Raw genomic sequence first — 54,239 nt, 5'->3', positions numbered from 1 at the left:
TCAAGACCGTGCCCGAGTCGAAGATCGTCGAGACCCTCATCGAAGAGGCGATGAACCTCGCCGAGCAGATGGAGACGCAGGGCACCGCATCCGGGGCGCCCGCCGTCACCGTGGTCTGACCGGGGAGTCCGAACGAGCAAGGCCGACAGAGGAGGAGGGGGCCGCCGTGTCGTTGCTGGAGAACATCCGCAGTCCGCGGGATCTGAAGGCGCTGGACACCGAGGACCTGACCGAACTCGCCGAGGAGATCCGCCACTTCCTGGTCCACGCCGTGGCCAGGACCGGCGGGCACCTCGGCCCCAACCTGGGCGTGGTGGAGCTCACCATCGCCCTGCACCGCATCTTCGACTCGCCCGCCGACCGCATCCTGTGGGACACCGGACACCAGTCGTACGTGCACAAACTGCTCACCGGCCGCCAGGACTTCTCCAAACTCCGCGGCAAGGGCGGCCTGTCCGGCTACCCGTCGCGCGAGGAGTCCGAGCACGACGTCATCGAGAACAGCCACGCCTCGACCGTCCTGGGCTGGGCCGACGGCCTTGCCAAGGCCAACCAGGTGCTGGGCCGCTGGAACCGCCACGTCGTCGCCGTCATCGGCGACGGGGCGCTGACCGGCGGCATGGCCTGGGAGGCGCTGAACAACATCGCCGCCGCCAAGGACCGCCAGCTGATCATCGTCGTCAACGACAACGAGCGCTCCTACGCGCCCACCATCGGCGGCCTGGCCAACCACCTCGCCACCCTGCGCACCACGGACGGCTACGAGCGGATGCTGTCCTGGGGCAAGGACCTGCTGGAGCGCACCCCCGTCCTCGGCAAGCCCCTCTACGAGTCGCTGCACGGCGCCAAGAAGGGCTTCAAGGACGCCTTCGCCCCGCAGGGCATGTTCGAGGACCTGGGCCTGAAGTACCTCGGCCCCATAGACGGTCACGACATCGCCGCCGTCGAGTCGGCGCTGCGCCGCGCCAAGCGGTTCCACGGGCCCGTCCTGGTGCACTGCCGCACCCAGAAGGGGCGCGGCTACCAGCCCGCCCTGGAGGACGAGGCGGACCGGTTCCACTCGGTCGGGGTGATGAACCCGCTCACCTGCAAGCCGCTGTCCCCGTCCGCCGGCCGCTCGTGGACCTCGGTCTTCGGCGAGGAGATGGTGCGCATCGGGGCCGAGCGGCCCGACGTGGTGGCGATCACCGCGGCCATGCTGCACCCCGCGGGCCTGACGAAGTTCGCCGAGGCATACCCCGACCGGGTGTGGGACGTGGGCATCGCCGAGCAGCACGCGGCCGTCTCCGCCGCGGGCCTGGCCACGGGCGGCCTGCACCCGGTCGTCGCCGTGTACTCGACGTTCCTCAACCGCGCCTTCGACCAGGTGCTGATGGACGTCGCCCTGCACAGGTGCGGTGTGACGTTCGTCCTGGACCGCGCCGGGGTCACCGGCGCCGACGGCCCGTCGCACAACGGCGTGTGGGACATGTCGGTGCTCCAGGTCGTCCCCGGCCTGCGGATCGCCGCGCCCCGCGACGCCGCGCAGCTGTGCGCCCAGCTGCGCGAGGCCGTCACGGTCGAGGACGCCCCCACCGTGGTGCGCTATCCCAAGGAGAACGTGGGCGAGGACATCCCCGCCGTCGGCCGGATCGGCGGCATGGACGTGCTCGCCGCCCCGGAGGCCCCCGGCACCGGCGCGGACGTCCTGCTGGTCGGGGTCGGCACGATGGCCCAAGTGGCCCTGGAGGCCGCCGACCTGCTGGAGGCGCGCGGCACCGGTTGCACCGTCGTCGACCCGCGCTGGGTCAAACCGGTCGACGAGGCGCTGCCCGGGCTCGCCGGTCAGCACCGCCTGGTCGCCGTGATCGAGGACAACAGCCGTACGGGCGGCGTCGGATGGGCCGTCGCCCAGGCCCTGCGCGACGCCGGAACGGACCTGCCCGTACGGACCTTCGGCATCCCCGAGCAGTTCCTGGCCCACGCCAAGCGCTCCGAGGTGCTGGCGGATCTGGGGCTCACCCCGGCCGAGATCGCCGGACGGATCAGCGCCGCCCTGGCCGGCCCGGCGGCAGCCGCGCCGGAACCCGTGGCGGCGACCGAGGAGAAGAGCAACGCATGACCGACGGGAGAACACCCGGCTTCGACATCGGCCGGCTGCTGACCGAGCGCGGCGGGGAACGGTACGAGCTGCACACCCGGTACCTGAACCACCAACTGCCCCGGATGCTGCACACGATCGGCTTCGACAAGGTCTACGAGCGGGCCGAGGGCGCGTACTTCTGGGACGCCGACGGCCGGGACTACCTGGACATGCTCGCCGGGTTCGGCGTGATGGGCCTGGGCCGGCACCACCCGGTCGTCCGCAAGGCGCTGCACGACGTCCTCGACGCCTCGCTCGCCGACCTCACCCGTTTCGACTGCCCGCCGCTGCCCGGCCTGCTGGCCGAGAAGCTGCTGGCGTACGCCCCGCATCTGGACCGGGTGTTCTTCGGCAACAGCGGCACCGAGGCGGTGGAGACCGCGCTGAAGTTCGCCCGCCGGGCCACGGGCCGGTCCCGGGTGCTGTACTGCACGCACGCCTTCCACGGGCTGACGGCGGGCTCGCTGTCCGTCAACGGCGAGGACGGCTTCCGGGACGGCTTCGGCCCGCTGCTGCCGGACACGGCCGTTCCGCTCGGCGACCTCGCGGCGCTGGAGCGGGAGCTCGAACGCGGCGACGTGGCGGGCTTCGTCCTCGAACCCGTCCAGGGCAAGGGCGTTCACGCGACCCCGCCCGGATACCTGCGCGCCGCGCAGGAGTTGCTGCACCGGCACAAGGCGCTGCTCATCGCGGACGAGGTGCAGACCGGCATCGGGCGCACCGGCGACTTCTTCGCCTACCAGCACGAGAGCGGCGTCGAGCCGGACCTGGTGTGCGTGGCGAAGGCCCTCTCCGGGGGCTATGTGCCGGTCGGTGCGACGCTCGGCAAGGACTGGATCTTCAAGAAGGTCTACTCCTCGATGGACCGGGTGCTCGTCCACTCGGCGAGCTTCGGCTCCAACGCCCAGGCCATGGCGGCCGGTCTGGCGGTGCTCTCGGTGATGGAGGACGAGAACATCGTCGCCCGGGCCCGGGAGACCGGGGACCGGCTGCGGGGCCGGCTGGCGGCGCTCGTCGACAAGTACGAGCTGCTGCACGAGGTGCGCGGCCGCGGCCTGATGATCGGCATCGAGTTCGGCAGGCCGAAGTCGATGGCCCTGCACACCCGTTGGGCGATGCTGCAGGCGGCGCGCAAGGGCCTGTTCGCGCAGATGGTGGTGGCGCCGCTGATGCAGCGGCACAGGATCCTGACCCAGGTCTCCGGCGACCACCTGGAGGTCATCAAGCTGATCCCGCCGCTGATCATCGGGGAGCGGGAGGCGGACCGCTTCGTGGACGCCTTCACGGCGGTCATGGACGACGCCCACAACGGCGGCGGGCTGATCTGGGAGTTCGGCCGCACCTTGATGAAGCAGGCCGTGGCGGGGCGCTGACGGGGAGGGGCGGGGCCGTGCGGCCCCGCCCCTCCGCCTCAGTCCGTGAGCAACCGCTTCTGCAGCAGCTCCCGCGTCTCCGGGGCGAGGCCGAGCCCCTCGGAGAGGTAGCGCCCGGTCGTCCCCCAGGTCTCGTCGATGGCCGCGAACGCCGCCGCCAGGTACTCCGCCCGCGCCTCGAACAGCGGCGAGAGCAGCTCCGTCACCTCGGCCTGGACGGCCGGGTCGACGTCCTGGCGGCGCTGCACCGCATAGCGGCGGTGCGGGGCGTTCGACTCCAGGTAGTCGGCCTCGACGGCCTCGGCCGGCACCCCGAGCGCGAGCAGGATCGCCAGGACCGACAGGCCCGCGCGGTCCTTCCCCGCGGAGCAGTGCATCAGCGCCGGCACCGCGTCCTGGGCGAGGGTGTGCAGGACGCGGGCGTGCTCGGCGGTGCGGGTGGTGACGATCTCGCGGTACGAAGCGGTCATCCGGCCCGCGGCCTGCCCGTCGGAGAGCGCGGCCCGCAGCCGGTCGATGCCGCCCTCCCGGACCATCCGCCAGAACTCGCCGCCGTCGGCCGGGTCGCTGAGCGGGAGGTTGACGTTCCGCACCCCCGGCAGCTCGACGTCCTTGCCCTCCAGCTTGATGTCCGCCGCGTTCCGGAAGTCGAAGACCGTGTGCAGCCCCAAGGAGCCGAGGAACTCGGCGTCCGCCGCAGTGGCGCGGGCGAGGTGGCCGCTGCGGAACAGCACGCCGGGCCGGATCCGCCGCCCGTCGGCGGCGGGCAGCCCGCCCAGGTCACGGAAGTTGCGGACACCCGCCAGCGCGGGTTCGGTGTGCGGGACGTACGGGGTCTGCGTCACGGGCGCTCCTCAAGTGTCGGCTCCGGGCCCGCCGATCGTATTCCCGTGGTGCCGGTTTTTGTCGGGGTGGGATACATCACGGCACGTCAACCCCTGGTTACGGTGGCGTAGGTCACTCCGAAAGGTGAAAAATGCACTGACGTGGCAGACGATTCGAAATCCATCAGCAAGAGCGCGATCGGGTCGTACGCAGCAGTCGGGGACAGCTTCACCGAAGGCGTCGGGGACCCGGGGCCCGACGACACCTTCGTCGGCTGGGCCGACCGACTCGCCGTACTCCTCAGCGACCAGCAGGAAGAACACACCTTCCGGTACGCCAACCTCGCCGTCCGCGGCCGTCTCCTGGACCAGATCGTGGAGGAGCAGGTCCCCCGGGCCAGGGAGCTCGGTCCCGACCTCGTGACCTTCTGCGCCGGGGGCAACGACATCCTGCGGCCCGGCGGCGACCCCGACGCCGTGGCCGAGCGCTACGAGGCGGCCGTCGTCGAGCTCGCCTCCTCCGTCGGCACGGTGCTGCTGTGCACCGGCTTCGACACCCGGGGCATGCCGGTCTTCCGGCACCTGCGGGGCAAGATCGCGACGTACACCGCCCATGTGCGGGCCATCGCCGACCGGCACGGCTGTCCGGTGCTCGACCTGTGGTCGCTGCGCTCGGTGCAGGACCGGCGGGCCTGGAGCGACGACCGTCTGCACCTCTCCGCCGACGGCCACACCCGGGTGGCCCTGCGTGCCGCCCAGGTGCTCGGCCTGGAGGTGCCCGCGGACCCGGACCAGCCGTGGCCCGCGGAGGAGGAGCGCTCGGCCGCCGAGGTGCGCCGGGACAACATCCACTGGGCCCGTGAGCACCTGGTGCCCTGGATCGGGCGCCGGCTGCGCGGCGAGTCCTCGGGCGACCACGTGGAGGCGAAGCGGCCGGATCTGCTGCCGCTCTGAACCGTCGCGCCCTGTAGGGGCGCGGGGCGGTGACATATGCGGCTCCGCCGCGTGGGCGCGACCAGCCGCGACGCGCCCGCAGTTGAAGTCCCGGGCCCTGGGGGCGTGCGTCGGCTGCGGGCCGTCGGTGGCTGATCGCGCCCACGCGGCGGAGCCGCAAAATGTAACAGCCCCGCGCCCCCTACGGGGCGCTGTGGTGCGGCAGGTCGGCCCAGACGACGCGGCCCCGGCCGCTGTCGTCGGGCCGGACCCCCCAGGCCTGTGACAACGCGCCCACCAGCAGCAGCCCGCGCCCGCTCTCCTCGTCCGCCCCGCTGCAGCGCATCCTCGGCTCGCTCGGGGTGTGCCCCTGGTCCGTGACCTCTATGCGCAGTGCCGCGCCGCTGATCCGCAGCTGACAGCCGACCTTGTCGCTGTCGGTGTGCCGCACGGCGTTGGTGAACAGCTCCGACACCACCAATTGGGCGTCGTCGCACGCCATTTCGTCGATGCCCCACTCCTGCAGCCGGGCGAGGACGCGTCGTCGCGCCTCCGCCACCGAGGTGTTGAGAGCCGGAAAGTGGAATGCGTCCTGCAGGCGGCCGGCGATGGAGCTGCCGCGGCGCCCGAGCAAGGGTGCGTCAGGGGAGGGGGCCACTCCGTAACTATGTGCGATGCGGCTCATCTGTGGCAAGGTTCAACCTGCAAATTGCAGAATCGCAAAGACAGTCTGTCGGCTCCGAGCGGCCGCGTGGCAGACTGCTGGCATATGACGGCAGTTGGAGGGGGTGGACAGTGGCGGAGCCGCGTGCTGCGGGCGCGCCGACCGTCCTGCGGGTCGTTCTCGGCAAGCGGCTGCAGGAGTTGCGCGAAAAGGCCGGGCTCTCCTTCGAGGAGGCGGGCCGCGCTCTCGACGTCACCCACGCCACGGTCCGCAGAATGGAGAAGGCCGAGGTCGGGCTGAAGATCCCCTATGTCGAGAAGCTCCTCGGCCTGTACGGGATCACCGACCCCGGCGAGGTCGAGGGCTTCCTCGCCCTCGCCCGCGAGGCCAACCGCCCCGGCTGGTGGCACCGCTTCCGCGACGTCCTGCCCGAGTGGTTCAGCGCCTTCGTCGCCCTGGAGGGAGAGGCCAATCTCATCCGGGCGTACGAACCGCATTACGTCCCCGGCCTGTTGCAGACCGAGGACTACGCCCGCGCCGTGCTCCGCGCCGGCATGCCGCACGCTCCCGACGCCGACATCGAGCGCACGGTGGCCGTCCGCCGTGAGCGCCAGGGCCTGCTCCGCCGGGAGAACGCGCCGCTGCTGTGGGTCGTCATGGACGAGACCGTGCTGCGCCGCCCCATCGGCGGCCCCGACGTCATGCGCGCCCAGGTCGACCGCCTGATCGAGGCCACCGAACTGCCCGCCGTACGGCTGCAGATCATGCCGTTCGCCGCCGGGCCGCACCCGGCGATGTACGGGCCCTTCCACATCTTCCGCTTCCCGATCCAGGAGCTTCCGGACATCGCCTGCGCCGAAAACCTCGTCGGCGCCTCGTACTTCGACCAGCGCGAGGACGTCTCGGCCTTTCTGGAGGCACTGGACCGGATGTGCGCGCAGGCCGCGCCGCCCCACACCACCAAGGCCATCCTGGGTGGCATTCGTAAGGAGATCTGAACCATGGATCCGGACCGCGTCTACAACGGCATGCCCGCCGCCGACCTCGGCACCGAGGGCTGGAGCAAGCCGTGGAGCGGTGGCAACGGGGGGAGCTGCGTCGAGGCGATGCGGCTGGTGGACGGCAGGGTGGCCCTGAGACAGTCGACGGACCCCGAGGGTCCCGCTCTGATCTACACGCGTCACGAGATGGAGACCTTCCTCCGGGGGGCGAAGGCCGGCCAGGCCGACTTCCTGCTCACCGGCACACCGCAAGGGAGCCCGGCATGACCGACCACGGCGTGGAGGGCCTGGGCGGCTACGGCCCGGGCGTGGCCGAACGGGGCTTCCCGGCGGCCGAGATCGACACGAGCCGGCCGCACCCGGCCCGGATGTACGACTACTACCTCGACGGCTGGGACAACTACGAGGTCGACCGCATCGCCGCCGAGCGCGTCATCGAGGCCCACCCGCAGGTGCGGCTGTCGGCCCGCGCCAACCGGGCCTTCATGCGACGGGCCGTGCGGGACGCGGTGCGCGGCGGCATCCGCCAGATCGTCGACATCGGCACCGGGATCCCCACGTCCCCCAACACCCACGAGGTGGCGCGGGAGGTGGCCGAGGGCGTCCGCGTCGCCTACGTCGACAACGACCCGATCGTGGCCACCCACGCCGGGGCGAAGCTGACCGACGCGGGCAACGCGGGCTTCGCCCTCGCCGACGTCCGGGAGCCCGAAACGATCCTGCAGCACCCGGTCGTCCGCGAACTGATCGACTTCTCCGAGCCGGTGGCCCTGCTGCTCGTCGCCGTCCTGCACTTCGTCAAGGACGACGAGGACCCGGCGGGCATCGTCGCCACCCTCGGCGCCGCACTCCCCGCGGGCAGCCGGCTCGTCCTCTCGCACGCCACGGAGGAGCCCTACGAGGGCTACGAGCCGGGGAGAGTGGACACGACGGCGCGGGACGGCGTCGTCGACGTCTACAAGAACGCCACCGCCGCCCTCAACCTGCGCGGACGCGCCGTTGTCGAGCCGCTCTTCGGGGAGTTCGCGCTCCTCGAACCCGGCCTGGTCCGGGTGCCGTTGTGGCGCCCGGACGGGCCGGTGCCCGGTGCGGAGGAGCTCAACAACACCGTCTTCTACGGGGGCGTGGGGCTCAAGGCCTGAGCGCTCATGCGGTCACGTCGCAGCTGTCCTTGAACCCCTGGGCGCTCAGCCCCAGCGCCGAGTTGAAGCGCGAGCGCTGGTTCTCCACCGCCACCATCATGGTCAGCTCCACGAGCGCCGCGTCCCCGAGCCGCCCGCGCAGCCGCTCCACCAGCGCGTCCTCGACGGCGGGCGGGGTGGCGGACATCGCCTCGGCGTACTCCAGGACGTCGCGCTCCAGCGGCGTGTAGACGTCGCTGTCGCGCCAGCGCGGCACGTCCTGCAGCTTCTCGTGGGGGACGCCGTGCCCGCGGCTCGCCCAGTAGCCGAAGTCCGTGCACCACGAGCAGCCGATGGCCACCGCCGACGCCAGCACGGCGAGGTCCTTCAGGGCCGGGTCGAGCTTGTTCCAGCGGGCCAGCGACAGCTCGAAGCGGGCGGTGGCGAACAGCACCCTGCGGTGGCGCGCGTACGCCATCAGCGGGTCGAGGACCTTGCCGTAGGTGCGCCTGCTGTACCAGCGCAGGATGCGGTTGAGGGGAGTGTCGGGAAGGTCGAGGGGGATGCGGGCCATGTCCGGTGCCTCCTTGGCGGCGCGCTGAGGTCGCTGTCGCGGGTACGACGGACGGGCCGGCCCGGAGTGTGACATCCCCGAGTCCTACGCTGGCCGCATGGACGGCGAACTGTTCCCGCGGCCCCGGGCCGAGGTCGCGCCGGGGGCCGTGCACGTCCCCGGCTGGCTGGATCCGCCCGCCCAGCGCCGGCTGCTGGACGCCTGCCGCGCATGGGCCGCGCCGCCCGCCGGCCTGCGCACGGTCCGTATGCCCAGCGGCGGCGCGATGTCGGTGCGCTCGGTGTGCCTCGGCTGGCACTGGTTCCCCTACGGCTACGCCCACACCGTCGTCGACGGCGACGGGGCGCCCGTGAAGCCGTTCCCGGAGTGGCTCGGCGAGCTGGCCCGGGACGCCGTGGCCGACGCGTACGGACAGGAGACGGGCGCCGAGCCCTGCGACATCGCTTACGACATCGCGCTCGTCAACTTCTACGACGGCAGGGCCAGGATGGGCATGCACCGCGACAGCGACGAGAAGTCCGGCGCGCCCGTGGTCTCCCTCAGCCTCGGCGACACGTGCGTCTTCCGCTTCGGGAACGTGAGCGACCGCGGCCGCCCCTGGACGGACGTGGAGCTGCGCAGCGGTGACCTGTTCGTCTTCGGAGGCCCGTCCCGGCAGGCATACCACGGCGTCCCCCGCACCCTCCCGGGCACGGCCCCGCCCGCCCTGGGCCTCGACGGACGGCTGAACGTCACCCTCCGGGTGAGCGGCCTGATAATGGGGTGACCTGCCTTCCGCCCCTGCCTGGAGGTGCCGTGACCGGCTCCCGCCCGCCCCGTTCTCCCCTCGACGCCCTGCGCCCGGCCGCCTTCGGGGCGGATCCGGCGGGGGAGCGGATGGCTCGCATCCGGCGGTCGCCGCACTTCGCGGACGGCGTGTTCGTCAACCCGGCCGGGGCGGCCCGGCCGTCGTCGCGCTCGATGCTCGCCTTCCTGCCCACCTACTTCCGCAAGGAGGAGCGCGTCCGCCGGGCCCCCGCCCACGCCGTGCCCGTCCACCCCACCACCGTCGCCGACCTGGCCGTGCCCGCCGCCTCCGGGCTGCGGCTGACCTGGATGGGCCACTCCAGCGTGCTGGCCGAGATCGACGGCGGCCGCGTGCTGTTCGACCCGGTGTGGTCAGAGCGCTGCTCGCCCTTCGCCCTCGCCGGCCCCCGGCGGCTGCACCCCGTGCCCGTACCGCTGGCCGAGACGGGCCCGCTGGACGCGGTGGTGATCTCCCACGACCACTACGACCACCTGGACATGCCGACCGTCCGCGCCCTCGCCCGCACCGGCGCGGCCTTCGTCGTCCCCCTCGGCGTCGGCGCGCACCTGGAGCACTGGGGCGTCCCGGCGGACCGCATCACCGAACTCGACTGGCACGAGTCGACGCGCATCGGCGCGCTCACCTTCACCGCCACCCCCGCCCGGCACTTCTGCGGCCGCGCCCTGCGCAACACCCAGCACACGCTGTGGGCTTCGTGGGTCGTGTCCGGACCGGAGCACCGGATATTCCACAGCGGGGACACCGGCTACTTCTCCGGCTTCGCGGACATCGGCGCCGAGTTCGGGCCGTTCGACGCCACGATGGTGCAGGTCGGTGCGTACAGCGAATTCTGGCCCAAGAACCACACGGACTGTACACCGTTGCCCGGACCGTGGCCAGAGATCCATATGACGCCTGCTCAAGGAGTCCAAGCACACCTTGACTTGCAAGGGCGCAAGCCTCGCGGCGTGGTGCTGCCGATCCACTGGGGCACGTTCAACCTCGCCCTGCACCCGTGGGCAGAGCCCGGGGAGTGGACGAAGGACGCAGCGGAAGAGGCTGGGCAAGCCGTGGCGTTTCCCAAGCCAGGTGAACCGTTTGAGCCCGCTGGCACCCTCCCCATCTATCCCTGGTGGCGAGCGGTGTCACCTCCCATTGCGCATCCCTGGTGCGGAGCAGAGGCACCGGCTGTCACCGCGGAGAGCGGCTTTCAACGTGAGTTCGACCTTGCTGACGAGCGGTGATGGGAGCAATGGACGAGCAAATCAAGCTGGTTCAGATGCTGGGCGCCTTGTCCCGTGAAGAGCGCGACCGCTTTGTGAGATCCATCGATGGGCTGCCTCGGGACGAGCGTCCGGCTGAAGCGCAGCGGTTTGTGCCTTTGCCTACCGCACGCAAGGCGTCGAGTGTCACGGTCCGAACTCGGATCGTGAAGCCCTCCGAGGAGGGGTAGAGGAAGGGGTGCCTGTGGGCAACTACCGCGGAGCCCTGCCGAGTTGGGGCGTTCACTTGCCGATGCTCGACATCGTCGAACCTTGTTCATCCAGACAATGACCCACCCGAAATGTGGCAGTCATGGCCAGTACGCTATGCCCTTTTTGACGCAAAAAGGCATGGTGTAGCAGTGGGTGCGATGCGGTCAATCGTGACGAGAGGGACAGGTGAGGTTTTCGGTCATCGCCATGTTAATGGCTTTGCCTCGAAGACTTGTTCGTCCAGGATCTCCTTCCGAAGCCCATTTGGGGTCGATCAGAGGGAGGGGATCAACTTTATGAAGGCTTTTGGCAGATCGATTGCTGTCGTCGCTGCAGCTGTAGCCATGTCCGCCGGAGTTCTGTCTTCGCCGGCCAGTGCGGCAACTCCGGAAGCGCCCGAGTTCCTGGGGCACCCGAAGGCCTGGGGGATGGCTACCTTCACCGTCCATCCGAATTCGGTGACTCCGGCCAAGGCCATGGATGTCGATAACGTTGGCGGCGGGACGTGGAGCTACGGCGTAGCCTCGGGCGATAACGGGCTGAAGCGCTGCTACTCCAACTACACGCATCCGTCGAAGGTCCACTCGTCGACGGCAGTAATGGCCAGCCAGACCGACAAGCAAGTTGAGAGCGCCGGACATTGGTCAAATGCCTCAATTGACGCCGGTTGGGCATACGAGTGCCACACGTACTGGGCCGTGTACTAAGAGAGATTTGAGTCATCCTGGCATCCCGGTCTCATCATGATCTAGGGGCGCCGGTGACTGGGCGCAGAGCGGGCACCGGGGCTGCCCAGCCTGGTGCTCGCTCAACGGCCGATTATCGCCAGGCTCAGCTAGCGTCGGGCATAGACTCACGAGATGGCTCGCCCTAGGCTCGGGCAGGGTCAGCGCCTCGCATGACTGGTCACCGAAAAGGACGCTCTCGAAACTGTGTTCTCTTTATGCTCCCGTGTAACGGCACTCATGGTCGCGCTGGTGGTCGGCGCGGCGCTCGGGGTTATCGCTCCCCTTCTTGCCGCATTCGGCGGCCCGATAGGAAATGTGACGCATCTCGTCTTGGATGCAGGATGGTCCTGGGCGGCACTAGCCTTTTGTGTCGGTCTCGCGCGGAAATCCGCGCGGGAATCTGCCATCCTTTCCGCTGCGGCTCTACTCGTAGCTGTGATCGCCTACTACCTGACCAAGCTAGGGCAAGGCGAATTTGTGGCGGCCGATCTGAGTGACCCTTCCGGGAGAACGACCCACGTTTCCTGGTTCAGCTTCTTGTCAAAGACGGCCGCTTGGAGCATAGGCGCATGCATCTTTGGCCCTCTTCTGGGGCTTTCTGGAAACCTTGCGCGAAATCATGGAATGCGCGGCCTTCCATTTCGAGTGCTGGTTCCGTTGATAGCCATTGTCGACACGTCGATGCGGCTCCATTTTGATGCTTCACTACAAGGGGAGAGTCCCGCAACGACATGGAGCGTAATCCGCCTATTAGCAGTGGCTGCTTTTGTCATCTTGGTAGGTCATGCGGCGGTTACCCGCTGGTCCCGGCCTTCTATGAGACACCCGCGAGGGTAAGTTAGGCGGCTCTCTCTGACCAGCGTGTCTCTGGCCAGGTCTGACGCGGTCCGGTACTCAGTGGAGTATCGGGCTGCGTCAGGTGCGGCCCCTTGCTGATCACCGAGACACGTGCGGTTCCTCTGCGGGGGCGACCTCAGCGGACTGCCTACGCAGTTCGAGAAGCCTCTGCTGAAACAGGGGGCCCGCCGTGTAGGCCGCTTCGGCGGGGGTTGGGGCAGCCTGCTCGATGATGTGGTGCGCTGCGGCCTTCGCCGCGGCTGCCCACGCCAGCACGTGCTGTTGAGGGCTGCGCCCGCACTCCCGGGGTTCCCCCGAGAGACACAATGGAAGGTCTGGTCCGAGCTTGTTGGCTGCGCTACGCACGTACCGTGCGATCTGCTCCCACTGTTCCTCGGTTCGTTGGACGGCCGCAGGGTTGGGGCTCTCCAGCCACTTACCGAAGTCGTCTCCGTGATCATCCATCGTTGGTGCTCCTACGGATCGGTCAGTGTGTTCACGTGGGTGGGCCGATCGTAGCCGTGGCCGGCTGCCGGTCTGCCTCCTTCGGGTCGCAGTACCCCACGGAGGGGACGCAGGGACTGCACGGGTCGCAGCTGGGCAGGAACTGCGGGGGCGAGCACGATGCGAGGGGTTTCTGCCCGTGGGCTGCCGTGATCTCGGCGCGAACTCCTGCGGTACGACCGCTGTTCCAGATGTCCGCGAGCGGGGTGTTGCGGATGTTGCCGAGGGTGATGAAGCGACTGAGGACGCAGGGCCACACGTTGCCGTCGGGGCCGACAGCGCATTGCCCGAGCGCGCAGTACCCGCAGAGGTCCTCCACCGCGGGGGCAGCTCCCTTGCTGGCGCGTCCGAACGCGCGCATCCGGTCTCCGCCGACATGCCCGACCCCGATCGTCTGAAGGTCGGTTGCTGCTTCGCGGAAACGCTGGTTGGTGCCCACGTCGATGACTCCTCCGCGGACTGGGATGCCCAACTCCACAGCCCGTTCGATGTTGGCCTGTGTTTTCTTGTGCGAGCCGCGCAGGTTCGTCACCTGGTCGTGCTCGTTGGCGTCGTCGGAGTAGTACGACGACGCCAACTTGACCCCACACGACTGGAAGACGTCCCACAGCCGGTCACGGATGACGGTCATGTTGGAGAACACTTCGATGCCGAGTCCCGCGTCGTGCGCGTGCTCGATCAGCGCGGGCAGCTCCGGGTGCAAGGTCGGTTCACCGCCGATGAACTGGACGTCTGGTACGCCCATGGCCGACAGCTGGTCGATCACGTGCTTCCAGTCATCGCCGGTCATGGTCCCGTGCGTCCCCTGGGGGCCCGAGTCGGCGTAGCAGTGGTTGCAGAACTCGTTGCACCGTCCTGTGATCTCCAGCCACACGAACCGGAGTTCCCCGGGGATGGCGCCCGTGCCTAAGCTGGGTTCGCCCATGAGTGATCCTCTCCTCTGTCTGGGGGTTGCTTGGGTGATCGGTCCGGCGGGGAAGTGGCTGCTTCCCCGCCGGAACTGTGACGTTGGTGGTGACGGCTGTCTCGGCTGTCGACCGGCGGATGCTTCTGGGCTACGCGTCGGTGGGCTCACCGAGAAGCAGCAGCGGCAACCGCATCCCGAGCTCCGACGCGGCGACGGCCGCACGGACACGCCGCCCCTGGTAGGGCGGGGCGTACGTGTCGAGCCGGTCAAGCGACACCCACCGGAGGCCGGACAGCTCGCCGACTGCACTCTCAGGGACGTCCGCCGCAGACGCTTCCTCGTCAGTCAACTTGCCCGCGTCGCACACCACGTTGAAGCCCTCGGCCGCCCCCGTCTCCGGGTTGGCGGGCACCTGGTCCAGCGCCACGAAGTGGGTGAGCGCGAGCCGCAGCCCGGTCTCCTCGCGCAGCTCCCGCGCAGCTGCGTCCGCGATGGTCTCGCCCTCGTGCGCGCCCCCGCCGGGAAGTTGCCATCCGTCCTTGTACATGGGCTTGACCAGCAGCACACGGCCGGACTGGTCGCGCACCAGGACCACGGCCCCGATGCGTCGTCCGGGCGGGTTGGCAGGGTCAATATCGGCGTGGGCCATGTCGTCTCCGTTCGGTGTGGTGGTGGGCCCGCCCGGCCGCTGGACCTCATCCGGACGACCGGGCGGGAGTCTGTAGCCACGGTCAGTACCTCCCGACGTTCCGGGAGACGCCCCGCTGACTGACGTGCCAGTACCGGCAGAACTGGCACTTGAAGGTGCGAATCGGCAGTAGTGCCCCGTCGAGCGGGTCAAGGTCACGCCCCTTCCCCACCCTGGCGAGGAATTCCCGCGCGTCCTCCTCGTCCTCGAAGCTCGCCTTCTTGAGACGTCGGCAGCGCGGTAACCTGCGGTGATTCACGGCCTGTTCCTGGTCCAATCTGAGTTCCAACAGGGCCCTGTCCGGCCTTCCGCCGTACGTAAGACGGCCGGACGGGGGTCTAGAAGCGGTGTGAGCCCCCGTGGACGGCGAGCCAGATGACGACGCCGCACAGAGCCAGAACCCCGCAGCCGACCGACAGGCCCAAGCCGATCTCTGCCGCCTTCCAGCGAGACCTCCCGCGCCCTCGCCGGCTCACGACGCCCCCTTCCGGAACACGACCGCAACGCCGTCGCAGAAGATGCGGAACGACCTGTGCCCGGAGACCGCCGAGTGCTTCATGCACGCGTCCTGCACGGGTTCAGGCTCTGACGCGCCTGTCGTCTGCCACGAACATCCCAAGCAACGACTGCCGTACATCAACGTGTCCAGGGCGGTGTGGATCTTGTACTCCACGTGCCGCTTAACGGCGCGGGGCACGGCGGCGGCTCCGGTGTCGGGTGAGCGTGACGCAGGTGGACCGTCAGCGCCACGTCGCACCGCCTCGCGGTGCTGACGTCGCCACCTTGCAGGGCTGCGTCCTGCTTGCGGATCAGCCGGGCACACTCCCGGCAGGCCACCATGTGCACCGACCCTTGGGCGGACGAGTGCGGCATGGACACAACGGGACACGTCAGCACGACGACGCTCCCGGGTACCGCTCTTCCACGATGTACGCGCCGGCCCGGAAGACGCGGCGTGCACCCGGGCTGTTCACCGTGTGCACCTGGTCCTCCACGGCCTCGGCCGCCGACAGCCTGACCGACGCGTCCAGCCTGCCCTGGCCGGCACGGTGCAGACGACAGCGGCAGGCGGGGAACTGCATGCTTCCCGGGGGAAGATCAGGGCCGTCGTCCGCCTCGCCCAAGCCGTCGATCCGACACCCGCTCTGCAGGGACTGGGGCTTTTCCAGCCGTAGGGTTCCGCCTTGCCCGCTCCGAGCCGTGACCTGGCTCAGCCCAAGGACGCCTGCGCTTCCAGCCGACTGGCCGGTGTCTGCGCCGTGAAGCAGCCGGCCTCTGCGATAGGTCACCGTTTTGGTCCTCTCCGACAGGGATGCAGCGGGCTGTGGGTGCATCACGTCGCGGTGGATCGCGGCCCGCTGCCAGGGGGTACACGCCCCGGGGCGTGTCTTCACCATGTCGCTTGACGGGCAAGCCGATCCACTGCCGGGTCATATATGGCCGCCGTATATTTTGAGGATGGAGTCGGAGCCGAACATGTGGGCACATCCAGCGTTACGAGCTGCTGCAGCAGCCGAGGACTGGCCAGCACTGCTGAAGGCCTGGAGGTCCCTGACCCGTAGCAACCAGAGCAAACTTGGCTCCCTCGTTGGACTGTCGCAGCCCGACGTCTCGGCTATCGAGAACCGACGACGCATGGTGACCTCGGTCGAAGTGCGACAACGGATCATCGATGGGCTGGGCATTCCAAGTGAACTGCTCGGGGCAGCAAAGGCGGACCTTCCATCGCCATCGCTTGTGTTGCCCGAAGTGGTTGAGTCCCCTGCAACGGATCGGCTGCGGCAGGTACATGACGAAGGCATGCGGCTGGACGTGGCCTCTTTGGAGGCGATGGAGGGCCTACTTGCTTCCCATCGCAGGGCCGAGGACACACTTGGCTCGCGGGTCATGAACGGGGTTGTGGCCGCGCAATTCGAGCGTGTAGCTGGCCTGTATGACCAAGCCCGTGGGCCGCTTGCAGACCGCTTGGTCAAGTTGCTGGCGGAGTACGCTCAGTTCCTCGCGTGGATGGCACAGGACCAAGACAACGCCCCCGTGGCGCTCAGTTGGTTCGACCGTTCGTACGACTGGGCAATGGAGGCTGGCCATGGCGATATGGCGGCTACCACCATGAGCATGAAGGCTCATCTGGCATGGTCAAAGGAGAGGGGTCGCAGGTGCATTCGGCTCGGGGAGGCCGCAGCGGTCACCGTTGGGGCGAGCGAGGCGACACGGGCCATGGCGATCCAGATGACTGGACGAGGGCATGCACTCGAAGGTGACGCCGAGAGCGCATACCGCAAGTTGGACGAAGCGCAGAAGATCATCGCGGATGCGCGCGATGCCCCACCCTGGCTGTACTTCTATGGCGAGTCATGGTTCTCGGCGCAGAGGGGGATGGCGGATGTGCACCTGAAGGACTGGGCAAGCGCCGTTGAGAATTTGGTGGCAGGCCTATCCGGTTTTGCCCCGACCTTTCGGCGCGATCGAGCTTGGTACGGGGCATGCCTCGCGCATGCATACGCCGGTGTGGGCGAGGCAGAAGCAGCGTTGGGCGCAGCACTGGACATCATCAACGATGCGTCAGAGATCGGGCGCCCTCATGCATGGGGCGAACTGCATACCGCAGCTGCGCTGCTGCTACGTCGTGGAACTCAGGAGGGGCGCACGCTCGTGGACGCCCTTGCAGAGTTGGACTGAGCGGAACGCCACCGTCACATCCCGGACATCGGTAAATGTCAACGGCCTTGGCAAATGCCGCCCATTAGGGTGGTGACATCCATGATGAGCGTCGGGCGAGGGTAGACGTAGCTACATGACGCCCCATCCTCGCCGGCGCAGGTTCGCCGTGACTATTGCCGGTGCGCTCGTCGCCGCGACCGCGGCCGGGTGCTCAGGCGGAACACAGGGACAGTCCAGCGGTGACACCAAGGCCTCCTCGTCCACTCCGGCAGCCGCAGCCGGATCCGACGACGCCAAGGCTGGCTCCCTCCAAACAGCCCTGGCTCACCTCTAGGTGAAGAAAGCGGGATCGAAAGAGGGCTACGACAGGGTCAAGGATTTCGGGCCCGCCTGGACGGACAACACGAATGCGCCCGGCGGGCACAATGGGTGTGACACCCGCGACGATATTCTCCACCGTGACCTGACGGACCTGAAATTTCAGGCCGGCTCGAAATGCGTGGTCGCCTCCGGCACCCTTGCCGATCCCTACACCGGCAGGGCTATTCATTTCGAGCGGGGGCCGAAGTCCTCCGCGGTCCAGATTGACCACATGGTGGCCCTATCGGATGCCTGGCAGACCGGGGCCCGTCAACTTTCCCAGGACCGGCGCGAATCCCTCGCGAATGATCCCCTGAACCTCATTGCGGCGGACGGGCCGGCGAACATGGCCAAGGGCGACAAGGACGCGGCGAACTGGCTACCCGCCAATAAGGCCTTCGACTGCTCGTATGTGGCCCGGCAGATTGCCGTGAAGGAGCAATACAAGCTGTGGGTCACCCCGGACGAACGAGACGCCATGGAGAAGACCTTGGCCGGCTGCCCCAACCAGCAGCTACCAACCGAGTCATCACCCGGAGTGGTCCTCAAGTAGTGACTCCAACCATGTACAGCTGAGACAGGCCCCCTCTCTCCCAGGAGGGGGCCAACTCATGTTCTCCCTCAGGTATATATAACCCCCGACATAAATAATGTATGTGTCATCCGACCCCCCTCGTGACGCTGGTTCTGAGAACGTGACCGGGAACACGTCTGATTCGTGGCCCGGTTCGTTAGTTAGGCGCCCAACGGCGTCCCTGACCACCCAAAACGGCCCCCGCAAGCCCCAAGCCGGCCGTCTGGCAGCCCATCAGCCGCCCTCGGACCCCGCTTTGAGGCCACCAAGTCCGCCTTTTGGCGCTCCAGGCCCCCTAAAAACCGCCTCTCCCCGGGAATTTGATACCCGTACACATTCCGAAAGAGGCACCCCCGGTGGGTCCTTTCGTATTCTTTCTAGGGATTACCCCCGGGTGTAAGAAGGGGCTCTGACCTGCGGAAACGTGGGTTTTGGAGGGGTTTGAATAAGGGGTCTGGACGGGTGCCTATTTCAAGATTGTGATGCGGATCACCTTGAATTCGGGGTGTGTTGGGTTCGGTCTCCGGTGGAAATGGAGCGTTGGTTCATTTCGCTGAATGTGATGGACCGGGCAGGGCGGCTCTGGAGGGATCGGGCCGCTAACGAACTAAGGCTCCTGGCGCTCCCCCTGAGGGGTTGTAGCGCCACAGAAAACGTCGTGTGCGGTCCGGCTGGGTGTCGGGCGCCTGGATTCCTGGGGCGGGTATGTCGATGCGTCGTCGTGTGGTGGCTGGGGTTCTCGCGGCTGTGGTTCTGGCTGTGGGGTGTGGGACGGCTGGCTTCGTGGTGGGTGCGTCGGGCAAGCGGGACGCGGTTGAGCGGATGTCTGTGGACGCGTTCAACGAGGGCTTTGACGAGGGCCTGTGCGGCCTGTCACGGGATGGGCGTCGGGTGGTGGATGGGGTGGGCAACGAGTGCTCGTCGTTCGAGCCCAAGTGACTGCGAGACCTGGTGGACGTGGCGACGAGCGACAGGGGTTCGAAGGTGAGTAGGGACATGGCCGATCACGCACAGCCGGTCACGCTGAAGTGGCACAAGAACGGGGCCCTGTCGTGGCTGGTGACAGCGTCCTGGCGTGGCATGAGGTTCTGGGTGCTGGAGCAGACCGGGAAGTTCTTCATCAGTCGGGAGGAGCCGCGCGGGTCCAAGCCGTCTGAGTGGGACCGGCGGGTCAAGTGGGAGCACGGCGCGATGAGTTCGCGGCACTCAGCGGAGGCGGCCATGCTCGCGTACGTCCGCAAGCGTCAGGCCGCAGAGGCTGAGTGGGCGCAGCGGGTCAAGGAGGCGGAGACGCAGGACGCCCCTGTGTGGCGGTCGACGCTGGACAAGGGGCCGTTCCGTACTCCTTCGCGCATGGCGCCGGAGAAGGTGGCTGCCAAGTGGGCGGAGGAGGGTGTGACGTTCGAGGTGATCGAGGAGACCCCGGACAAGCCGGTCACGGCCAAGGAGTGTGCTCCGGGTGTGCCAGACATCGACACTGACGCCGTAGAGCGTGGGTTGGCTCTGGTGGGCAAGGCGCAGCGGAAGATCGAGCGCGAACGGTGGGACGACGGCAAGCCCTGGCTATGGCTGGCATGTGCCCGATTCGAGCGACTGGTATACGGAGTTGCCGCGGTACAACGGCGTGCACGGGAAGGCTGTCCTGTCGTACTCGGACGATGGGGAGCGGTTCCGGGTGGACGTGTACACCTACCAGGGTGCTGGGGTGGCCTGTCGGCTGTTCAAGGGTGTGGGTCCGGCGCTGAACTTCGGGCGCACGGTGGCCGAGGACCCGAAGCCGTTCGAGGCCAAGCGGGCGGAGCAGAAGCGGGCGGAAGTGTCCCGCGAGGCGTTCGCCCGTGTGGCGGCCGACGTACGGCAGGCCGAGACCGGGCCGGAGGTTGCCGCTGGGGTGGCTCAGGTGCAGGGTCCCGTGGAGCAGGCGGACGCGGGCACGCGGCAGGCGGAGGTGGAGTCGGGCCCGGTGGTTCTCTGGGATGAGGCTGTGTCGGGTGCGCCGGTCGAGTGCGAGCAGATCGGCGAGTCGTGGTGGCGTTTCACCTTTGATGGGCGGGTGTTCACGTCAACGAACCTGCCTGATGCGCTCACGAGTGGTCGGTTGGCGACGCTGTGCAATCTGACCGTTGACGAGTCGGGTGACATGGTCGGCCGGTGGTTCGGTGCGCCTGATGAGAGCACTATTCGCTGGTACGCGAACCGCCCTGGCGTGGCGACGCCGCTGGCGTCGTGGATGTCGGCCGTCAAGACCGAGTGGGGGAGGCCGTCCCTGCCGCCCATGACTGAGGAGGAGCGCGTCTATATGGCGGCCGGGCCGCAGTCGTCGGCGCCCTCCAAGAAGGGTTCCCCGAAGGAGACAGGGCCGAAGGTGACCCGGGGCAAGGGCCCGAGGGTCGGCGACATTGCGTTCAAGGGCGACCCGAAGCACGGGGAGTGCGCCGAACTCCTGGGGCAGACCTACCAGGTTGAGTGTCTGGCGGGTGAGTACCTGGTCCATCACATCGCGAGTGGTGAGGAGGTCTGCAACTACGTGCAGGGCCGTCCGGCCATGAAGCGCGCGATCCTCGCGGACGTGGTCAAGCGCGGGGAGCGCACGCCGGGCGCCCTGGTGCCCGTCCCGGTTCCGCAGCCGGAAGCGGTCCCGTCGGCGGAGTTGGAGACCACGGAGGAACAGCCTGCCCTTGAGTACGGGTGGGAGCGGCACGGCCAGCGGTTCGCGGTGGGCGATGTGGTCCGCTCCGGGCACCCGCGCGCGCATCTGCACGAGGACACCCGGACTACGGGTGTGGTCACGTCGGTCCGGGACCGGGGTGATGGGGAGCAGATAGCCGCGGTGGCATGGGGCAGGAACCCGGTCTCCTACGAGCAGTGGTCCGGGACGCTGGTTCACGCGCCGGTCGCCGTCCTGGAGCGGGAAGAGGAGGCGGAGTTCGTGGCACGTCCCGCGCTGCCGGAGGCGGAGCCGGTGGACGTGGTGGATGCGGAGTTGGTGGACGAGGAGAGCCCCGAGGAGTCCGAGCACCAGGACGAGACCGCCAACGACTCGGTTCTGATCCAGCAGGCTGTGAGCGATGGCAACCCGCGAATCCAGGGCATGTGGTGGGCGTTCTGCGACAGTGAAGAAGGCATCTGCCCGAAGCCGTCCACGGGTGTCGGCGGTCACATCATCGTGCGCGGGGACTCGCCCAGTACCGGGAGCACGTGTGAGACGCGGCAAGACGCGGTGGCATTGGCGAACTGGCACCGTGACGGGGAAGCCGGGCCCTACCCGACTGACCGCGGCGGCGCGATGGCTGTGCTGCCCGACACAGTGCGGGTCGAGTGGACGGCATGCGCCCTTGAGCATGAGTACCAGGTCTCGTGTACGCAGTGCGATCACGTCCAGAGCCTCACGGGGCCGCTGGGTTCCGGCCGTACCGCCTTGCAGCGCCGTGTGGAGGTGCGTGACCGGGCGATAGCCGCGGCTCTGGAGCACGCCGAAGGGCACGGAGCGGAGCAGGAGTCGGCCGTTGTCGTGGACGAGGTGCAAGAGCAGCTGCGGCAGGGGGTTGAAGCGTGGCAGCTGCCGGTGGACTCCAAGAGGCGGACCGTCAAGGTTGGTGACCTGGTGGTGCAGGACTTCTTCGAGCAGACGCACGCTCGGGTCGTGAAGCGGGTTTACCGGAACGGCAATTGGCTGGCCGAGGCGGTGAGCGCACAGGACGGTTCGGTTCTCTCGGAGCAGACCAACCGGCTGCGCGTCGTGACGCAGGTGCAGGTGGATGCGCTCGTGCGGGTGGACGTCCAGGAGGCGGGGTACCGGGGGCGGATCGTTCAGGCGCTGGTGTCCAATCACGCCGGGCAGTTCCGGACCGTCTGTGAGTGCCAGAACTGGACGGAGGTTGTGGAGCCGGGGCGTTCGCGCACCATCGCATGGCGGCGCACGATCGAGGAGGCCCGAGAGGTGTGGGCAAGCCACTGTGCCTCCCACGTAGCCGCGCCTGCGGACACGGCGGGGGTTCCGGACGACGGGCAGGCCGATCCGGTGGCCGTGCTCATCGTGAGCAAGAACAGCACCCCGCCGCGGATGCGGGTCCTGTGGCGGATGACCCGGGCCGAGGCCGTGCGGCTGTGCTCCGACGATCGGACCGCGGGGCGGCGCAGCATGCTGTGCTGGACGGCCGACCCCGGCAAGGAGGGTGAGGACTGGGAGTTCGTCAGGGACACCGGCTCGTATGACGCCGTGCTGGCCGAGCTCGGGATCACGCCCGAGCGCACATGGGAGCAGACAGAGCCGGAGGCGGCGCCCGCGGTGCCGCGTGCGGAGCCGTCCGGGGATGCACCGGTGGTCCGCTACAGCCCCAACAGCGTGGTTGTTGCGGACACTGCGCCGGAGGTCCTCAGGTGGGCCGCCTGCCATATCGAGAACGTCGGCCTGCACCAAGGGCAGGGCCTGTTCAACGGGCCGGGCCGCACGGTGACACTGGCGTGCCATCCCCGCGGCGCGGTGTCCGTTGCCGCGGGTCAGGGCCGGTTCGCCGCGGGCCGTACCTACGATCACGATGCGATCTGGGCAGCGGAGCGCGAGGCGCTGCGCCTGCTCGCCGAGCACATCACCGGACAGCCTCTCGCGAGGATCACTAATCAGGCGGGGGTGCGGGCCTGCTACTGGCGCCCGGTCGATGAGTGGGGGGTGGCCGAGGGCCGTACTGCGGCCGAGGTGGCGGAGATGATGCGCGCGGCGGCCGATGCTGTCTCGGCTGCCGACATGGCAGAAATCCCGGTCGAGGCGGCGGCCGGCTCGGCCGTGGAGGATTCCGAGCCCGCCGACACGGACGAGAACCAGGCGGAACCCGAGCCGGTCGAGGACGACGAAGAAGAGCAGCTTCTGTACCACCAGCCGGGCTGCGACGGCGAAACGAAGTGGCTTTATGTGGCCGCGGAGGGCGTGGCACGGATGCTGCGTGACTACCTCGCGTGCGACTGCGGCGGGGTCAAGATCGGCAACTTCCACCGCAACGCCCCCGCCATGAGTACGGGCACGATCCGCAACCCGAAGGGCATCCGCGAGGCGTGCACTGCGGATGCCGATGCCCTCGCCGACCGCAACAGCTACGACCGTGTAGGCCCGTTCGTGGTGCTGGACGAGGTGAGCAAACGGGCGCCGGTCGAGTGGCGTCACGCCCAGCGTGAAATCCCCGTGGTCATTGACCCCAACAGCACGGTGCAGCAGCGGACCCGTAACCGGGACTCGGTGCAGGAGTCGGCAGCCCCGTGCGGCAATCCGTCCGCGTGGCGGGTGATCTGCGGAGCGGGCGAGGCGTTCAGGCCGGAGGTGCCCGTCGGCACGGCAGCAATCCCGACACAGGCGGCGGCCGGCTCGGCCCCGCAGGAATTTGAACTCGTCGGCACGACGCAGAACCAGGAGAACAAGGTGCAGGAGAACACGGTGCGCGAGCCCGTGAAGAAGACGCTCGGCCGTCGGCTGCGTCAGGCGGGCCCGGCCCGGCAGCGGCTCGCGGGCGCTCGCAAGAAGGCGGTCCGGTATGTGCGGGAGACGCTGCCGCCCGTGGCTGCGCGAGCCCGTGCCACGGGTCAGCAGGTGGCCAAGACCGTGCGTGCCCGCCTGCAGAAGCCTGCTCGCACCAGCGTCTCCTACCGCCCCCCGGTCGACCTGAATGAGCAGCAGCCCCCGGCCGTGCAGACCACCGTGCCCGAGCCGGTCGCAGCGGCCCTGTGCGCCGCGCACATCGCGCGGGACGGGTCGGAGGTCGACGCCACCACGACGCTGTCACTCGGCGAGCGGGAGTGGGGCCTGTGCCCCGAGCACGTGGACCGGTTCGCGGCGCTGCTCGATGCCCAGTCGCAGACGCTGACGCTCGGTGGCCGTGAGTGGGCCGTGTGGTCCGAGCACGCCGAGGAGTTCAGCGCGCTACTGGTGGGCGCGCTCGGCGAGCCCGGCGAAGCCGTCGCCGACACGGCAGAAATCCCGGACGAGGCGGCAGCCGGCCACCCGGTGGAGGAATCCGTCGAGGAGTACCAGGACGACGAGGAGCAGGCGGAGGATGAGACCACCGTCGAGGCCCAGGAACAGGACGGCCAGGAACGCCCGTCGGTGATGCTCTCCGGTGAAGTGCCCGGCTATGACTGGGACGAGGCACGCGAGGCTCTGCGCAACGCAGGCTTCGACATTGCGGGCAGGGCCAAGGACTCCACCGTGCTGATCCTGTGCGGAGTCGGCGCGGAGAAGAACGCGACCAAGCTGCGCGACGCACGCGAACGCGGCATCCCCTGCATGGACGTCACCGAGCCCGGACGGTTTAAAGACGCGGTGTGCTCTGGTGAGTTCGTCGGTGGTGACCCGCTGCCCGAGCCCGTCAAGGCCGTGCACTCCGGCCTGACCGAGCGGGAGAAGACCGACTGCATCCGCAAGTGGGGCAGAGAGAACGGCTTCGAGCTGAAGGACCGCGGACGCCTGCCGCAACACGTGCGGGTCGCCTACGAGGAGGCCCGCGAACAGCAACTCCAGGCCGCTTGATCTGGCGGGACGGGCGCGAGGCAAGCGCGCCCGTCCCGCGCCAACCCTACAAGCTCCGACAGATTGAAGAACCCTGTGACTACCCCGGTTTTCTACGGGCCGATCGGCCGCGCGGTCCGCGCCGTCGCCCCGTTCGCCGAAACTGATCCGCTCGGCATCTACGTGTCCGCCCTGTCGATGTGGTCGGCTGCGATCAGCGGCACGGTCACGGTGGCATCCCGCGGCAATGACAGGCCCGTCCTGCTGTGGTCCGCCATCGTGGGCAAGTCCTCCCGCGGCAAAGGCACCGCGCGATGGGCCGCTGACCATGTCGTCGGCGAGGCGCTGAACCGGTTCCTGGCGACGCACACCACCTCCTCGCTCAGTTCGGGGGCGAGCCTGGTCAACCACCTGTGGCAGCAGCAGGGCGCCACCGAGGACACCGAAGCGGGCCGCGACGTGCGGGCCCTGGTGCTGGAGGAGGAATGGTCGGAGGTACTCAAGCGGGCGAAGCGTGACCCGTCGTACACCACCAAACTCCGCCTCGCCTGGGACGGCGCCACCCTGCGCAACACCACCAAGGAAGAAGCGCAGGAAGTCCGCAACCCGGCGCTTGTGCTGCACGCCCACATCACGCCGTCCGACTGGGCCACCTACGTCGCACTGTCCGACGCGGCAGGCGGCTCGTACAACCGCGTCCTGCCCTTCCTGCTCGGCGCGGTGCCCATGCTGGACGACGACGAGGCACCCCTGCCCGCGCTCGACGACGACGCCCTCACCGATGCGTACGCGTGGGCAACTGCACGCCCCCGTCACATCGCCCTCGCGCCCGAGGCCCGCCCGCTGTGGCGGCTCGTGCGCCGGTACGCCCGCATCCTCAGCGAAACCCTGCCCGAGGACGAGGCCGTGTTCATCGAGCGGACAGCAGAACACACCCTGCGCACCGCTGCCTGCCTGGCCGCCTCCGAATGCTCCGAGACCATCACCGAGGACATGCTGAACGCCGCCTTCACCCTCGTCCGCCGCTCCGTGCAGGACGCCGTCCGTATCGTCCGCAAGGCCGCAGCACGGAAGGCCAAGCGCCAGCCGCGCAGCGACCTGGACAAGGTCCGTGACATCCTCGCGCAGCACAGTGGCATGGCCACCGGAACCCAGCTCCTGCCGTACGTGAAGCTGCGGGCCGATGCCGTCAGGGCCCTGCCCGGCATGAAGACCATCGTGGTTCAGGAAGGGGCCACCGGCCGCGCCACGACCTACTACACGTTCAGCGACGAGATCGCCGAACAGCTCCGGCAGCGGTCAAAGAAGACCCCGGCCCCGCAGCCGGCCACCCCCGTGCAGAAAAAACGTCCCGCCCCGGTAAGTGAGTTGGCGGTGAACCGCCCGAAGCCCGAGCCCCGTCCCGCACCGGCCCGTCCTGCCCCGGCGCCCCGCCCCGCGGCCCGGCCGGTGAGGAAGCCCAAGCCCGCCGCCCCGAAGAACGTCTTCCTCACCGTGCTGTAACCCGCATCGCAGAAGAGCCCTCCCACCCGCACAAGCAATCGCTACCATGACACCCGTCTCACTGTGAGAGACCCTGGCGCCGGGCCCGATACCGCCTCGCAAGCAGGGCAACAGGCCCGGTGCTGGATGACAGGGTGAGATACGGAAAAGGAGCTTTGGTGACCACCACGACGACCTATGGCACTTGGTGCAGCCGTGTCGATACCTATCGCAGCAGCCCCGATTCAGATGTTCTCGACCTCATCAGCGGCGGAACCCCTGAGTGGCAGACCCTCCTCGAAGAGTCCGGCGCCCTCGACCTGATCAAGCGCGAATACCGCGATGCGATCAACGAGGCGCTGCCGCCCGGCGTCAGCCTGTGCGGTGACGAGTTCATCGGCCCGGCCCACCCGGACGACGGCGAATTCGACGGATACCCGGTCGATGACAGAGGCGATCTCGATTTCAAGGCCATGATCGAGGGGATCGACCTGGGCGCCATCGTCGAGCGTCACGACCCTGACAACGCCTGATTGTTCTGGAACGAGAGAAAAGCCCCGCACATCCAAATGGATGGGCGGGGCTTCAGGCTATCGACAGTTCATTTCGGAGTTAGTTAGTTGGCGAGTCGGATAGGCAGCTACCGAGTTTCCGCCCAGATTCAGACAGGCCCGGGTGCGCCGGTTGTAGTAGCGGCGCACCCGACGCCACGAACTCCTGTCTGAAGCGTCAGGGCTGGGGCTTCGGCGGCACCGAAGGACGAATGTCGCCGTTGTCCTTCACGTCGCTGGTGCATTCGGCCCAGTCGTGGTTCCGCAGCTCCGCCTTGGCGGGTTCCGACCGGTAACCCTCTGGGCTAACGAAAAACACGTGATAATTGTCGAGAGACTCCGAAAAGCCGCCCGAACCGTCGTGCTTGTGCGCGTCGGCGTCCTTGCCGCCGTCCTCGAACCTGACGTATTTGGTGCCATCGCCGTTCGTGCGGGCATCATCATCGAATGTCTTCCACACAGACCACCCCAGCATGGTCTTAAAGCTCGGAGGGATCATCGTGTTGGGGGTCCACTGCGTGGGTAGTACAGGGTAATTCAGCAGCACATCCTGGTTCTGCGAGGCAACTACGATGCGGGTGCCCTCAGGGAGTGCATATCCGTCAGGGAGCTGGGGGGCGTCCACGTCGATCGACTTGAACCAGGTGGTACTGGGAGTGCCGAGCGTCCCCCAATGGCAGTTGGCCGAAATGTGGGGCTTAGGGAGCACCTGGATCGGGACGGGGGACGGGTAATCCTTGCCCTGGATAGCCTTCTCGCCCTTAAGGTTCTCGAGGGTGACGTTAGTCTTACTCTTTTCGCCGAGGTGGAGGTGATTGTCCGACCAGTTAAGCCACTCGTGGGCCGAGTTGGTCGAATCGTCGTAAAGCTCCACCTGGCCGTCTGTGCCAAAGCCCAGATTAAAGCCAGGATTGTCGTTCCTGTCGAGAGGGATAGAATCGGCACCCAGTGCGTAGAAGTAGATACGGTGCTCTCCTGTGAAGGCACTCAGAAAACTCTTCCCGTTCTGGGACCAGATGTGCCATACGGCCTGACTGGCAGTACAGTCACTGCTGGCTTTCATGCTCCTTGTTTCGGTATTTCCATTCACCGTCACTGAAGGTGTGATGCAGCCGCCGCCCTGGATTTTCAGTACGTAACCCCCGTAAAGTTTCGCATTGTCGGCCTGCGCGACCGACGGCGTGAAGGTGACGGCCCCTGCTGCGAGGATTGCCGTTGACAGTGCGCCTGTGACGTACCGGGACGCATTGAGAGAGAGTTTCATCGAACGATCACCTTTCTTTCGCCCGAATGCGAAAGCTCACGGGTGGGTATGTACAGTCACGAGCCTCACATTCCCCAGCACCCACCTCAACCACCGAAATGCTGTATTCGCGCCCCGACGAAAGTAGGGGGTGCAGCTGCTCTTCGGCGTCAGGGAGTCTTACGCGCAGCTGCTCGGGCCAGCAGCTCGAACGCCTCCGCGGTCTTCGAGTTCTCCACACGCTGTGTGAACTCGCCCGCGCCCAGGAGTGCGGCCACCAGGCCAAGAATGGCTTCCTGTGGGAGGCCGTGCACGTAGAGGGCAACGAGGGGCACGGCTGCGGCGGCGATGCTGTACAGGCGTGCCGGGTGCTCGCGTGCCAGTTCCAGAATCGGGTAGGCCGCGGCCGGCCCGCGGTGCCGACCCCTTTTCGGTATGGATGCCATTACGCCGCCGCCCAGCCGAAGTCGCGCTTCAGGCGGGCGAGCTGGAGCTTGCCCGGAAGGCCGTCAGCGTCCGAACCCCGGTCACCGATCTTGATCTGATATCGGCGCACCGACTCCTTGTCGGCCGACGTCCACACCGGACCCGGGCCCTCTTCGTACGCGGAGCAGCCTGCGGCGGCGAGCATCCGGCCAAGGGCCGTGATGTGCCAGCCCTTTGCACCCGGGCCGTACGCCAGGCCGTCAATCATCACCTGCCCGGAGGACGGGGTGCTCGGCCGGGAACCGCTACCGGAGGGAAGGTCGTCCTCCGACGCCTCGTGAGCGAAAAAGGTCACTCCATCTCGGCCCTTCCATGCCGGGTCGGCTACGACGATGCCCTCGGGGTAGTCCGGGTAGCCGTATCCGTAGACGTAGGACGACTTGCGGGAACGGGCCTTGCGGTAGACGCCATCGCCCTCAGCGGAGCCGGAGTCGTTGGTGTTTCCCTCGACCGTGTAAATGGTGTCGTCCGTGTACGAGGTGACGATCCCGACGTGGCTACCGCCACCGGATCCGAAGTAGACGACGGCACCGACAGCCGGGTACTCGGAGAATCGGTCGCGGTCCTCGAACCAGGAAACCCCCTCAAAGCACGAGGCAGTTACCGGGGCGAGGTCGCCGGCTCCGGCCTGGCGGAAAATCCACGAGACGAAGGTGGAGCACCACGGTTCTCCGTCGCTCCAGGTGAGCTCGGGCACCTCACCCGAGTACTTCTGCTCGTTGTTCCAGTGGCCGCCTTCGTAGCCTTCCTGGTAGCCGACCTCACCGCGAGCGGTGTCGAGAACTGTCTGAGCAACAGCCATGCAATCTCCTTGCGTTGGGCATGAAAAAGGCCCGCGAATGCGGGCCATTGATCGGGGTTCGTTAGTTGGATTACTCCGTTGCAGGCCGGAGGAGCCTGGACGGGTCGAGCGCGGTCAGGAGCGCGATCAGGCGCGCATTCTCCTGCTCGATGCGCTTCAGCCGCTCCTTGATCTCCGCCAGGTCTTCCTGAAGGCGGTCGGCCCGTGCTTTCTGGGCCTCCGCCTCCTCCCGCCAGACCTCCGCGGTCTTGGCATCCCTCGACGCCTTCACGACGACGATGCCGCCGACCACGGTGGCCAAGATTCCGACAATCCCGAAGAGATCCAGGATCGTTGATGTGTTGATGGCACCCCTCCTTGTTGGGGTCTATCTGCTGGCTGCGGGTGCGATCAGCACCGCCGACAGCCGGTTGAGTTGTGCGCTGGTACGCGAGCTGGCCGACACCTCCCACGCGCCTGCACCAGGTGCTGCACTCGCGCGCAGACTGATGCGGTCGCCCGCCTCGGCGAAGCCCACCCCGCGTAGTGAGCACGTCATGTAAGTGCCCGGCACAACAACGGGGTTGTTGGATCGGAACCATTCCCGGTCGTCCTGGTGCTGGTTGAAGGCCGCCAGGCGCACGGAGGGCTTCTTCGAGGTGTCCTTGGGGGACAGGGCGGTGAAGTCGGCGGTGAGGAAGTAGAAGCCGGACACTGGCACCGTGTAGGACTCGCCCCCGTTCGAGGACCAGGCCCCCGCCCACTCCGCCGTGTCCCACTGGAGGGTTTTGACCGTGCCGTCGTCCGGGATGCTGGCCACCCTGCTCACGCCGGCCACCGCCAGGCGTACCGGGTTCGCGAACTCGCGGTGGACGTCACGCACCCGGGTGTTCAGTTTGGCGGCGTCCGCGAGATCACGCGGTGCCCAGTCGGGAAACTCCACGCCTCACCCCTTCCTGCTTGTGGCGCCGGGGGCGAGCATCACCGCGGAGAAGGCGTTCCACCGTTCCTCGCGGACGTCGTTGCCGTAGTCGCGCCAGGTCACGTCAGTACCGGTGCCGACTAACACGGTCGACAGGCTGTCGCCCTGGTCGAGGTACACCAGCTCGGTTGCGCAGACGGAGGATGGGTAGTCGGCGCGGGTGTTCTGCCGCTGCCGCAACGAGAGCAGCTGTCCGTCCCTCAGCAGTTGCACTTGGTACGAGCCGAACGCACCGGTCGGGCCGTCCCGCTGCGTCGCCAGGCAGAACGAGACGAGATACACGCCTGCTGCCGGGGCGGTGACGGCGGTGCCGTCGCGGCTGAGGGTCCACCCGCCGCATTCCTCCATGCCCGAGCCCGACCAGCCGAGCCGGGCCGGCTGGTTCGACGGTGCTGAATACCCGAGCGTGTACCGCAAGGAGAGCCGCGCAGGGTTGTATAGGGCCCGGTACGGCTTGGTGATGCGCGCGAGCATGAGAGCCGGGGTGATCTGCTCGCCGTCACTCCATTCCCCGGCGGGAACGAACGGCGAGGGCGCCGTCGTGAACGCGGGCGCAGGTGCCACCATCCACGCGGACAGCGTCGTCTCCGATGCGCCCGTCTGGATCGCGTAGGAGGTGCTCGGAGACCCGGCCTCCAGGTACACGGAGACGCCGATCGACTCACCGGCCGACAGGTGGACGACAGTCGCAGCGGAGACCGCCTGCCCGTCGCTGGAGGCCTGGACGATCTCTCGTGCGGTCACCATGCTCGCGGTGCTGCCGCCCGGAGAGCGGCGGTAGAGGTTGATGATCACGCCGTCGCCGCCGGGATGGACGATGCCGGACCGCACGCTCACGCAGCCGGAGACGACGTAGACCCCTGTGTCCGGGGCCGTGAACCACTGCCGCTCGGTATCAGCGGAGAAGGCGTTCGTCCCTGCGGACGCCCACCGGATGAAGGTCGATGCGCCGCGGGGGATGCTCTGGCCGGCTGCGGCTCCGCGGCACGAAAGCCGGGGCCTGTCCGCCAGATACCGGGGCACGTCCCGCAGCTGGGCGTTGATCTTTCGGGCCGTGACGATCTCACGCTGCGCCCACGGTTGTATGACGGGTACTGCCACATCACTCCAGGTAGGTCGTGCGGCCCAGGACGGAGGCCGCGGTGTCGCCGAGAATCCACGTAGCCCTGCCGTCAGCCCGGCCGGGAACCGTGATGGCGGCCACGGCCGCGGTCTCGACGGTGGTGTCCAGGCGCAGGGCACCAGGCGAGGCCCCTGCTCCGGGGGTGTCGGCGGTCAGAAGACTGATCTGCTGCGCGCCGAACTTCCCCAGCCGCTGCGCGCGGGGGATCACCCCGTCCGGCCATGCCGCCCCGGTCAGGGAATCGGAGACGGCCAGCACCGCGTACAGCGTCGTGTAATCCTGCGAGGCCCCCAACGGCACGGTGTTCGTGCGGGGATGCTCGGTGATCCCGGCAATGGGCGTCAGCGAGACGTCCGAGGCGTCGCCGTCCCGGTAGATCAGGTTCATGGCCAGGCTGTTGGTACTGCCCGCCACGTCCCACGCGGTGGACAGGCCGCGCGAGGGCTCCCACGGCCACACCGCCACGTGTAAACGGATCCCTGAGCGCAGCGTGTAGAGCGTCGGCAGCACCCCGGACGGTGTCAGCAGACGCGGAAACCGGTCCGGGCCGCCCTGCTGCACGCACACCGACACGATCAAGTCGTTGGTCCGCACATCCGCGGGCAACGGCAGCTCGGCGACGTCACCGCCGAACGTCCCGGAAACGCTGCTGCTGTAGGCCGGGAACTCCCGAGCCGGCCGCGCCTCGGAGCGCCATTCCGCGCCGTCCCAGTACAGGGGCGCCACCGGCCGCCAGGCGCTGCCGTCGTGGACCTGGGGAGTGGTGTCCACCCACTGCTTGCCGTCGAAGACCATCAGGGCGTTAGGCATACTTCACCCACACGTCCCCGGCCTGCGGTGAGGCCGGAGGCAGCGGCCCGGAGAACAGCCGGGCGTTGCCCAGGTTGGTGGCCGTGACGCTGCCCCTGCTGACCACCGACCCATCACCCCGCACCTGGAAGACGGCGCCGTCGGGGGCCGGGCTGGCCGGCCCGGTGGAGACGGTGATCACCGGCTGCGAGGTGCCGAACCCCGGGGCGCCGATGCACAGCGGGGTGCGCTTGCCGGTCACGTCCAGGAGGAGGGTGCCGTCGTTGCGCAGCCGGGTGCGCTCGGTGCCGTCGGGCGTGCGCAGCCGCAGCACATTCCCGGAGGTGTCGTCGGCGGGGATGGTGGCGGTCAGCCACGTGTCGTAGGCCGGGACCGGGATCTGCCCACCGCGCACCGGCAGGTACCCCGTCAGCCGCTCGTCGGTGTAGGCCCTGGACTGGTGGGGGTCCGGGGCCGTCAGGTGCCTGCGCAGCCGGTCTCCGACGGTGACCGAGACCAAGGCGATACGACCCACGCCGAAATCCACCCACAGCCGCTCGGCATCGTTGGGCGGACCGTAGAACGGTGGGACGAACCCGCGGACGTCGGCCATGAGTTGGATGATGGGTGCGCCGTCGGCGTCGGTGAGGTCGGTGATCTGCCGGGCCCCGTCCGAGGGGCCGTCCCACACCGTGCCCACGGCCCCGGGGACGCGTCGGCCGTCGATGTCCTCGGCGACGTCCGCACTGGTGCCGCCGAACAGATTGCGTGCCATCAAGCCCCCCTTTTAGTAGACGTTGGCTTCGTAGGTGCCCGAGAAATAGATCGTCGACCGGCCCGGAATAGTCCGCAAAGCATCCATGCCCTCGGAGACCTTTTCACTGTTCTGGTAGTACATGGAGGCGTACGTCGAGCCGCTGCCAGGCCAGCACATCGCCTGCAGCTGCACGAAGTTGGCCATCCCACCCCGGTATTCCATGTTGCGCATGTGCCCGGTCAGTACCTGGCCGGTATCCCCGTGGGCCTGCTGCGGCAGAGCAAAGGCGATGGCTTCATCAGGGCGGTTGCGGATGTTCGTGGTTGACGTGTTCGCGATGCTGATCGAGTAGTACACGACGTTCGGGGCAGTCCACCGCCAACGTCCCTTGAATGTGACCCCGTTGGAGGGCACGTTGATGGCGTTGGCCAGTCCCGGTGTGTAGGTGCGCGAGGGGCCGAGATGCCGGGTGACCATGTAGCCGTCGCGGCCCTTGAACGCCTCGTAAGGGGTGTCCCCGCCGTTGTTGTCCAGGTCGTACAGGAAGCTGCCAACAGGCAGGAAATCCGCGGTGTTGCGGGTGTTCCACGGGGTTCCTACCGCGGGCGGCATGTCGAACGGGGCCCGCGAATCGAGTTGCGGGGCGCCGTCCTTAGCGGGGACGTCTACCTCGTAGAGGACCATTTCCCACTGCTGGCCGGCGATGCGCCGCGGCAACGGGGCAATCGGCGAGGCGGAAGGCTGGCCCTTGACGACGGCCAGGTTCACCGAGCCCTGCACCACATCGGCCCGCAGGACGATGGTGTCCTTGCGGGCCTTGTCCGTCGGATTCGCCTCAATGGTGACGGTGGTGGAGGCGGTGAGCTGGTAGTAGAAACCGCCGACCCATGCCCGTCCGGGCTGGACCTCGACTACCCGGCCGTTGATGACCCTCGCCGAGAACGGCAGGGCCCCAACTGCGTAGGATTCGCTGGTGAGCTGGAAGTCGACGCGGTCACCGCCCCACATGTTCGCCATGGCCTGCCACTGGGCCTGAGACACCATCTCCGTGCCACCGGTCTTGCTCGACTGGGAGAAGGGATAACTGATCTCTGCCACGTTCACATCCTCGCTTCCAGTCGGCGCAGCTTCTCGCGCATGTCCCACACCTGCTTGTACAAATTCAAGGGTGACCCGGTGCCCTGGTCTCCGATCTTCGGGGTGACCGTGGCCTTGCCGTCCTCGACGGTGATGTTCACCTCGCGCACGACGTCCGTGTACTCCTCGCCGTCCACGGCAACGGTCACCAGGTCGCCGACGAAGTAGTCGACGCCGAACCGGGTTTGCGGTGTGTCAATGGGGTAGATTTGAAAGTTCCCATTGCGGGAGCCCTCCTTCAGGGCGGCGTCGGCCGCGTCGACGACGGCCTTCTTGGCGGCCTCGAAATCGCTGTCCGATACCTCGGGCTTGGCCTTGGCCGGCTGCCCCGTCGCCGGGTCGGTCTTCAGCGGGAGATCGCGGCGGTCGATGAACTGCTCGATCTGGACATTCCACTCGGCCTCGGCCTCGGTGTCGACCTTCTGATAGATGTAGCGGTCGGAGCCTTCGCCCTGGCAGGCCACGATAGCCCGCGTCACCCGGGGTGCCGTCAGCGTCCAGTTGTATTCCTTCAGATTTCCCAACTCCTGGGAGAACCGCACCGACTTGCTTTTATCCCGCGGGGTGAAGACACGGAGCGCGATGCGCTTGTGGTCTGGGTCGTACACGAAGCGGTAGCCCACGTTTTTGGCCCGGCACCATTCTTCGAGCTTGGTGCCCAGGAGATCGAACCGGAGGCTGTCTGCCACCGTCTCGCCGACGGCCGGGTTTGTGCCGGTGTCGACGCCGGGCACTTGCCGGTCCGGCAGGGCCTTGGGGCCGATGGCGTGGTCCATCTCCCACCACAGGGCCTGTCCGGCCGGGCCGCTCGCACCGCGGTTGTCGCTCGCCTGGTACTGCTGGCCGACCGGCTTCGACGGATCCGGCAGAGCGAGCCGGCCGTAGGCGAGGCGATTGTCGCACTTACCGCTGACGAAAACCGAACCGTCCCCGGTGTGCTGCTCCACCGTCCAGTACCGCTGGAAATACTCGATCTGCCCGCTGAAGACCGGGGTGTCGACTCCGTCTTGCCACACGATGATTCCACCACCGCGCTGCAAGAGCGCCGCTTGGGGCGTACGGTCTTTGACCAGCAGCTGCCAAGTGCCCTGCTGACAGAACCGGATGACGAGATCCAGCTTGATCCACGTGTCAATTTCTCCAATGCGGTTCAGGTCTTTGTCGCGTACCTCCACGCGGTATCCCACATACACCTCACGTCAGTAACTCTCGTAGCGGGGCCGGAGGGTGAGCTTCAGGGAAGCGGGCCCGTTGCCCGCCTCGAAGCGCACACCGACCGTGGACTTTCCCGGTGCGACCGGCCACAGGGCCGGGTTCGGATCGAGCAGGGGCCAGTAGTTGCGTCCCGCCTCGTCTTTCAGGGTCTTGTGACCGGGGCGGGTGTCGACAGTCAGCACCCGGCCCTCCGGTACGACGTCGGCCTCGCCGGACGGCGGGGTGATGCCGAAAGAAGCCCCGCCGGGGCCGGTGAAGGTGAAGCCTCGGACAGGGCCGTGGATCTCCCACACCGGCCAGGCCTCGACCTCGCCGGGGTTGATGACGGGGATCGCCTGGTCTGCCAGAGCACCACGGTTCAGACGCAGAGGGAACAGGCCCCTGTCGTTCCTCAAGAAGCCTTCGCCCTGGTTGAACTGCCACTCGGCAACCCGGAGATCATCCGCGTAGAAATAGGGGTCGAACGCGGTGAGCTGGATTCCGTACTTCACCCACCGGAACCCGGCGTTGTCGGCGGATTCGTTGCCCTCCATTCCGGCCTTGTAGTAGCAGTAGAGTTGGCGGACTTGGGAGTCCGCTTCGATGAACTTCAATACGCAGTACCCGCGTTGGGGGTTCAGTGCGGAGATCAGTTTCCGCTTGAGCTCCTTGAGGGAGCGCCGGTCGATTCCGTAGAGGTAGACCGGCAGCATCACTTCGCGGGCAGCAGCCCGAGCCGAACGGAAGAGAGAGCCGTCGAGGTTCGGGCTGCTGTCGGCGTGCAGTTCGAAAGGCGGGGTGTCCAGGCCGGTGGCGCCGGCCTGGAGCAGGATTCCGGGCCAACGGCGGTCGGTGAACGAGGTGAGGGGGATTTCCTCCCCCTCACCGTCGCCCCCGGTAATCGACACGTAGGTGTGTCCCCACGCCATCGGCAGGGGCGGGACCGGTGCCGGTTGGGGCCGGTCCTGTCCCGTCTGATCCCGTGTCGCCGGAATAGGCAATATTAGCTCCTTGTCGATTACATCCCGTACATCACCTCCGCGTACTGCATGGCCCGCATGACCGCCTGAGTTGTGGACTCACTCTTGGCCTCGTGGACGTGGATTTCGTACGTTCGGCCGCTGAGCAGATCCCGGGTGTCCCGGGCGGTGTGCACGCGCTCACCGCCGCGGAAGTCCACCAGTTCCGGGCCCTGCTCGCCCACCAGGCGAAGACCGGGTGAGGCGGACAGGGTGCCCATCCAGTAGCCGGAATTCCCGCCCAGTGCACGGCGCCAGCCGGATCCGTACCTGTCGATCGCGTAGTTCAGACCCGCATACAGCGAAGCGAGCGGGTTGAATTGCCCCAGCGACCGGTACGGGCCCGCGTAGGCATCGAAGGTGCTCTTGATGACCTGCATCAGGCCCTTGGACGAGTCACCGGCCATGGCGTTGGAATCCCAGTTGTTGACGGCGTTGGGGTCACCGCCCGACTCGACATCGATGCGGTGCAGCACCAGGCCGGTGTCACCGAGATTGATGCCACCCCTGCCGCCGAGTTCTCCGATGACCCGCTCGACCAGCGGTCGCCAGCGGCCGACGGCGTCACCGGTGAGACCGGCGAACTCGCCGATCCCCTCGGTGATCCGGGCCAGGGAGCCGGGCCAGGGGTTGAGGACCGGTCCGTCCTCGGTGCCCGGGGCACCGCCGCGAGGGCGAAGGGCCCCGTCGGCCCGGTTGCCGTAGCCGAGCTGCCGACGAAGGGACCGGGACTCGTTGCCGCCCACCGTCTCCAGCTGACTGCCCTGGCGGCCGGTGGCGATGTTGATGTGCCCCCAGTCACCGGGGCCATAGCCGCGGTAGACCATCAGGTCACCCGGCCGGGCCTGCGACGTCGAGACCATGCCCATCTTCGAGACCCAGGTGGCCACAGCCGGCCACCGGGTGCCCGGCGTGCCGGTCGGCGAACCGCCGTACGCCACCGATGCCTGCGCGTGGTCGACGACCCAGCTCACGAAGTCGGCGCACCAGGACTCGTAGGCGTCGCTGCCGATGTACTTCCGGCCCGAGAGGTCACCGTTCTTGGCCTCCTGGAGGGCGACCTTCACGACCTGGCCCCCGCCACCGTTGGCGTGCTCATCCGCCCACTTGCCCCAACGGGCAAGCCATGGCTCGGCCTTGCCGAACCCGTCGGCGCTGAGCCGGCCGACCGTGCCGAACCGGTCGGCGATGGCCTTCAGACCCGGCCCGATGATCTCGGACCAGCCCTTGTGGACAGCTTCCTCGTACCCCTCGAAGGGGTCGTCCTGGTGCTTGCGGACCCATGCGCTGCCGTCGCCGACGATGCCGCCGTTGGCGAAGACCGCCCGGCCCTTGCGGGCCAGGTCGTTCCACCGGTAAATGGTCTCCGCCCCGAGGGCGCGTGTGACCTCCGGTCGCAGAATTCCTTCGCCGCGGCTGAGCAGGGCAGGCACATCGTCCACGCCCGGCTGATAGCCGGGCACCACACCACCAGTGGAGTAGCGCACCGGCGCCAGCGGAGCAGACGTTCCGGCGAGCTTCGCCATCTCCGACAGCATCGGCACCGCGCCGGAGTTGTACGGGCCGGACAGCGTGCTCCGGGTGGAGCCGTCCACCACAGACATCGCCGAGCGCCACACATCCGAGATGCGCGAACTCGACGCCTCGAAGAAGGACTTCAGGCCGTCCAGACCGCTGCGCAGCCGGCCGAGCGCATCGAGCACGCCCGATGTGGAGGAGGAGACCCGGGACTGCACCGCCGTCCACGCGTCCTCGCTGGAAGAGCGGAACGCGCGGTGCGCGGTGGTCAGCGGTCCGGAGAGGTGAGTGCTCCACCGGTCCTGGGCCGGGATGATCTGCCCGTCGACCGCCGTGCGCACCGACGCGGCGACATCCGCCCACGCGGTGGTCGCTGCCGTCTGGTGGGCCCGGACGGCATCCGTCATCGACGCCAGCGCAGCCGCGATGCGGGCAACCGCTTCCTCAACGGCCGGAGCATCGGGCACGGGTGTGCCCGCACCGGCACCTGTGGCCGTGGCGGTGCCCGGCTTCGCGTCGGAGCCGGAGGTGAGCCATCGCCATCCGCCCTTGGCGGCAGCGTTCAGCGCAAGGACCGTCCGGTACCCGAGGGCCGTGACGGCCTCCGGACGCAGCACCGCCTCGCCCCGGCCGAGCAGGGCCCGCACCGAGTCGTGCCCGGGAGCGAACCCGGGCACGATGCCGCCCTCGCTGAACTTCAGCAGTCCCTCGGTATTCGGCATCGCCTCCTTCGCCCGGTCCCACCACTCATCCAGCACTTCGCGTGCGTACTCGGAGGGGTTCGAGATGATGTCCTGTGCGCCCTGGACGGATTCCTTGACGCTGCCCATCAGGCCCGTGACCAGCTCCTTGAGCTGGCTAATCGGCTCCTTCAGCGTCCCCATGGGGTCGGTGAAGAGACCGACGGCGGTGGAGCCGATCGCCTTGACCGCTTCGGCGAGACCGCCGAGTGCGCCCTTGATGTAGGCCCAAATGGACTCCGGCTTGAGCAGATCCGAGGCGAACCGCTCGCCTCGCTGCAGGATGTTGCCCGAGCCCTTCCACACGTCATCCCAGAAGTACTGTCCAGCGGTGGGGGCGACCGCGCCGGCCACCAGGCCGACGAGCTGACCCAGACCCGAGGGCACCCGGCGCAGCAACTGCGGCAGATGCTCGGTGACGAAGTCCAGCGTCCCGCGGAAGCGCCGGGCAGTGCCCTCACCGCTGGCGCCGCCGCCTCGCTCGGACCCCCACGTGATCAGGTTCCGGCCGGTCTTGCCGCCGACCCGTGCGGCCGTGGCGTCGAACGCCACCGTCTTGCCGAAGAGGGAGACGACCGGGCCCATGTCGATCGTGCGCAGGTCATCGAGGAGAGACCCGAGCGGGCCGCTACGACCGACGATGCCGCCGCGGGCGTACCGCGACAAGTGTCCACGGATCGCGAGCTGATTCCAGGCGTTGATCCGCTCGGGCCCCAGGTGCTGTGTGACCTCGGGCCGCAGAACGGCCTCGCCCTTGGACAGCAGCGCCGGTTCCGTGTCCTGCCACGGGGCGTACCCGGGAATCACACCGCCTCGGGCGAACTTCCTTCTTTTCTTGCCCTCCTTCCCGCCCCCGCCGGACCCGCTGCCACTGTTGGTGTCGCGGTTGACCTTGTCGATGCCGTCGTCCAGCGCATCGGCCTTCTTGGCCGCCTCGTGCAGCGCATCACGCAGCCGGTCCACCTGTCTGATCACCGAGGACAGCGCCCGGTCGTTCAGAGTGGTGATCCGGCCGGTGATAGAACCCGGCAGCTTCGCACTGCCGAGCAGCTCGTACACCGCGGTGGTTGCGCTGTACAGGCTGGTCTTGCCGCCCTTGAACTCGTCCCGGATCTCCCGGAGCGAGCGGCCGTTGAGACGGTTGACGGACTCGACGGTGTCCTTGACCTTGCCGTCCACGGCACCCGCCTCCGGCGCGGTGACGGCGAGCTCCTCGCGTACCCCCTTCAGCGACTGCCGGTTGAGCCGCTCCACGCGGTCGTCAGCGTCACGGATAGCGGCCTTGAGAGAGTCGGCTCGCTTCTCAGTGGTCTCCAGCTGCTCGACGCGCAGCGCCGTCAGACGGCGGCCGTCGAGATCGTTGACCTCCTGGCCGGCCTGCCGGACAGCGGATTTGAGGCCGTCGGCCTTCTGCTGCGTCTCGGAGAACTTCCGGTGGATCTCGCTCAACTTGGCGTCGTTCAGCGGGATAGTGCCCTGGGTGACGATCTGGTGCACCGCGGACTGCGCCCGCTCCGCCGACGACCGCACACTCTGACCCACCGAACCGCCCAGGTGATCAACCAGGCTCCCCAGAGGGGCCTGGTCGACAGCCCGCAACGCCCGCTTCAGGGCCTCGATGCGCTCATCGACCTGGCGGACCTGCCGCTCAACATCCTTCATGCCCCGCTGGGCCGCCTCCCGGCGGTCCGTGCTGTCCGTGGGGCGCAGACGCTCAGCCGCCGAACGACGAGAAGCACGCCGGTTCTCCCGGTACTCCTCGCCCACCTCATCACGACGGCGGTTCAGGCGGATGCCCTCGCGCATGCGGCCATCGGCCATCGCCTCACGGCTGCGCCGGTCCAGATCCCGCCGGTCCGCACGCCGGTTGGACTGACGTCGCCACCAGTCGGACGGCGAGTCGTAGCCGGTGACACGGGCCGTGCCGTACCGGGCGTAGCCGGCCGCGGTACGAAAGCGCCCGTTCTCCCGGCTGGCCTGGCCGACACGCGCGCGGTTACGACGACGAGTTGCATCCCGATCACGGAAGGCGTCCCGCCGGGCGTCATAGCCCTCCAGGAAGCCCCCGCCGTTGCGACGGGACTGAACGCCCCCGGCCACCTGACGGCCATACCGCGTGACACCGCGTGCTCCGCGGCCGAGACCGACGAGACTGCCGACGAGGAGCTTCGCCGGACCCAGCGCCAGGCCGAACAACTTGCCCAGCTTGCCGACCGTCTTGGACAGCACACCGAACGCGAGCAGGAACGGCGCGACCACCGCCGCAGCCTTGCCCGCCTCCAGAATGAGCTTCCGCAACCCGGGGTGCTCGTGGAGAAAATCGACGGTGCTCTTCAGCCAGCGGGTGAAGGTCCCCAGGGTCTCGAAGAAGGCGGTGAGCATCTCCTTGACCATCGACAGCATCTTGCTGCCGATCTCGGATGCGTCCTGGAGGAGACCGCCCTCGAACCGGGTCCCCTTCTCGTCGGAGACCTTCTTGCCCATGATGGCCGCGCCGAGACCCGAGTACTCGTACTCGCCCTCATCATTCTTGGAGTAGAACATTTTGCCCAGACTGAACTGGGCCTGTTCCTTCATCTGCTCCAGACGGCCGCTGATCGTGGCACTGCCCATGCGGTGCGCTGCACCCTGCATATTGGGGTCCTTGCGCCACCGGTCGAGAAGCCCGTCGATCAGCTGCTCACCAGAAATGCCCCCGGTCTCTTTGGCATTCTGCATGAACGCCATCATCTGGGCGGAGGCCTCATAGGTTTCCGGGACCTTCCGGTCCATGCCGGCCTTCTTGTCCCGCTCCCGCATCGCCTGCATTTCGGCAGGCGCGTACTTGCGGGTCTTGAAACCCAGAATCTGCGCAAGTGCGTTGGCGGGGATACCGGTTGCGGCTTCCAGCTGCTTGACGTTGCGCAGGTTCGTGCGGCCCATGTCCTGCATGACCTCAAGCGCATACATGCCGCGGGAGACCATGGCCGGGTCCATGATGCCGCCATATGCGGCCGAGTCACCGATCATCTTGACCATGTCCACGGCCTTTTCGGAGGCCTCACGCGAACCCTTGGCGTGGCGCTCCGGGTCCTTGGACTGGAAGTCCGCGTTGTGCGAGGTATTGGCCCGCACATAGCGCGTGCCGTACTTGAGCATGTCGTTGACGGCATACGGCGTTTCGATGCCGTACTTCGTCATCTGCTCCAGCAGATTGTTCACGTCACGCAGCTCGACGCCCATGCCCTTGAGACCGGCCTGCGCCTGCAGCATCGAGTCAGCAGATTTGATACCGAACGTGGCGGCGGCAGTACTGGCGAGACCGAGCGGGGCCACCAGACCCCGCATGATCAAGTGCCCCGTCTCCGTCGCCGTCGTACCCGTGGTCTCCACATGGTGAGCCGCCTTCGTCCACCCCGAGCGCAGAGCAGCCAGGGCGGTGGCCTGCGTCGTCTGGACTGCGGCCATGGTCCGCTGATGCTCGGCCAGCTGCTCCCGCAGACTCTGCCGCGCAGCCTGCGCAATCGCGAGCTGAGCCCCGATAGCGTGGGACTGCTCGGCCTGACGCTGGGCCATCGTCCGGCGAATCGCCGCCTGCTTCTCCCGCTCGGACCGCTCCGCGACACGCGCAGCCTCGCGCAGGGCCTGCACCTCGAATCGCACCATCTCCTGCACCGCACGGCGGGACACCTGGGCTGTGCCTTCGAGAGCCTGGCGCTTACGCTCCTCCCCGTCGCGCACCGCGCGAAGACGCTGCGCGGCCTGCTGGGTGGAGTCGCGCGTCTGCTGGGCCTCGATGGTGCCCAGCTTCGCCTTGGTGTCGAGGGCTTCCTTCTCGACCTCGCCCTTGGCCGCCTTGGCCGCCACCGCGGCACTCCGAGGCAGAGCTGCCATGCCGCTCGTCGCTGCCGTCGAGAAGGACTTGCCCGCGGCAGTGCCGGCCAGCTCCATTTGCCGGGTCAGCTCCGCGCGCATCTTCGCCATGCCCTCACGGGACAGCGAGGGGACGATGTCGATATAACCGGAGCCGACCTTGATAGGCGCTCTGCCGCTGGCCAACATTCCTCCTACATGGTGCTCATCGCCTGGAGGAACTCGGACAGTTCAGCACCCGTGGCGAAATCCTCTTCAGGCTCCTCGGGAACCTGGTGGGGCGTTCCGGGCCGCGGAAGCGGATCCGGCGGCTTCAAATCGGACGCCTGCTCGGAATGCGCCTTCAAGAAAAGGTAGTTGCTCAGTTCGAGAGCATCCGAGACACGGGCCATGAGATGGTCCTGCGTGGACCACACCGCTGACTCGTCGAGGGCGGCCAGGAGAGCCGACCGTCCGGCCTTCTGTGTCAGGGCTTTGATCAGGATGCCGATACGGCGCAAGGAGAGCCGTCCACGCCACAGGTCCAGCAGATCCACATGGAAGAACTCCAGCAGATCGGCTTCGAGTTCATCGGAGAACTCCCTGAGGATGTGGACGGTCTTGATTAGTTTCCCGCGTCGCCGTGCCCCTGTGCCGCAGCCACCTTATCCGCGAGCTCCTGGAGGTCAGCGAAGGTGGCGCCGGTCTCAATGTAGGCGTCCCACAGCTTCTTATCGAGGATGATTTCCATGGCTTCCACTTCGTCCTTGGCCTTCAGGACCTTCAGCGGCATGTCGAGAGGATGCGGAATCATGAAGGTGATACCGCGGTGCTCGACGGGGGTCTTCGGGCCCTTCGTGGCCTCGGCCTTCTTCGCGGCGATCTTCTTCGGGGAAACGGCGGCCTTCTTGACGGCAGGGGGCATGGAAACTCCAGACGAGGGTGAGAGGTAATGAAGGAGGTAGCAGGGTTGGGGCTTGTCCGACGAGTCGTGGGACCGGACCGTAGGGAACGCGTGTTCGAGGTCGGCCGGTGGCCTCTGGTGGTCGTCACTCGTTTGGCGTAGCCGGGTGGGGGTGCCGTGTGAGTAGCGGCTTTCCTGGGGAGAAGGGCACTTCGCACAATCGCCATGAGGAGGCCGCATGAGCGTGTTGGACAAGCTCAAAGGGTTGCTGAAGGGACGTGAGGAGCAGGCGCCCGAAGTTGACACTGCTGCAGTCTCAGAAGGCAATACCAAGCACGCCGAAGAAACAGCACCTGAGGGTGGAGAAGGCGAGCCGGAGGAGGACTAGAGAAGGGCTGCACTGCCAGGCGGGCTCTCACCCACCGGACACGCCCTAGGCCGGGACGGTGCAGGCCTTCGACGTGCCGCTCTGCACGGTGTCCGTGACCTGGAAGCAGGACGAGGTGCCCGCGTGGGTCACCTTGATCTCGGCGGTCTTCGTGCCCTGCGGGACGGTGACGTCGTACGTGCCGTCCTTCGGCGCGGTCGTCTGCGTGTCGAAGCCGCTCTTGTCCGCGCGCAGCAGGGACACGACGGCCGACCCGGTCGTGTTGGCGAGCGTCACCTTGGCCACCCACTTGTCCTTCGACGCATCGTTCGTCGCGGAGCCGGGCACTGTCACGGCAGCGGAGAACGGCTCCACGGGCACGGCCGGCTTGCCCAGACCAAGAATGTCGTCACTGGTCAGCACGTAGCCGAGACTGCCTTCGTGGTCCAGCGCATCGATGGTCAGCTCGTACTTGGTGGCCTCGGTGCGCTGCAGCTGGATGGCCCCGCGGTCGGAGATCATGGCGCGGGGGATGACACACCGGTACAGCACACCCTTCTGCGACCAGTCCACCACGATGCTGATCTCGGTCAGCTCCGGCGTAGAGGACAGATCCAGCCGGTAGGTGCCGGTGCTCTTGCCGTCGGCATCCTTGACCGGCTTCCACTCCGCGCCGAAGAACGCCTGAGTCGTCAGATCGTTGGTCTCAACGAGTGTGCATTTGATCTTGAAAGCGGCTGCCTTGGTGGTGTAGATGACTGGCACAGCCGATTGCCACACATTGACCGGATCCGTCTCGATGGACGGGGTGATGGTGACGCCGCTCTGGTCCACGTAGCCGCATCCGCGGTAGCCGGCGGGGGCGGTCTTGCCGTCGCCGATGTCGGTGGGCAGCACGGTGGAACCGGGGCCGGAGCGCGGGGCAGGCGCCATGTACAGACCCCCGTTGGGGGCAAAGCGGATCTTCTGGGCGTCGTTCGCCAAGAGCAAGTCTCCTTCGAGAGGCAAAGAGAAGAGCCGGGCACCGTGGGGTGCCTGGCATCGGATGGTCAGAGGACGGGGTCAGGCCTCGACGTAGAACAGGGCGACCTCGCCGCCGTACATGTGCTCGCGGCTGGTGGCGTCGGGGAAGTAGCGCGGGGCGGAGATCTCGTCGACGTCCAGGACCTCCACGCCGCCGATCACCTGTCCGGGGAGCTCTTCAAGGAGGGCTTCGCGGCAGCGGTACGCGAGGTCGACCGCCTTCTTGCGGTCCTCGTGGTAGACGTCGAACTCGACGTCGGCGCGATCCATCCGGTCGCGGACCATGCGGAACCCGCCCGAGTGCTCGACGTAGATCATGGGCTGTCCGGCCTCGTGGCCGACGTGGTCACCGGTGACGTACTGCGCAGGCAGACCCGGCACCGAGCGCAGGAACTCGACGACCAGCTCGACCGGGTCCTTCCTCACTCGATCCTCGCTTTCTCCAGGGCCTCCTTGAGGAACCAACGCCCGTCATGGGGACGGCCCTTGCGGTCAGTCCAGCCGCGCTCTTGCAGCATCGCGTGCCGCACGCGGGCGTCGGCCTCGATGACGACTTGGCCGTACCAGCCGGCCCAGTCCAGGGCCAGATCCGCCTTGATGTTGCGGCGGATCGTATTCCAGTGCTCTTTGGTCGGCCGCTTCGGCCGTGGGGCGTCAGCCTTGGCGGCCTCGGCGAGTTTCCCGGTGTGCAACGCGATCAAGTCGCGCATCTGAGGGGAGACGAAGAAGCCGCGCTCCCACCCAGGGGTCAGCCGCAGCGTGAACCGGGTCATCGCACCACCCTCCAGGCCTTGATCCGGATGTGCCGGAGGGAGCCGTGCATCCACCGGGCCGGCTCGCCATCGACCTCGAACCACAGGCCCCGCCAGAAGACGCGGTCCGCGGAGTCGACGTCGGCCTCCAGAGGCAGGTAGACCAACAGCCTCTCCTGAGCCGTCTCCCTTGCAGGAGAACGGACTTCGAAGGCCCGGTCCGGCTGAACGTGCGCGGGCCCGGACCACACCGTGCGCGCCTGCCCCCAGTCCCGGTGATTCGTGTACGCGGTCGCCGCCAGCGGTGCGCGGTGTACCTCTACGGAGTCGGTGAACAGCAGGGTCCTCAGCCCCTCGACAGGGTGATGGTGCCCAGAGGACGGCGGTAGCGGCGCAGGCCCTCGCGGGCGGCCGGTGACAGCGACTGCGTTGCAGCCGAGCCCCACTGAACTTCCATGTCACCGACGCGCTCACTCACGATGCCGGGCTGCACGGCCAGCCACCGGATCACCTCACCGCACAGGACGGCACGGACACCGGGGACGTCCTCGCTGTAGCGGCTGCCGCAGTAATCCCGGATGAGGGCCGCAGCGTCCTGGATGAACGCCTCGACCCGGGGCTTCTCCGCGTCGTCGAACGTCCTGCCAAGCCTGACTTCGATGTCGGTTACGGAGACGGGCACGGGCAACTCCAGCCTTTTAGGAGCCGGAGCCAGCCGCGGTCTTCTCCGTGATCGCGATCTTCAGACCACGCACGAAGGACTCACCGATGTTCACGCCACGCACCGAATAATCGGGGTCTTCCTTGACGGTGGCCAGGCCGTACATCGTGTCCAGGCCGATGGTGTCCGCCTTCTTGGCGTAGTCGTAATCGACCAGCATGCGGGTGGCGATACCGTTGATGTTCTGGATCGAACCGTTCACGGCACCCATGGGGATGGCCGGGCAGGCGGAGAGCAGAATCATCGCCGACTTGTGGAACAGATACGCCTCAAGACCGAACGAGTTGTGGATCACGATGTCGAAGCCGTAGATGCGGCCGACGATCGCGCGGCGGAGGGCGTTGGTGTCGCCGGAGTAGTCGACGGCCACGAACTCGGGATCCTTGAGCAGGATCGCTTCGACCTCGGGGCCGGCGATCAGATACCGCTCACTCGTCGGCACGTTGGCCAAGTTCATGGCCATACGGGCATCAACGAGGGCCGTACGCAGCCCCAGCGCCCGAGACTTCATATTCTCGGCCGTACCGTCAGCAGCCGGGATCGTGACCGCGACGTCGCCGCCCACGGCCTTCTTCGCCGCGGCACTCAGGCCGGAGCGGGTGATGTTGTTCTTGATGTAGTCGGCGGTGGTGTCGTCGAAGTACTCCGCAAAACCCCGAGTCAGCTTGCTCAGAACCTGAGAGCCGAACTGCTTCAGATCGAACGCAACCTGCTCCATGCTCAGGGTGGTTGCATTCTGGGCCAGCGTCGACAGCTGCACCGGGAAACGGGACTCGCGGATGAAGCCCTGCGGCGCCAGACGCGGATCAGTGGGCAGGGGGCGGTCCGAGGATGCCGCCAGACGATCCTTGTCGCCCTTGATCGGGTTCTGAATCGGGGCAGTGATACCCGCGGCCGTCACGGGAATGCCACGGGACTCCCGGTTCACGTTGATGACGTCGCCGAGACCGCCAGTGAAATTCAGCTCCGAGTATCGAGCAGGGAGACCGCCGAGCGTCAGCTGACGGTCCAGCAGCCCGAGGGCTGCAATGGTGACCTGCTTGGGATCAAGGTTGAAGTGATGGGTGGTGAGAGCCAAAAGGTGCAACTCCAAAAGGGCATGAAAAAGGCCCCCCGGCGATACCGAAGGGCTCTCAAGAAGTGATGTGGGTTAGATGAAGGACTTGCCCGCGATCATGTTGGCGAGCTCGGTCGGGTCCATGCTCGTGACCGGGTTACTGCCGCCGCGGTGATGGCCGGCCCCCATGAGCTGAGGGAACTCCGGCCGCGCCGGGGCGGAAGACTGGCGAGCGACATAGGCGGCGACGCGCTCAGCGTCCGGCCGACCGTCCTCACCGAGGAACCGCGCCAAGTCCAGATACTCGGTCTGCACCGTAACGCCGGCCGTGGCTGCCTGCGCCCGGATCTCCGCCTCGGTCAGCGTCGCCGCGAGCTCGGAAAGCGTCTCCTGGCGGGCATCCGCGCGGGCCTGGACAAGGGCCTTCTCCTGGTCCGTCATCCGCTCCGCACGCAGCTCCTCCAGCTCCTTGGAAGTGGCCTGCCAGCGCTTCTCGTTCTTGCGGCTCATCGCCTTCCACCGCTCCAGCTCGGTGGCAGGATCGGCGGCCGGGGGCTGCTCGACGGCAGCCTCGTCGGCGGCCGGTTCGGGGGCGTTCTGCGTCTCGTCCAACGGGACCTCCATTCCGAGTGACGCACTGTTCCGGTGCGTCATCGCTTCTGTTCGTGGATCTTGCGGCTGGCGTTCCCGGAATTCCCCTGCGGCGCCTTTGCCGCCATGCGGGCTGCCTTCGCCTCACTCGGGGCGTTCACCCCTGCTGCGGCGGGCTGCTCGGGCTGGGGCCCGAGGGCTTGGACCTCGGCGGCGGCCCTCGCGTCTTCCTTCCGCATCTCGCGGAAAGCACTGATCTGCGACGGCGTGTACCCGGCGTCAGACCACAACTGTTCCTCGGGAACGGAGAGCTGCTTGAGCTTCAGCAGGGCGTCAATGTGCTGGGCCTCCGTGCGGTACTCGGGATCCCGCCACACGGTCTCCATGGAGTACGCGTCGGCTCGCTCGTCGCCCTTGATGGCGAAGCACAGTCGGATGGCCTTCTCCCAGGCCTCGCCGAAGTAGCGCATGCGTTCACGGACCCGGGCGACAAGACCGGCTTCCGTGCTGATGATGGCTTCGCCGGACGGGGCGTTTCCCGCGTTCACGAGGAAGTAATGGCTGGGGGTGCGGGATATGGAACTCATGTGCTGGATCAGGAGATTGACCAGGTCACAGTAGTTACTGAGGCTTGCGGCTTCGAACTGCCCGAACTTGGCGGCCGGGTCCTCGGCCTGGAGAAGCTTGTCGACCGCGACGCGGAAGGGCTCGATGGGGCGCCCGTTCTCGTCCTCCTGGATCTCCAGGCCTGTCACAAACCTTTGGGGCCAGGCCGCAAACTCCGAGGCGGTGAGCGCGTCTGAGACGGTCTTGTTGATCGCGTCAGCGAGAGGAATGACGTTGGCGAGATCGGAGTACGGATCGCCGTTGATCCTTGACCGGTTATGGAACGGCACGACCGGGACGACACCCAGCGGGTTGGGGCGGCGAGTACCGTCCTCCCACTCTGTCTGGCCCAACTTCGTCTCGTAGACGTAAGACTCAGTCCACAGGGTCACCCACTGCCGGCCCCAGTCATCAAGGAAGAACCGGGCCGCGGCCTCCAACTCGGTGCGTGAGCCGGGCTTGTACTGCACCACCATTTCCTCAGCCGAGACCGGCTGAATCGACGGCTCACCGTCCGGGCCTGGCCACACCAGCACGTAGGCGCGGCCCTGGACCATGGCGTCCAGGTGCACCGCGGTGGACAGCACGTCCAGGCTGTTGCGCTGCCAGAACTCCCGGGCTTCCTTGTCGGTGCCCGGGGACTCGGGTATTCGGAAGCCCTCGACGATCATGCGCTCGGTCGCCGAGTCGATGATCAAGCCACAGAAATTGTCACGCCAGTTCTCGAAGACCTCCCTGAACTCCGCCTTGTAGCGGGCCTGAGAGAACGCGAGCCGCTGATGATCGCCCTCGTAGTACTCGGCGTACCGCTGCATCTCCGGGAGCAGGTTGGTTAGTTTGCCGTGGAGATAGGCGAGCCAGTCGACAGGAGATTCTGGCGGGCCCACCGCGGTGTAGCCGTTCGGCGGAACGATCAACGGCACCCCCTATTGCTGTGCTTGAGAGATGAGTGCCCGCCCCCGGGGTCGAACCGGGAACATCACGGGTCTGAGCCGTGCGCCTCGTACCAGTTGGGCTAGGCGGGCAGAAAAGGGGACCGCACGGGCTTGCAACCCCGTTCGGCACACGCCCCCGAAGGAGCGCCGGTTACTAATGGGCGGTGCGGCCCCCTTGAATGCACTGACCTCACGTCGGTCCGACGATCACCCGAGCAAGAGAGCTTGGGTGCACGGCAGCACGGGTCAGCGTGCGCAGGCCGACCGGGGAGCAGTCTCACCCGGCCGGCCCGGTCTATGGGAAGTACGGAATCAGTAGCCGACGACCCGACGGCGCTGGATGCGCATTCGGCCGTCGGCAATCGCGTCGGCGCGAGCCTCGAACGCCAAAATGCCGCAGACGGCCAGGTCGATGAACTTCCGGGAACGCGGCGACTCTTTTGTGATCAAGATTCCCTGTGGCACCTCACGCGTGACCGCGTTGAGCACATGACGCGTCAGGTCGAGGTCTCCGTCGTGCTTGACGTCGCCGACCATCACCGCAGAGTGAAGCCGTTCCGTTGCCTCACACATCCGCGTCGGCTTGTTGGTCCAGTACTCAAAGACACGGTCGTCTCCGTACTCGATTGCCCAACGGCCAATGGCTTCCTGCCAATACGGCGGATCGGCATACATCCACTCGACACGGTAAGTCCCGAAGGCCTTCTTGATGGCGGCCTCGACCGCCAGGACATCAACCTCCCAGTCAGGCCGCTTCGGGTCGCGAGGGTTCTCTTGGAGGTGCAGGACGAACAACTTGCCGTCCCGCAATCTGGCGCCTACGAGCCCTGTGCTGTCTCCTCGGATGCTTCCATCGAATCCGAGGGCGACCTGATCACCGGGGAGGATCGGATCCTCGTCGTGGAAGCATGCTCCCCATGCGGCCTTGGCAATCCAGCCGTCGGCGTTCTCCTGAATGTTGTTCAGGTAGTAGCGGTAGGCGACGGCCGCAGACGTGCGCGGGTCCATGACCGCGGCGACGATGCCGTCGACGTCGACCCAGTGGGAATCGCCGTACGCGTCGATGACGGCGGCCCGGACGGCAGCCTCGTCCTTGAGGTCGACGTCCCGTTCTGCCTCCCGGCAGTCGTAGAGGATGCCCTTGGCCCCGAGCTCCATCGCGGCCTCGAAGGTCCGCTGAGCGATCGAGTTCTCGGTAGGGGAGAAAGCGTTGGTGGTCTCGATCAGCCGCGAGCCAGCGCCCGCGGTTTTCTGGACGTTTCGGTCCAGGGTCTCCCAGACGTAGGTCCCCTGGTTGTTGTCCACCCAGTGGTGGACCTCATCGCAAACAACGACAGGCAGCAGCTGGGCCCCGGCAGGAACGTTCCTGCCGGGGCCCAGCAAAGGTGGGCCTCGCCCCCTCAAGACCACGAGAGGACGAGGTGACCGGCTCGATACGACCCGGCCGACCGTCCTTGAACTGGATGATCCCCTTGCCGATGTCGAGGTTGTATTCCTTCTCGGCCGGGGACTCGGCGAGTTGGCCCCGGATCATATCCCGGGTGTTAGCCGTTTGATCCAAACTGGTGGCAGCGATCTGCACCAGGGGGAGCGGTACCCGCTTGCCGACCGGCAGCCCGTTCTCGTCGAAGTGGCTGAAGCGGGCCGGGCCGATGAACTCGACGATCGCCAGGGCCGCCAGCAGAGGAGTCTTGCCCCATCCCTTCGCACGGCGAAGAGCAGCGGACCGGTACAGCCATTTGCCATTCTCGTCAATGGCATAGAGCCAGAGAACGAAGCGCAGTTGCTCCGGGCTGAACCGCCACGGCTGGCCGGCGTTCTCGCCGTCGGGCTGAAGGATGTAGCGGCGGCACCACCGGATGATGCCGTACCCGAGACTCCGAGAGGGGTGAGGGACGCCGTGCGGCATGTTCCCGGTCAGGGGCAAATCCTCACCCCCTCATTCAGCGCTCGGAAAGCATCTTGAACAGTTCCTCGTCCAGGTCGACGGTGCGGGCTTCCTGGGCGGCCTTGTGGGCCTCGTCCTCCGCTTGCCTGGCGAAATCCATTCGCAACCGGGCCCTGTCCTCCGTCGTCGCGCCCCACTTGCCCACGCGCTGCCGGATCTCACCAGCAAGCCGCACTTCACCGGCGTAAAAGTGATCGACCAACTTCGTCGTCAGCTCCAGCTCAGCCCAATCCGTCTCCAGCCAATGCTGAGTCTGCGGAGCACTGGACCACGTCTTCCAAAACCGTTTGGCCGCGTTCGTCTGAATGCCCAACGCCTTGGGCAGAGCCCGGCCCTCGCCAGCAACAGGAGACAGCTCGTGCTCGCCCAAGGCGTGCTCGGTGTTCCTTCGTCGGGCGTTGGGCTTGGGCGCCGGACCACGTCGAGACGGCATCACGGACCACCCCTATCGATTACCCAGCGGTCAATGGAGGCGTTACGGACGATCTGCTTCACAGCATCCGGGGTATCCCGGTAGACCATCAGGTCCCGCCACACATCGCGGATGTCCTGGTACAGGCGTCCTTCGAGGGTTCGACCGTCGTGGTTCGCGTTGATCACGCCAGCGGCTCCCACACGACATCAGCGGCCTCAACCCAGCCGGCCACGGTGAACCGGTTATGCGTCGAGCTCTGGGACCGCGCCGCCCGGCGCTCGTGATACGTCAGACGGCTGTGGGCCTGTCCCGCGGTCGTGTACGGGCCCTCCGAGAACGTGTAGACCTGCTCGGGACCGAACCGGTTGGCCGCGATCACCTTCGTGACGACGGTCCGGTACAGCCGGTTCTCGTCCAGGCCGATGTAACGCGGCAACAGGGCCTCCCTCTGCTCACGGGCGGGATGATGGTCGGAAAAGCAACACCTAATGGAACGTCAGGAAGGTAGGGTTTTGGCGGGCAGTCCGACATGGAGTGACTGGCCAGGCCCCGGCACTCAACCATTCGGAAGAGGGATTACAACCGGGGCCGCCAAAGGGGCCCCGCGTGACGGCGGGGCCCCCTTGCTGGACCATCTAGGCCCGGTCCTCGAAGTACGTCTTCTGGTAGTGACAGTCACGGCACAGGACCCACAAGTTCGACAGGTCCCAGGTGCCCCCGCGGGACACCGGGACCCGGTGATCGACCTCCAAGTCCGTGCGCGAACCACAGCGTTGGCAGCGGAAACGGTCCCGGGCCAGCACCAGGGCGCGGCGCCTGTGGGCGTCGCCGGGGCGGCTGAGGTTCCTCGCGGAGGCCTTCCAGGTCCGTTTGGGCGGTGCATGTGTCTCACACCGGCCGGAACGAGTCGTCACGGAAGTGCAGCCCACCGTCATGCAGATGCTCTTCGCTCGGGGCATCGTGGCCTCCTTCCGTGATGGTGAGCCGGCGGGATTCGAACCCGCTCCTCAGCCCGGTACTCACCCCTGCACGGGGCTTTCGGGGCTCGCGTGCGCTCCACACACCGCGGCTCCGGCAGGTGGCGACCCCGCCTTCACCCGCCACGGGGATCAGCCGTGGCGGACCGAATGGTGAGGCCCCTGCTGGTTGCTGTTCTGGCAGCAGGGGCCTCTTGGCCCTTCTTGGATCTCAACTAAAAAATGAGAAGGATTCAGGAGATCAACAAGAAGGAAGTTTGAAGTTCATTTTCTCTCTGAGATCCTTTCTCATTAAGTATGTAGGTGTTAACGGAGGCCGGGATGAGGCCCAGAAGGGTAAGTGAGACCTAGATCACTTTGGGGTAGGCGTGTTGGCGGTGACTGAGTAACTTGGTAGGAGACCTGGTCGGTGGTAGCGTCACGCATCGTTCTGCGGCGACCGCCGACGAGGCGCCCTCTCGAAAGAACACCGACCCCGGGAGGATGTCACGTGGCCAGGCCCCGAACGTTGCCGTCAGACGAGCAGCTCGCCCGCTTGTACCACCTGGGCTACACCGACCGTGAGATTGCCGACGAGTACAAGGTCAAGCCTCAGGCGGTGAACGCGCTCCTGGTCGAGAAGGGGCTGCGCAGGCGCCCGGTGCATCCCCGGGTCAACTCGCTGCTTGCCGAGGTGTGGGACGTGCAGGAGCTGCATCGGCGTGGGTGGCCGGTCAGGGCCCTGAAGGTCTACCTGCGGTGTCGGCTGGGGGATGCGACGGTCAGTGCGGCCGAGGCCAGGAAGGCTGATCAGCTGGTGCGCAGGCTGACCCGCGAGAACGAAGTCGTGGATTACAGCGAGTCGTCTGGGTGGAAGTACGCGAAGCGGCAGTCTTCAGACGGCCGTTGGGTTCTGCGGTGGCCGGCGGGCAAGGAGCTGCCGGATGCGGAGATGCAGTGGGCGATGGAGTTGCCGGTCGCCGAAGTGGAGGACGGCACGGTCTGATGCCCGCGAGTGCCCCGGCGAGTTGCCGGGGCACTGTCGTATGCGGGGTCAGGCCTGGGCGGTCTGGGCGCCGGGCTTCGGGCGGGCTTTGCGGAGCAGCCAGCCGAAAACGGGGAGTGTGAGGCCGATGAACAGGAAGATGATCGAGATTCCGCTCAGGAGCGGTGAGATCTTCTCTTCGGCCCTGAGGCTCCAGGGGGAGCCGATCGTGTAGGCGATCAGGTAGGAGCCCTTGGACACGGTGTAGGCGATGCCGAAGAGCGCGGCGATGGCGGATGATCCGTAGCCGACGGACGACCAGGGCCGTCCGGGCCAGTTCAGGAACGAGGACCGGCCGCACATGAACATCAGCTCGCTGCACGTGATGAAGACGTATCCGAGGTAGATGAGCAGGTAGATGCGTACCTTGACGTCCGCGGCGTGGGCGGTGGTGAACTCAACACCCGGCTGGTTGGCGCTGAGCCACAGGGGGATCATGGCCATGAGGACGACGGCGGCGACGCTCGCGCGCTGGTAGATGGCCGTGCGCAGGTAGCTGGGGTCATAGGCGATGTCGACCATCGTGACCTGGAGCGCGGCGGACCAGAGAACTGCGCAGATGTGCGCGATGAGTTTTCCGATGTTGTCGACACCGGTGATGTCCTCAGCGGCCTGGTGGACGGCCGGGATGGCGAAGGTGACGCCCACGGTGCAGATGCC

At 67.3% G+C, this 54,239-nt stretch carries 52 protein-coding genes and 1 tRNA gene (1 of these 53 cut by a window edge); 16 read left to right on the top strand and 37 right to left on the bottom strand.

All coding sequences use genetic code 11. From position 1 onward, the window contains the following. Positions 1–166: 166 nt before the first annotated feature. Positions 167–2,101 (top strand): 1-deoxy-D-xylulose-5-phosphate synthase, encoded by a 1,935-nt coding sequence (gene dxs, locus ACLHRZ_RS28650; RefSeq protein ID WP_490421448.1) that lies wholly within the window; start codon positions 167–169, stop codon positions 2,099–2,101. Then, positions 2,098–3,495, top strand: a complete 1,398-nt coding sequence (locus tag ACLHRZ_RS28645) for an aspartate aminotransferase family protein (protein WP_490421447.1) — start codon at positions 2,098–2,100, stop codon at positions 3,493–3,495. The genes dxs and ACLHRZ_RS28645 overlap by 4 nt, the downstream gene beginning before the upstream one ends. Before the next feature lie 38 nt (positions 3,496–3,533). On the opposite strand, the gene ACLHRZ_RS28640 is transcribed toward ACLHRZ_RS28645, so the two are convergent. After that, positions 3,534–4,340 carry a tyrosine-protein phosphatase gene (locus tag ACLHRZ_RS28640; protein ID WP_490421446.1) on the bottom strand — a complete coding sequence of 269 codons (807 nt, stop codon included), beginning with the start codon at positions 4,338–4,340 and terminating at the stop codon, positions 3,534–3,536. Between the two features lie 141 nt (positions 4,341–4,481). Between ACLHRZ_RS28640 and ACLHRZ_RS28635 the strand changes: the two genes are divergently transcribed. Continuing rightward, positions 4,482–5,273, top strand: a complete 792-nt coding sequence (locus ACLHRZ_RS28635; RefSeq protein WP_490421445.1) for an SGNH/GDSL hydrolase family protein — start codon at positions 4,482–4,484, stop codon at positions 5,271–5,273. 181 nt (positions 5,274–5,454) lie between these two features. Here ACLHRZ_RS28635 and ACLHRZ_RS28630 read toward each other — a convergent pair whose 3' ends face one another. Next, entirely contained in the window at positions 5,455–5,910 is a 456-nt protein-coding gene (locus tag ACLHRZ_RS28630; protein ID WP_490421444.1) for an ATP-binding protein, read from the bottom strand. A gap of 137 nt (positions 5,911–6,047) precedes the next feature. Between ACLHRZ_RS28630 and ACLHRZ_RS28625 the strand changes: the two genes are divergently transcribed. Genes ACLHRZ_RS28625 through ACLHRZ_RS28615 form a run of 3 tightly spaced genes read left to right on the top strand, consistent with a single transcriptional unit; the run spans position 6,048 to position 8,059 of the window. Further along, positions 6,048–6,914, top strand: coding sequence for a Sco1979 family transcriptional regulator (locus ACLHRZ_RS28625; RefSeq protein ID WP_490421443.1), 867 nt, complete (start codon positions 6,048–6,050; stop codon positions 6,912–6,914). Between the two features lie 3 nt (positions 6,915–6,917). Further along, on the top strand, positions 6,918–7,184 hold the full coding sequence (locus ACLHRZ_RS28620) for a DUF397 domain-containing protein (protein WP_490421442.1): 267 nt from the start codon (positions 6,918–6,920) through the stop codon (positions 7,182–7,184). Then, entirely contained in the window at positions 7,181–8,059 is an 879-nt protein-coding gene (locus ACLHRZ_RS28615; RefSeq protein WP_490421441.1) for an SAM-dependent methyltransferase, read from the top strand. Before ACLHRZ_RS28620 ends, ACLHRZ_RS28615 begins: the two co-directional genes overlap by 4 nt. A gap of 4 nt (positions 8,060–8,063) precedes the next feature. Here the strand turns inward: ACLHRZ_RS28615 and ACLHRZ_RS28610 are convergent, their stop codons facing one another. Continuing rightward, a complete protein-coding gene (locus ACLHRZ_RS28610) occupies positions 8,064–8,612 on the bottom strand; it encodes a carboxymuconolactone decarboxylase family protein (protein WP_490421440.1) in 549 nt (182 codons plus the stop codon). A 97-nt stretch (positions 8,613–8,709) separates the two neighbouring features. On the opposite strand from ACLHRZ_RS28610, the gene ACLHRZ_RS28605 reads away from it, so the two are divergent. The 3 genes from ACLHRZ_RS28605 (at position 8,710) to ACLHRZ_RS28595 (ending at position 11,581) form a co-directional block, all read left to right on the top strand. Continuing rightward, positions 8,710–9,378 (top strand): alpha-ketoglutarate-dependent dioxygenase AlkB family protein, encoded by a 669-nt coding sequence (locus ACLHRZ_RS28605; protein ID WP_490421439.1) that lies wholly within the window; start codon positions 8,710–8,712, stop codon positions 9,376–9,378. A gap of 29 nt (positions 9,379–9,407) precedes the next feature. Then, positions 9,408–10,643, top strand: coding sequence for an MBL fold metallo-hydrolase (locus tag ACLHRZ_RS28600; protein ID WP_490421438.1), 1,236 nt, complete (start codon positions 9,408–9,410; stop codon positions 10,641–10,643). Positions 10,644–11,170: 527 nt separating this feature from the next. Then, the gene (locus tag ACLHRZ_RS28595) at positions 11,171–11,581 is read left to right on the top strand and encodes a lactococcin 972 family bacteriocin (RefSeq protein WP_490421437.1); all 411 of its coding nucleotides are present in this window, start codon (positions 11,171–11,173) and stop codon (positions 11,579–11,581) included. A gap of 1,354 nt (positions 11,582–12,935) precedes the next feature. Here the strand turns inward: ACLHRZ_RS28595 and ACLHRZ_RS28590 are convergent. The 4 genes from ACLHRZ_RS28590 to ACLHRZ_RS28575 form a co-directional block, all read right to left on the bottom strand. Next, positions 12,936–13,868 (bottom strand): radical SAM/SPASM domain-containing protein, encoded by a 933-nt coding sequence (locus ACLHRZ_RS28590; protein WP_490421436.1) that lies wholly within the window; start codon positions 13,866–13,868, stop codon positions 12,936–12,938. A gap of 130 nt (positions 13,869–13,998) precedes the next feature. Further along, the gene (locus ACLHRZ_RS28585; RefSeq protein WP_490421435.1) at positions 13,999–14,499 is read right to left on the bottom strand and encodes an NUDIX domain-containing protein; all 501 of its coding nucleotides are present in this window, start codon (positions 14,497–14,499) and stop codon (positions 13,999–14,001) included. A gap of 511 nt (positions 14,500–15,010) precedes the next feature. Further along, positions 15,011–15,235 (bottom strand): DUF7848 domain-containing protein, encoded by a 225-nt coding sequence (locus ACLHRZ_RS28580; protein ID WP_490421434.1) that lies wholly within the window; start codon positions 15,233–15,235, stop codon positions 15,011–15,013. A gap of 193 nt (positions 15,236–15,428) precedes the next feature. Then, on the bottom strand, positions 15,429–15,620 hold the full coding sequence (locus ACLHRZ_RS28575; RefSeq protein ID WP_490421433.1) for a hypothetical protein: 192 nt from the start codon (positions 15,618–15,620) through the stop codon (positions 15,429–15,431). Positions 15,621–15,996: 376 nt separating this feature from the next. Here ACLHRZ_RS28575 and ACLHRZ_RS28570 point away from each other — a divergent pair, with 376 nt between their 5' ends. From ACLHRZ_RS28570 to ACLHRZ_RS28550, 5 genes are all read left to right on the top strand, one after another. Then, a complete protein-coding gene (locus tag ACLHRZ_RS28570) occupies positions 15,997–17,217 on the top strand; it encodes a helix-turn-helix domain-containing protein (RefSeq protein WP_490421432.1) in 1,221 nt (406 codons plus the stop codon). A gap of 316 nt (positions 17,218–17,533) precedes the next feature. Next, positions 17,534–18,112 (top strand): HNH endonuclease family protein, encoded by a 579-nt coding sequence (locus tag ACLHRZ_RS28565; RefSeq protein WP_490421431.1) that lies wholly within the window; start codon positions 17,534–17,536, stop codon positions 18,110–18,112. 1,597 nt (positions 18,113–19,709) lie between these two features. Continuing rightward, a complete protein-coding gene (locus tag ACLHRZ_RS28560) occupies positions 19,710–24,647 on the top strand; it encodes a DUF6197 family protein (protein WP_490421430.1) in 4,938 nt (1,645 codons plus the stop codon). A gap of 75 nt (positions 24,648–24,722) precedes the next feature. After that, entirely contained in the window at positions 24,723–26,129 is a 1,407-nt protein-coding gene (locus ACLHRZ_RS28555; RefSeq protein ID WP_490421429.1) for a YfjI family protein, read from the top strand. 158 nt (positions 26,130–26,287) lie between these two features. Beyond that, positions 26,288–26,641 carry a hypothetical protein gene (locus ACLHRZ_RS28550; RefSeq protein ID WP_490421428.1) on the top strand — a complete coding sequence of 118 codons (354 nt, stop codon included), beginning with the start codon at positions 26,288–26,290 and terminating at the stop codon, positions 26,639–26,641. Positions 26,642–26,837: 196 nt separating this feature from the next. Here the strand turns inward: ACLHRZ_RS28550 and ACLHRZ_RS28545 are convergent, their stop codons facing one another. The 14 genes from ACLHRZ_RS28545 to ACLHRZ_RS28480 all read right to left on the bottom strand — a co-directional run bounded on the left by ACLHRZ_RS28545 (position 26,838) and on the right by ACLHRZ_RS28480 (position 43,184). Next, positions 26,838–27,923 carry a hypothetical protein gene (locus tag ACLHRZ_RS28545; protein WP_490421427.1) on the bottom strand — a complete coding sequence of 362 codons (1,086 nt, stop codon included), beginning with the start codon at positions 27,921–27,923 and terminating at the stop codon, positions 26,838–26,840. Between the two features lie 149 nt (positions 27,924–28,072). After that, positions 28,073–28,348: a hypothetical protein gene (locus ACLHRZ_RS28540; RefSeq protein ID WP_490421426.1), complete on the bottom strand. Its 276-nt coding sequence runs from the start codon at positions 28,346–28,348 to the stop codon at positions 28,073–28,075. After that, a complete protein-coding gene (locus ACLHRZ_RS28535) occupies positions 28,348–29,190 on the bottom strand; it encodes a peptidoglycan-binding protein (RefSeq protein WP_490421425.1) in 843 nt (280 codons plus the stop codon). Before ACLHRZ_RS28535 ends, ACLHRZ_RS28540 begins: the two co-directional genes overlap by 1 nt. 70 nt (positions 29,191–29,260) lie before the next feature. Next, positions 29,261–29,482, bottom strand: a complete 222-nt coding sequence (locus ACLHRZ_RS28530; RefSeq protein WP_490421454.1) for a hypothetical protein — start codon at positions 29,480–29,482, stop codon at positions 29,261–29,263. A 75-nt stretch (positions 29,483–29,557) separates the two neighbouring features. Continuing rightward, on the bottom strand, positions 29,558–30,112 hold the full coding sequence (locus tag ACLHRZ_RS28525; protein ID WP_490421424.1) for a cadherin repeat domain-containing protein: 555 nt from the start codon (positions 30,110–30,112) through the stop codon (positions 29,558–29,560). Between the two features lie 3 nt (positions 30,113–30,115). Further along, entirely contained in the window at positions 30,116–31,252 is a 1,137-nt protein-coding gene (locus tag ACLHRZ_RS28520) for a hypothetical protein (protein WP_490421423.1), read from the bottom strand. A gap of 1 nt (position 31,253) precedes the next feature. Next, entirely contained in the window at positions 31,254–32,084 is an 831-nt protein-coding gene (locus tag ACLHRZ_RS28515; RefSeq protein ID WP_490421422.1) for a hypothetical protein, read from the bottom strand. Beyond that, entirely contained in the window at positions 32,077–32,838 is a 762-nt protein-coding gene (locus ACLHRZ_RS28510) for a hypothetical protein (protein WP_490421421.1), read from the bottom strand. The genes ACLHRZ_RS28515 and ACLHRZ_RS28510 overlap by 8 nt, the downstream gene beginning before the upstream one ends. A 12-nt stretch (positions 32,839–32,850) precedes the next feature. Then, the gene (locus ACLHRZ_RS28505) at positions 32,851–33,918 is read right to left on the bottom strand and encodes a hypothetical protein (RefSeq protein WP_490421420.1); all 1,068 of its coding nucleotides are present in this window, start codon (positions 33,916–33,918) and stop codon (positions 32,851–32,853) included. 2 nt (positions 33,919–33,920) lie between these two features. Beyond that, positions 33,921–35,132, bottom strand: a complete 1,212-nt coding sequence (locus tag ACLHRZ_RS28500; protein WP_490421419.1) for a siphovirus ReqiPepy6 Gp37-like family protein — start codon at positions 35,130–35,132, stop codon at positions 33,921–33,923. A 24-nt stretch (positions 35,133–35,156) separates the two neighbouring features. After that, complete coding sequence (locus ACLHRZ_RS28495) at positions 35,157–36,059, bottom strand: phage tail family protein (RefSeq protein ID WP_490421418.1); 903 nt, start codon at positions 36,057–36,059, stop codon at positions 35,157–35,159. A gap of 110 nt (positions 36,060–36,169) precedes the next feature. Beyond that, a complete protein-coding gene (locus tag ACLHRZ_RS28490) occupies positions 36,170–42,466 on the bottom strand; it encodes a transglycosylase SLT domain-containing protein (RefSeq protein WP_490421417.1) in 6,297 nt (2,098 codons plus the stop codon). Positions 42,467–42,474: 8 nt separating this feature from the next. Continuing rightward, entirely contained in the window at positions 42,475–42,816 is a 342-nt protein-coding gene (locus tag ACLHRZ_RS28485) for a hypothetical protein (protein ID WP_490421416.1), read from the bottom strand. A gap of 68 nt (positions 42,817–42,884) precedes the next feature. Continuing rightward, on the bottom strand, positions 42,885–43,184 hold the full coding sequence (locus tag ACLHRZ_RS28480) for a hypothetical protein (protein WP_490421415.1): 300 nt from the start codon (positions 43,182–43,184) through the stop codon (positions 42,885–42,887). A gap of 217 nt (positions 43,185–43,401) precedes the next feature. Here ACLHRZ_RS28480 and ACLHRZ_RS28475 point away from each other — a divergent pair, with 217 nt between their 5' ends. Further along, a complete protein-coding gene (locus tag ACLHRZ_RS28475; protein WP_490421414.1) occupies positions 43,402–43,551 on the top strand; it encodes a hypothetical protein in 150 nt (49 codons plus the stop codon). 45 nt (positions 43,552–43,596) lie between these two features. Here ACLHRZ_RS28475 and ACLHRZ_RS28470 read toward each other — a convergent pair whose 3' ends face one another. The 15 genes from ACLHRZ_RS28470 to ACLHRZ_RS28400 form a co-directional block, all read right to left on the bottom strand. After that, positions 43,597–44,514, bottom strand: a complete 918-nt coding sequence (locus ACLHRZ_RS28470) for a phage tail tube protein (RefSeq protein WP_490421413.1) — start codon at positions 44,512–44,514, stop codon at positions 43,597–43,599. A 78-nt stretch (positions 44,515–44,592) separates the two neighbouring features. Further along, complete coding sequence (locus ACLHRZ_RS28465; protein WP_490421412.1) at positions 44,593–44,979, bottom strand: phage tail termination protein; 387 nt, start codon at positions 44,977–44,979, stop codon at positions 44,593–44,595. Next, positions 44,976–45,326 (bottom strand): hypothetical protein, encoded by a 351-nt coding sequence (locus ACLHRZ_RS28460; protein ID WP_490421411.1) that lies wholly within the window; start codon positions 45,324–45,326, stop codon positions 44,976–44,978. Before ACLHRZ_RS28460 ends, ACLHRZ_RS28465 begins: the two co-directional genes overlap by 4 nt. Then, positions 45,323–45,472 carry a hypothetical protein gene (locus ACLHRZ_RS28455; protein WP_490421410.1) on the bottom strand — a complete coding sequence of 50 codons (150 nt, stop codon included), beginning with the start codon at positions 45,470–45,472 and terminating at the stop codon, positions 45,323–45,325. Before ACLHRZ_RS28455 ends, ACLHRZ_RS28460 begins: the two co-directional genes overlap by 4 nt. 179 nt (positions 45,473–45,651) lie before the next feature. After that, positions 45,652–45,987 (bottom strand): hypothetical protein, encoded by a 336-nt coding sequence (locus ACLHRZ_RS28450; RefSeq protein WP_490421409.1) that lies wholly within the window; start codon positions 45,985–45,987, stop codon positions 45,652–45,654. Between the two features lie 16 nt (positions 45,988–46,003). Further along, entirely contained in the window at positions 46,004–47,104 is a 1,101-nt protein-coding gene (locus tag ACLHRZ_RS28445; RefSeq protein ID WP_490421408.1) for a phage major capsid protein, read from the bottom strand. Between the two features lie 72 nt (positions 47,105–47,176). Next, positions 47,177–47,695: a hypothetical protein gene (locus tag ACLHRZ_RS28440; RefSeq protein ID WP_490421407.1), complete on the bottom strand. Its 519-nt coding sequence runs from the start codon at positions 47,693–47,695 to the stop codon at positions 47,177–47,179. 38 nt (positions 47,696–47,733) lie between these two features. Beyond that, on the bottom strand, positions 47,734–49,203 hold the full coding sequence (locus tag ACLHRZ_RS28435) for a phage portal protein (RefSeq protein ID WP_490421406.1): 1,470 nt from the start codon (positions 49,201–49,203) through the stop codon (positions 47,734–47,736). A gap of 27 nt (positions 49,204–49,230) precedes the next feature. After that, positions 49,231–49,305, bottom strand: a tRNA-Leu gene (locus ACLHRZ_RS28430). A gap of 222 nt (positions 49,306–49,527) precedes the next feature. Beyond that, positions 49,528–50,520, bottom strand: a complete 993-nt coding sequence (locus ACLHRZ_RS28425) for a hypothetical protein (RefSeq protein ID WP_490421405.1) — start codon at positions 50,518–50,520, stop codon at positions 49,528–49,530. Positions 50,521–50,533: 13 nt separating this feature from the next. Further along, positions 50,534–51,142: a hypothetical protein gene (locus tag ACLHRZ_RS28420; protein WP_490421404.1), complete on the bottom strand. Its 609-nt coding sequence runs from the start codon at positions 51,140–51,142 to the stop codon at positions 50,534–50,536. Positions 51,143–51,158: 16 nt separating this feature from the next. Beyond that, the gene (locus tag ACLHRZ_RS28415) at positions 51,159–51,596 is read right to left on the bottom strand and encodes a phage terminase small subunit (RefSeq protein ID WP_490421403.1); all 438 of its coding nucleotides are present in this window, start codon (positions 51,594–51,596) and stop codon (positions 51,159–51,161) included. After that, entirely contained in the window at positions 51,596–51,763 is a 168-nt protein-coding gene (locus tag ACLHRZ_RS28410; protein ID WP_490421402.1) for a hypothetical protein, read from the bottom strand. Before ACLHRZ_RS28410 ends, ACLHRZ_RS28415 begins: the two co-directional genes overlap by 1 nt. Further along, on the bottom strand, positions 51,760–52,014 hold the full coding sequence (locus tag ACLHRZ_RS28405) for a hypothetical protein (RefSeq protein ID WP_490421401.1): 255 nt from the start codon (positions 52,012–52,014) through the stop codon (positions 51,760–51,762). The genes ACLHRZ_RS28410 and ACLHRZ_RS28405 overlap by 4 nt, the downstream gene beginning before the upstream one ends. Positions 52,015–52,213: 199 nt before the next feature. After that, positions 52,214–52,513 carry an HNH endonuclease gene (locus tag ACLHRZ_RS28400; protein ID WP_490421453.1) on the bottom strand — a complete coding sequence of 100 codons (300 nt, stop codon included), beginning with the start codon at positions 52,511–52,513 and terminating at the stop codon, positions 52,214–52,216. A 532-nt stretch (positions 52,514–53,045) separates the two neighbouring features. On the opposite strand from ACLHRZ_RS28400, the gene ACLHRZ_RS28395 reads away from it, so the two are divergent. Then, positions 53,046–53,540, top strand: coding sequence for a hypothetical protein (locus ACLHRZ_RS28395; protein WP_490421400.1), 495 nt, complete (start codon positions 53,046–53,048; stop codon positions 53,538–53,540). A gap of 48 nt (positions 53,541–53,588) precedes the next feature. On the opposite strand, the gene ACLHRZ_RS28390 is transcribed toward ACLHRZ_RS28395, so the two are convergent. Next, positions 53,589–54,239: the 3' portion of a hypothetical protein gene (locus ACLHRZ_RS28390; protein WP_490421399.1), read on the bottom strand. 150 nt of this gene lie beyond the right edge of the window; only the last 651 of its 801 coding nucleotides appear in the window; its start codon lies beyond the right edge, outside the window; the stop codon is at positions 53,589–53,591.

The organism is Streptomyces sp. AM25, from assembly GCF_058146165.1.
The sequence above is the reverse complement of the archived record's forward strand: the minus strand, read 5'-3'. Positions and strand labels throughout refer to the sequence as shown.

Excerpts from the sequence above, each read along its gene's own strand:
- ACLHRZ_RS28590 (WP_490421436.1), bottom strand. The coding sequence starts at position 13,868 with ATGGGCGAACCCAGCTTAGGCACGGGCGCCATCCCCGGGGAACTCCGG.
- ACLHRZ_RS28515 (WP_490421422.1), bottom strand. The coding sequence starts at position 32,084 with ATGCCTAACGCCCTGATGGTCTTCGACGGCAAGCAGTGGGTGGACACC.
- ACLHRZ_RS28585 (WP_490421435.1), bottom strand. The coding sequence starts at position 14,499 with ATGGCCCACGCCGATATTGACCCTGCCAACCCGCCCGGACGACGCATC.
- ACLHRZ_RS28575 (WP_490421433.1), bottom strand. The coding sequence starts at position 15,620 with ATGCAGTTCCCCGCCTGCCGCTGTCGTCTGCACCGTGCCGGCCAGGGC.
- ACLHRZ_RS28615 (WP_490421441.1), top strand. The coding sequence starts at position 7,181 with ATGACCGACCACGGCGTGGAGGGCCTGGGCGGCTACGGCCCGGGCGTG.
- ACLHRZ_RS28475 (WP_490421414.1), top strand. The coding sequence starts at position 43,402 with ATGAGCGTGTTGGACAAGCTCAAAGGGTTGCTGAAGGGACGTGAGGAG.
- ACLHRZ_RS28535 (WP_490421425.1), bottom strand. The coding sequence starts at position 29,190 with ATGGCTGTTGCTCAGACAGTTCTCGACACCGCTCGCGGTGAGGTCGGC.
- ACLHRZ_RS28460 (WP_490421411.1), bottom strand. The coding sequence starts at position 45,326 with ATGACCCGGTTCACGCTGCGGCTGACCCCTGGGTGGGAGCGCGGCTTC.
- ACLHRZ_RS28540 (WP_490421426.1), bottom strand. The coding sequence starts at position 28,348 with ATGGCATCCATACCGAAAAGGGGTCGGCACCGCGGGCCGGCCGCGGCC.
- ACLHRZ_RS28510 (WP_490421421.1), bottom strand. The coding sequence starts at position 32,838 with ATGGCACGCAATCTGTTCGGCGGCACCAGTGCGGACGTCGCCGAGGAC.
- ACLHRZ_RS28400 (WP_490421453.1), bottom strand. The coding sequence starts at position 52,513 with ATGACGGTGGGCTGCACTTCCGTGACGACTCGTTCCGGCCGGTGTGAG.
- ACLHRZ_RS28415 (WP_490421403.1), bottom strand. The coding sequence starts at position 51,596 with ATGCCGTCTCGACGTGGTCCGGCGCCCAAGCCCAACGCCCGACGAAGG.
- ACLHRZ_RS28570 (WP_490421432.1), top strand. The coding sequence starts at position 15,997 with ATGGAGTCGGAGCCGAACATGTGGGCACATCCAGCGTTACGAGCTGCT.
- ACLHRZ_RS28595 (WP_490421437.1), top strand. The coding sequence starts at position 11,171 with ATGAAGGCTTTTGGCAGATCGATTGCTGTCGTCGCTGCAGCTGTAGCC.
- ACLHRZ_RS28605 (WP_490421439.1), top strand. The coding sequence starts at position 8,710 with ATGGACGGCGAACTGTTCCCGCGGCCCCGGGCCGAGGTCGCGCCGGGG.
- ACLHRZ_RS28620 (WP_490421442.1), top strand. The coding sequence starts at position 6,918 with ATGGATCCGGACCGCGTCTACAACGGCATGCCCGCCGCCGACCTCGGC.
- ACLHRZ_RS28610 (WP_490421440.1), bottom strand. The coding sequence starts at position 8,612 with ATGGCCCGCATCCCCCTCGACCTTCCCGACACTCCCCTCAACCGCATC.
- ACLHRZ_RS28645 (WP_490421447.1), top strand. The coding sequence starts at position 2,098 with ATGACCGACGGGAGAACACCCGGCTTCGACATCGGCCGGCTGCTGACC.
- ACLHRZ_RS28545 (WP_490421427.1), bottom strand. The coding sequence starts at position 27,923 with ATGAAACTCTCTCTCAATGCGTCCCGGTACGTCACAGGCGCACTGTCA.
- ACLHRZ_RS28480 (WP_490421415.1), bottom strand. The coding sequence starts at position 43,184 with ATGCCCCCTGCCGTCAAGAAGGCCGCCGTTTCCCCGAAGAAGATCGCC.